Genomic DNA, 56,648 nt, shown 5'->3' on the forward strand with positions numbered 1-56,648 from the left:
GGCCGGGCCGACCAACCCGACCGGCTCGGTCGGCCCGGCCGGCCCGGTCACCCCGCCGCCCCCGCCGCCGTGTCCGCCAGCTCGGCGCGCACGCGCCGCGCCGCCGCCACCATGTTGCGCAGGCTCGGCTCGACCTCGGCGTAGGAGCGGGTCTTCAGCCCGCAGTCGGGGTTGACCCACAGCCGCTCGGGCGCAACCGCCCGCAGCGCGGTCCGCAGGGCCGCCTCGATCTCCTCCACCGAGGGCACGCGCGGGGAGTGGATGTCGTAGACCCCCGGGCCGATGCCGCGCCGGTAGCCGGCCGACGCGAGGTCGCCCACCAGCTCCATGTGCGAGCGCGCCGCCTCGACGCTGGTGACGTCGGCGTCCAGCGCCTCGATCGCCCCGACGATGCGGCCGAACTCCGAGTAGCACATGTGGGTGTGGATGCGGGTGCCCGCCGCCACGCCCGAGGTGGCCAGCCGGAACGCGCCCACCGCCCACGCGAGGTAGTCGGCGCGGCGCTCCTCGCGCAGCGGCAGCAGTTCGCGCAGCGCCGCCTCGTCCACCTGGATGTGGCGGATGCCGGCGCGCTCCAGGTCGGCGATCTCGTCGCGCAGCGCCAGCGCCACCTGGCGGGCGGTGTCGCCCAGCGGCTGGTCGTCGCGCACGAAGGACCACGCCAGCATGGTCACCGGGCCGGTCAGCATGCCCTTGACCGGCTTGGCGGTGCGCGACTGGGCGTAGGTGGTCCACTCCACCGTCATCGGCGCGGGCCGGGCGACGTCGCCGTGCAGGATGGGCGGGCGCACGCAGCGCGACCCGTAGGACTGCACCCACCCGTTGGCGGTGGTGGCGAACCCGTCGAGCCGTTCGGCGAAGTACTGCACCATGTCGTTGCGCTCGGGTTCACCGTGCACCAGCACGTCCAGGCCGATGTCCTCCTGGAGCGCGATCACCCGGTCGATCTCGGCGCGCATCAGCCGGGTGTACTCGGCGTCGCCGATGCGCCCGGCCCGGTGGTCGGCGCGCGCCCGCCGCACCTCGGGGGTCTGCGGGAAGGACCCGATGGTGGTGGTGGGCAGCAGCGGTTCGCGGCCGGCCGCCGCGCCGCGCCGGTCCTCGCCGGCGCGCTCGGCGGGCTCCCCCAGCGCGTCCAGGCGGGCGCGCACCCGCGCGTCGACGGCGGGCGCGGGCCGGGGCGCGCGGGCGGCGGCCATGGCGGCGGCCTCGGCGCCGCCCCCCGACAGCGCGGTGCCCAGCAGCACGACCTCGTCCACCTTCTGCCGGGCGAACGCCAGGCGTTCGCGCAGCGCGGGGTCCAGGTCGGGCTCGGCGGCCAGGTCGATGGGCACGTGCAGCAGCGAGCAGGAGGTGCTCACCTCGACCTCGCGGGCCAGCCCGAGCAGGGAGCCGAGCACGGCCAGGGCACGGGGGACGTCGCAGCGCCACACGTTGCGCCCGTCGACCACGCCGGCGACCAGTGTCTTGTCGCCCAGGCCGGAGACCCGGGCCAGGTCCTCGACCGACTCCGGACCGCTGACGAGGTCCAGCCCGACGGCCTCCACGGGGGTGCGCTTGAGCGCCTCCAGGACGCCCGGTCCGACCGCGCCGAAGTAGGTGGACACCACCAGGCCGGGGCGCTCGGCCAGGCCGCCCAGGCGCGTGTAGGCGCGCTCCAGGGCGGTGGTCTCGGCGCGGCCCTCGTCGGTGGCCAGGACCGGCTCGTCCAACTGCACCGACTCGGCGCCGGCGGCGCGCAACTGGCCCAGCAGGTGCGCGTAGCACTCCAGGAGGTCGTCCAGCAGCTCCAGGGGCCGCCAGCCCTCAGGCGCGTCGGCGGCGGGCTTGGCCAGCAGCAGCAGGGTGAGCGGGCCGACGAGCACCGGGCGGGTGGGGATGCCCAGGCCGCGCGCCTGGGTGTACTCGGCCAGCGGCTTGCGGCCGGCCAGGCGCGGGCGGGTGGCGGGCGACAGCTCGGGCACCAGGTAGTGGTAGTTGGTGTCGAACCACTTGGTCATCTCCATGGGCGCGAGGTGGTCGGTGCCCCGGGCCATGGCGAAGTAGGCGCGCAGTTGCCCGTCGCGGTCCTCGGCGGCGTCCACCAGCGGGCGGAACCGCTCGGGGACCAGGTCGAACAGCACGGCGTGGTCGAGCACGTGGTCGTAGTAGGAGAAGGTGTTGGAGCAGACGGCGGTGACGCCGGCGCCGCGCAGCGTCTCCCAGACGCCGCGGCGCAGCCGGGCGGCCGCGGCGTCGAGGTCGGCGGCGCCGGTGCGCCCGGCCCAGTAGGACTCGCAGGCCCGCTTCAGCTCCCGGTCGGGTCCGATGCGGGGGTAGCCGTGGACGGCGGTGGTGGTCATGGTCGGCGTGTTCTCTCCCTCGTCGATCAGCCTGCGGGCCGGACGCCGTCGAGGGCGGGAGGAGAGGGGCGCGCGGGCACGCCGGCGCACCGCCCTGGCCCTCCCTCGGGGCGCACGGACCCAGCCGTGGGCGCGGGGCGCGGCCACGGGCGGTGGCAGGTCTTCGGACTCGCGGGCGCGGAGGCGGCCTCGTGGCCGCGTCCTCCTACCGGCCGTCGCTTCCCAGGCGCGCGGCGCCCAGTGCCGATGACGGCTTTCGTTCCCGCTTACCGCTGCGGGGCAGTCCCGGATTCGCACCGGGTTCCCTCTTGCGACACGCGCGCCGGGGCGCGCGTGTACCGACCGCGGCGCCAGTATAGGCGCGGCCCTCCCGGCGGCCGGGGAGCGGGCGGTGCCGGACGCGCGGCCGGCGCGGGTCCGGCGGCGGCGATCGGTGGGCCGGGGGCGTGCGACACGCACGTCCCGGCGTGCGATCGGTCCGTGCGGCTGGCAGGATGGGCGCTGCTGTCATGACGCCCGCGGGCGCCCGGCGGGGCGCCGGTCGACGGCGCGCCGGGTGCCCAGCCGCTCCCCCGGTCCGCGGCCGCGCCGCGTGGGATGACCAAACCTTGCCGTTGTTGCCCGCATCATGACGCTCTCTGTTGCCTGTCCTGGCTTTTCGCCTTTTACGCTCAACCGATGGACCGTGTCCGAATTGATATATCAATCGCGGAACTCGCCCGGTTGCCACGGGCGACAGAGTCACCGGCACCCAAACCCAGGACCGCGAAGGACGCTCACCCATTGAGGAACCAGCCCGTGCGCCCGCAACCGTTGACCTCCGCCCGGCGCCGGCGCGCCGCCCGACCCGGACCGGCCCTGCGCGCGGCCGCGGGCGCCGCCGTGCTGTCGCTGCTCGCGCTGACCGCCTGCTCGGGCGATGAGGCGCGGCCGACCTCGGGCGACGGCGCTCCCGAGCCCACACCGGCCACGGGCGAGCCCGACGAGCTGACGGTGGTCGACACCGAGCACGTGCCGGGGCTGACCGAGGAGCGCACGGCGAGCAAGGACGGCGGGGTGGACGTCGAACTGGCCTACCCCAAGGTCCGCAACGCCGGCCCGTTCGCCGAGCGGCTGGGCGAGATCACCGAGCAGGACGCCGCCGACTTCGCCGGCGCGGCCGACGACCCCAAGTCCTACACGGTCGACTGGGAGTTGAGCGTGGCCGGGCAGGGCGTCATGGCGGTGCGGCTGACCCAGCGGGAGAAGGACGGCGAGGGCAAGCGGACCGGCTACTCCACCTACTGGTACGACGCGGAGTCGGGCCGCACCGCCTACTCCACGGAGCTGCTGGGCGGCCAGCGCCAGCTCGACCGGCTCCACGAGCGGGTCAGCGAGCTGCTGAAGAAGGAGGACGGGGTCGACGTCTCGACGCTGCACCCCATCGCCCGGATGTACGACTCCATCGGGTTCAACCCCGACGGCGACCTGGTGGTGGAGTTCGACGAGGGCCAGATCGCGCCCGCCAAGTCGGGGCGGGTGCACGCGGTGGTCCCCCGGGAGGACGCCGCGCCGCTGCTGTCGGAGTTCGGTGAGCGCGCGCAGTCGGCCGCCGTGGTGGTCACCCCGGAGTTCCGGATCCGCCGCGCCGCCAACGCGCCCAAGGACGGCCCGCCCGAGGGCGGGGTGCCGGGCATGATGGCCACCGCCGACCCCGACGTCGACTGCGCCGACCCCGAGTCCAAGTGCATCGCGCTGACCTTCGACGACGGTCCGGGCGCGCGCACGCCCGAGCTGCTCGACGCGCTGGCCGAGCACGACGCGCGGGCGACGTTCTTCGTGACCGGCGGGCCGGTGCGCGAGCACCCCGACGTGGTGCGGCGCGAGTACGCCGAGGGCCACGAGGTCGCCAACCACACGGTCCACCACCCCGACCTCACCTCGGTGGGCGAGGAGGAGATCGACGAGGAGCTGACCACGGTCAACGAGCTGGTGCGGCGCGAGACCGGCTACACCATGGACCTGATGCGCCCGCCCTACGGCGCCACCGACAACAAGGTGGAGGAGGTCACCGAGCGGCTGGACCAGGCGCAGATTTTGTGGAGCATCGACACCAACGACTGGCGCGACCACAACCCGGGACTGGTGGCCGACCGGGCGGTGCAGGACGCGCGGCCGGGGTCCATCGTGCTGATGCACGACATCCACGACACCACCATCGACGCGGTGCCCGACATCCTGGAGCGGTTGGACGAGAAGGGTTACACCATGGTCACGGTGTCGCAACTGCTCGGGGAGACCGAACCGGGCCGCTCCTACATCGACGGCCACCCCGAACCGGAGGAGTCGCCCTCGGCCGAGGACTGACCAGGCGCTGACCAGGGCGTTCACCGCCCGGAGGGCGCCGGGCGGATGTGGTGCGTACGACACGCGGCGGGGTGTCCCCAGTGCGGGGGCACCCCGCCGGCGCGCGTAGGCTGGTTCGCCGTGGTGGGAGCGTCCCACCGGGTACCCGCCGGGCGACTTCCCAACCGCCCGGGCGTGTCCTGAACCGGACCGCTTGGCGGCGGCGTCAGCGGGAACCCGATGATAGAGGCGGTCGTTCCCGACGATGAGAGCAGCCACCACAGCGTGACCCCGTGGATGTGTGAAGGGAAGTCCGATGGCCGTTGCGTGCGCGCGCGACTATGCCTGGTTGCGGGAGACCCAACCGGACCTCGCCGAAGCGTACTGCCTCTCCTATGTGCGGGGGCTGAGCAAGGCCGCCGCGCTGGGGAGGCTGGGGGTCGCCGAGCGCGACCTCCGCTCCCTGCCCATCGCCGAGGCCGTCGAGGCGGCGCTGTGCGCTGAGGGGCGTCCGCCGATGACCGTGCACGCGCTGTCGGTCAACGGCTGGACGGTGATCGTGGAGCCCACCGGCTGCCGCGTGACCCGCCCCGAGTGCTACCGCGCCCTGTCGGCCGAGACCGAACTGGTGTCGGTGCGGGTGCTGATGGGCCACCGCTACGAGTTCCGCTGGGTGATCGACGGCGTGCTCCAGACCTTCTTCGACGCCCGCGCGCCGCGCGTCCGCCGGGGCACCCGCCCCGACGCCCTGGCGGCGCAGATGGGCGCCGTGGGCCTGGACGGCCAGACCCCCGCCACCGACCCCGGCGCCGCCGTGCTGGCCCTGGCCGACCGGGTCACCGGCGTGCGCATCCGCTCCTCCCACCTGGCCGGCCCCCTGCTGGGCGCCGAACTCGACGCCGCCCTGCCGATCGCCCAGCGCTAGCCCGCCCCGGCCCGGCTTCCGGCCGCGCGGCGGCCTGCTGCCGCCGCGCCCCGGCCCGGCACCGCCGCCGGGCCGCGTTGCGGACACCCGCGCCCCGATACGGTCCCGCCCGCCCCCAGCCGGTCGGCCGACCGGAACCCGCCCAGCCGCCGGAACCTCCGGGGGTCCCGCCCGATGCGCGCGGGGATCCCGAGCGTCGGCCGTCCCGGCACCACCCGCTCAGCCTCCTGCGCCGTCCCGCCCCGCGCCCGGCCGCCGGGAGGTTCCGGCGGCTCCGCCCGGTGCGTAGGGCCCTCCGCGAGCGGCGGTCGGCGCCACCCCATCGGCACGTCCGCGCCGGTCCCCCGGCGCGCCCGGCCGCCCGCGCGGGCGCGTGACCTGATGTGGCCACTTCGCGGCTGCGCGGTGCCGCCGCGGCGCCGGGCGATCTACGTTCGTCTTCTACGCCCTTCGCCCGTTCGCCGACCGTTTCCTCCGGCCGCCGGCACGCGGCCGCCCACCGCCGCACGACCGCCCCCCGCGCAGCGGTCGCGGGCCGCCACACGAAGGAGCCCCCGGCGCATGCCCAGCCTCCCCCACGGCTCCCCCGCCCCGGTGCCGCGACCGGGCCGGCCGCGCCGCACCGCCCGGACCGTCCGTGCCTCCCGCACCGCCGCCGTGCTGGCCGCCGGGGCGCTCCTGGCCGCCGCCTCGGGCTGCGGCAGCCTGAAGCCGCCCGACCCCGCCCCCACCGCCGCCACCCGGGTCGCCCAGGAGAACGTGCCCGGCATCGGCGCCCGCCCGGCCGGCGCCGACGCCGCCGGCCGCGGGTTCACCGTGCGCGCCTCGGTCCCCGACATCCCCAACGCCGCTCCCCTGGCCGACCACCTCGCCGGGGTGGTGGCCCAGGAGGCCGCCGACTTCCGCGCCGCCGTGGACTCCGCCACGCGCCTGGAGGTCGACTGGGAGCTGACCGCCGCCGGCCGGGGCCTGGTGGGCGTGCGGCTGGTGCGCACCGAGCACGACCACCGGGGCGTCCACGACTCCTACGCCACCTACTGGTACGACACCGCCACCGGCGCCACGGCCTACTCCACCGAACTGCTGGCCGGCGACGCCGAGCTGCGCCGGCTGGACCGCCTGGTGGCCGCCGCGCTGGAGAAGGGCGGCGGCGACCCCGCCGCCCTGCACCCGGGGTTCCGGCTGTACGACTCCCTGGCCTTCAACCACGACGGCGACCTGGTGGTGGAGTTCGACGCCGGGCGCGTGGCGCCGCTGGAGCGCGGCCGGGTGGCGGCGGTGGTCGCCGCCGAGGACGCCCGCCCGCTGCTGTCGGACCTGGGCCGCCGCGCCCGCGCCGCCTCGGCGCTGACGCCGCACGCCTTCTCCATCGCCGAGCCCCCGGCCGGGGACCCGCGGGAGCGGCGCGAGCGGCCCGTGCCCGGCTCCCGGCCGCCGGCCGAGGACCACGACTGCGGCGGCGCCGTCACCTGCGTGGCGCTGACGTTCGACGACGGCCCCGACAAGCGCACCCCCGAGGTGCTGGACCTGCTCGCCGCCTACGACGCCAAGGCCACGTTCTTCGTGCCGGGCCACTCGGTCCGCAACGAGCCGGCGCTGGTGGGCCGCGCCTTCGCCGAGGGCCACCAGTTGGGCAACCACGGCGACACCCACGAGACGTTCGCCGGCGGCGGCCGCGACCGGATCGACGCCGAACTGTCCGCGGTGGACGCGCTGATCCGCCGCGAGACCGGCACCACCGTGGACATCATGCGCCCGCCGTTCGGGCGCACCGACCCCGCCGTGGCCGAGGTCGCCCGCGAGCACGGCCAGGCGCAGGTCATCTGGGACACCGACACCGAGGACTGGACCGGGCTGAGCGCCGAGGAGGTGCTGGCCAACACCGTCGCCCGCACCCCGCCCAACGGGGTGGTGCTGCTGCACGACACCGAGGACGCCACGGTGGACGCGCTGCCGCGGATCCTGGAGCACTTCACCGCCCAGGGCTATGCCCTGGTCACCATCGCCGACCTGCTGGAGGAGACCGAGCCGGGCGCGGTGTACTACAGCGCCGACCCGGCCCTCAACGCGGTCTGTATCCGGCTGGCGGGCTGCCCGTGACCGCTCCCGGCCGCCCCGGCGCGGGGCATGGGAACGGCCGCGGCCCCGGGCGCGGCCGGGGGCGCGGGGCTCAGGAGCGCTCGGCGGCGGGGCTGGGGGCGTCGGCCCCCACCGCCTCGCCCACGGAGCGGTAACCGGCCTGGCGCACCAGCCGGGCCAGGCCCCGGTGCAGGCGCAGCGGCCACAGCGGGCCGCCGTAGATGAGGCCGGTGTAGCCCTGCACCAGGGAGGCGCCGGCGCGGATGCGCTCCCAGGCGTCCTCGGGCGTGGCCACGCCGCCCACCGCGATGAGAGTGAGCCGGTCGCCGGCGCGGGCGCGCAGCCGGCGCAGCACCTCAAGGGAGCGGCGGCGCAGCGGCTCGCCCGACAGCCCGCCGGCCCCGGCGGCGGCGACCTCCTCGGCGGGGGTGCGCAGCCCCTCGCGGCTGATGGTGGTGTTGGTCGCGATGATCCCGTCCAGGCCCAGCTCCACGGCGAGGTCGGCCACGGCGTCCACGTCGTCGTCGGCGAGGTCGGGGGCGATCTTCACCAGCAGCGGCAGGGAGCCGCGGCCGTCCTCGTCCAGGGCGGCGCGCACCGCCGTCAGCAGCGGGCGCAGCCGCTCCACGGCCTGGAGGTCGCGCAGGCCCGGGGTGTTGGGCGAGCTGACGTTGACGACCAGGTAGTCGGCGAAGGGCGCCAGCCGGCGGGCGCCGGCGACGTAGTCGGCGACCGCCTCGGACTCCGGCACGGTCTTGGTCTTGCCGATGTTGACCCCCACGATCGCGCGCCGCCCGGCGGGGCGGGCGCGCAGCGCGGCCAGGTTGTCGGCGGCCACCACCGAGCCGTGGTTGTTGAACCCCATGCGGTTGACGATCGCGCGGTCGGCGGTCAGCCGGAACAGGCGCGGCTTGGGGTTGCCCGGCTGCGGGTGGGCGGTGACGGTGCCGACCTCGACGTGGCCGAACCCCAGCGCGGTGAGCCCGATGACCCCTTCGGCGTTCTTGTCGAACCCGGCGGCCAGTCCGAGCGGGCCGGGGAACTCCCGGCCCAGCGCGGTGACGGCGAGTTCGGGCCGGCGCGGCCCCAGGACGCGGCGCATGGCCTCCGGGGCGCCGGGCACCGCCGCCAGCCCGCGCAGGGCGGTGAAGGCCAGCCGGTGGATGGACTCGGCGTCGGTGCGGCGCAGCACCGCGGAGAAGAGCAACTGGTAGAGCACGGGGTTCCTGAGGTCGGTGGGTGGGGTGGGACGCGCGGTGCGGCGGAGTGCCGCGCGGTGCGGCGGGGGGGGCCGGGGGGGGGCCCCCCCCCCGCCCCCCCCGGGCCCCCCCCCCCCCCCCCCGGGGGGGCCGGGGGGGGCGTGGGGGGGCACGCGCGGTGCGGCGGAGCGCCGCGCGGTGCGGCGGGCGGCGCCGGGCGGCGGCCCGCCCGGCGCCGCGCCGGTCTCAGCCCTCGCCGCCGCGTTCGCGCTCGGCGAGGAAGCGCTCCAGCTCCTCGCCCAGTTCGTCGGCGGTGGGCAGGTCGGACAGCTCACCGCCGAACAGGGTGTCGCCGGTGCCGTCCTCGCGCGCGGACATGAACTCGTCGTACTGCCGCTCCAGGTTGGCCACCACCCGCTGGACCTCCTCGGAGGCCGACACCTGCTGGTCGATCTCGGTGTCGGTCTGGCGGGCGGAGTCCTCCAGGCGGTCGCCGGGCAGCGCCAGGCCGGTGGCGCCCGAGACGTAGTCCAGGGCGGCGATGGCGGCGCGCGGGTACTCCGACTGCGCGAGGTAGCTGGGCACGTGGACGGCGTAGCCCACCACGTCGTGGCCGGCCTCGCCCAGCCGGTACTCCAGCAGCGCGGCGGCGCTGGCGGGCACGGTGACGCGGCTGACCCAGGGGGTGTGGTCGGCGACGAGGTCGGGGCGGGTGGCGTGGGCCGTGACGGTCGCCGGGCGGGTGTGGGGCACCGCCATGGGGATGCCGTGCACGCCCACCGTCAGGGTGATCTCGAAGCGCTCGATCAGCAGGCGGACGGCCTGGGCGAACGCCTCCCACTCGCGGTCGGGCTCCAGCCCGTAGAGCAGCAGGAAGGGGGTGCCCTCGGTGTCGCGCATCTCATAGAGCGCGAGCTGGGGCGGGGTGTAGGCGGTGTAGGCGTTCTCGACGAAGGTCATCACCGGCCGCCGGTCGCGGTAGTCGAGCAGGCGGTCGATGTCGAAGGCGGCGAGTTCGCGCGCCTCATAGGCGTCGAAGAGGGCCTCGGCCGCCTGGCGGCCGACCGTGCCGGCGTCCACGAACCCGTCGAGAACGACCAGCATGACCGTTGCGTCGGTTTCGGCGTCCGGGGTCACCCGGAAGAGATCGGCTGCGTGGTCACGCACCTGGCATGCTCCATTCGCACACGGACGGCTGTACGCGCGGTGGGCGCACGGCACGCGGGGTTCGCGTTCCAGAATAGACGACCGGGACCGGCATACCCCCCGATCCCGGACGTCGCCGACCTCACGTGGAGCGCACGACCCGCAGGCTGCGCAGCCGGTTGAGCGCGCCGGCCACCTCGTGGCGGCGCGGCAGCGCGTAGTCGCCGGCGTAGCCCCGGCCCAGCGCGGTCACTCCGTCGGCGGCCAGCCGCTCCTCCAGGGCGTCCAGCGCCTGGGCGAGGGTGCGCTCGCCGTCGAGCAGGCCGTCCTCGGCGAGCAGCCGCAGCGCCAGGCCCACGCCGATGACCTGGCCGGGATCCACGAGCTGGGTCAGCCCGCGCACGTCGATGTCGTCCTCGCCGAAGGTCAGCACGTCCATGTCGCGGCGCTTGACGCGGGCGCGCCCGCGCGCGGTGGCGTCGACCGAGCGGGGGTCCACCACGCGGGCGGCGGGCGAGGTGAACGCGGCGTCGGCGCGTTCGGCGGCCAGCTCCTTGGCGCGTTCGGTGACGTCGTAGGGGCGGTAGCCGTCGAGCATGACCACGTGGTCGGCCACGTCGAAGTAGTCGCCGCTGCCGCCCATGACCAGCACGGTGGAGACGCCGTGCTCGCGGTGCAGGGGGCGGACGAGGTCCACGAAGGGGGTGAGGGGCTCGCGGTCGCCGTGCACGAGCCGCTGCATGCGGGCGTCGCGGATCATCAGGTTGGTGGCGGTGGTGTCCTCGTCCACCAGCAGGGTGCGGGCGCCGGCCTCCAGGGCCTCGGCGATGTTGGCGGCCTGGGAGGTGGAGCCCGAGGCGTTGTCGGTGGAGAAGTCGGCGGTGTCGGCGCCGGTGGGCAGGTTGCGCACGAACGCGCTGACGTCGGTGCGCTCGACCCGGCGGCCCTCCTCGGCGCGGATCTTCACGGCGTCGGCGCGGGTGGCGACCAGTTCCCGGCCGTCGCCGGGGACGTGGTCGTAGACGCCGCGCTCCAGGGCGTGCAGCAGGGTGGACTTGCCGTGGAACCCGCCGCCGACGATGAGCGTGATGCCCTCGGGGATGCCCAGCCCGCTGACGCGGCCGGCGTGGGGCAGGTCCACGGTGACCCGCATGCTCTCGGGCGCGGTGAAGGGGACGGCCGCGCCCTCCATCGGCAGGTCGCTGACGCCGCTGCGGCGGGGCAGGACCGCGCCGTCGGCGACGAACGCCACCAGGCCCAGGCCGGGCAGCAGGTCGCGCAGCGCGGCGGTGTCCTCCACGGAGTCGGCGAAGGCGGTGGCGGCGGCGGTGTCCAGGTGCGGCCAGCGCAGGGCGTCGACCAGGGCGGGCAGCCGATCGCACAGTTCCCGCTCGGCGGTGCGGGCGTCGATGCGGCGGCCGTGGCCGGGCAGCTCGATGCCCAGGCGCAGCTCGACGGCGCCGTCGCGGATCTGCCCGGAGGCGCGGGCGATCACCTCCTGGCCGCCGGCGTCGATGCGCAGCCGGGCGCCCTTCAGCTCGCGGTGGGCGCGGCGCACCAGGTGGTCGGCGGTGGCGCGGCGGCGCACCGGGTGGTGCCAGGCGTGGTCGGGCAGCCCGGCCACCTCGGCGGGGATGCGCACGGCCACGCGGGAGGGCGGCGCGAAGGGGTCGGACTGCACGCGCTCGACGGTGAGGGTGAAGTCGGGGAAGGCCCAGTCGCCGGTGAGCGACTTGTAGCGGCCGTAGGAGGCGCCGTCCATGCGGCGCAGCTCCTCGGCCAGGCGGTCGCCGTCGCGGCGGCCGCGGATCTCGGGTTCGGGGCGCCGCGCGCCCGAGGGCGGGCCGCCGTGGCCGCCGCGCCGTTCGGGACGTCCCCCGCCGTGGCGGCGCTCCTGGCCGCCGTACCGTCCTGGCATCGCCGGTGGTACCTCTCTTCCTTCTCTTCCTGTCTCTGCCGTCTTTCCGGTCCGCCGCGCGCGGCGGGCGCCGCTCGCGCGTCCCTCCGACCCGGCCCTACCCGCCCGGCCCGCGTGCAGGCTCGCGTTAAGACGGCGCGAAGGAAACGGCGCCACGCCGGGCGCGCCCGGGAACTTCGGTCACACTGTCCCGGGCATGGTTAGTTTGTCCTGGAGCATCCGGTTTGAACCTGGAGCACCGGCCGGCACGCGGCGCCGCCGCACCCGCTGAGCTGGGCGGGCGTCCGCGCGCCCGGCCGCGCACATGACGTGGCGGACCGGTGACACAGGGACACGGGGCGCCGCGTCGGCGGCCACGCGATTCAAGGGGACACGGGAAGACAGTGATCGGACGCGGTTCTGCGAGCGACGCCTCACGCCGGTCGCGCCTGCTGCGCGGGTTCGACCTGGAGTCGGCCCTGCACCGGCTGCCGGGCTGGGGCCGGCCGCCGCAGTTGACGGCGGCGGCGTTCGCCGGGGTGGTGGCCATCGGCACCGCGCTGCTGGCGCTGCCGGCGGCCACCGAGAGCGGCGAGTCCGCAGGATGGCTGAACGCGCTGTTCACCGCCACCTCCGCCGCGTGCGTCACCGGGCTGATCATCGTGGACACCCCCGCCTACTGGTCCACCTTCGGCGAGATCGTCATCCTGGTGCTGATCCAGGTCGGCGGCCTGGGGATCATGTCGCTGGCCACGATGCTGAGCCTGCTGGTGACCCGCCGGGTGCGGCTGCGCCAGCAGGTGCGCACCGAGGCCGAGACCAAGAGCCTGACCCTGGGCGACGTCCGGCAGGTGGTCGCCGGGATCGTGGTCGTCACGGCGGTGGTGGAGGGGGCGGTGGCCGTCCTCCTCTCGGCGCGCTTCCTGCTGGGCTACGGCGAGCCGCTGGGCCGGGCGCTGTACCTGGGGGTGTTCCACGCGGTCTCGGCGTTCAACAACGCCGGGTTCGCCCTCTACACCTACAACCTGGAGGACTTCGCCGGCGACCCCTGGATCCTGCTGCCGCTGGCGTTCGCGGTGGTCTTCGGCGGACTGGGGTTCCCGGTCTGGGTGGAGCTGTGGCGGCACGCGCGGCGCCGGCGCGAGCGCCACCACTGGACGGTGCACGCCAAACTCACCCTGGTCACCACCGCCGTGCTGCTGGTGGTGGGGTTCGTCGCGTTCACGGCGCTGGAGTGGCACAACCCGCGCACCATGGGGCCGCTGAGCGTGGCCGGCAAGCTGCTCAACGGGTTCTTCCAGGCGGTGGTGCCGCGCACCGCCGGGTTCAACTCGCTGCCGTTCGGCGAGATGACCACCCAGACGCTGTTCGTCACCGACGCGCTGATGTTCGTGGGCGGCGGCAGCGCGGGCACCGCCGGCGGCATCAAGGTCACCACGTTCGCGCTGCTGGCATTCGTCATCTACACCAACGTCCGCGGCGAGACCACGGTACACGTGGCCAACCGCAAGGTGGCGCGCAGCGCCATCGAGCAGGCCATCACCGTGGTGACCATGGCGCTGGGCCTGGTGATCGTCTCGACGTTCTGCCTGCTGACCATGACCACCTTCACCCTGGACCAGATCCTGTTCGAGGTGGTCTCGGCGTTCGCCACGGTGGGGCTGTCCACCGGCATCACCGCCGACATCCCGCTGGCCGGCCAGCTCATCCTGGTGTTCCTGATGTTCGCGGGCCGCATCGGGCCGATCACCCTGGCCTCGGCCCTGGCGCTGCGCCGCCACCCGCGCCGGTTCGAGTACCCCGAGGAGCGGCCGATCGTCGGCTGAGCGCCCGGCCGGCCCACCGGCCCCGGCTCACCGGCCCGGTTCGCCCAGCGCGGGCTCGTCCAGGATGAACATGGTCTGGGTGCTGCGGACCTCGGGGATGCGCTGCAACCGCTCCAGCACGAAGGTGCGCAGCGCGGCGGGGTCGGCCACCCGGACCAGCAGCAGCAGGTCGACGTCGCCCGAGACCAGGGCGGCGTGGTCGACCTCGGGGATGTCGCGCAGGTAGGCGCGGAACCGCTCCCAGGAGTGCTGCTGGATGCGCACCGACACATAGGCCGACAGCCCCTTGCCGTACTTCTCGTGGTCCACGACGGCGGTGAAGCCGCGGATCACGCCGTCGGCGCGCAGCCGGTCCAGGCGGGCGTAGGCGTTGGCGCGCGAGATGTGCGCCCGCTCGGCGACGGCCCGGATGGACATGCGGCCGTCGGCGCGCAGCAGGTCGATGATCCGGCGGTCGACGTCGTCCAGGGGCACGGCCATGTGTCTCACCTCACACCGTCCACATGCTGGACGCCGGGGACGAATGCGCCGCGGCGACCGCTCCGCGCGGCCACCTGTCCACGGTCCGCGCCGCATTATGGACAGTATGCGGCGGCCGACCGCATATTCAAGGCATGACGACCAGCGACGCACCCCGCGGCCCGGCGGCCGACCCCGCCGCCCTGCTGCCCTCGCTGGAGCCGGTCCGGCTCGTGGAGCCCGACGGCACCCGCGCCGCCCCCGCCTCCGGCGCGGGCTTCGCCCTGCCCGAACCCGACGTCCTGCTGGCGCTGCTGCGCGCCATGGTGATCGGCCGCCGGTTCGACCGCCAGGCCGACTCCCTGGCGCGCCAGGGCCGCCTGGCCGTCTACCCCTCCTCCCACGGCCAGGAGGCGTGCCAGGTCGGCGGCGTCCTCGCGCTGGCCGACGACGACTGGCTGTTCCCCACCTACCGCGACTGCGTCTCGCTGGTCACCCGCGGGGTGGACCCGGTCGAGGTGCTGACCCTGCTGCGCGGCGACTGGCACAGCGGCTACGACCCCGCCCGCCACCGCTGCGCGCCCCAGTGCACCCCGCTGGCCACCAACGCCTCCCACGCGGTGGGCCTGACCTATGCCGCCCGCCGCAAGGGCGAGGACGTCGCGGCGCTGGTCCTCATGGGCGACGGCGCCACCAGCGAGGGCGACGCGCACGAGGCCTACAACTTCGCGGCGGTGTGGAACACCCCGGTGGTGTTCCTGGTGCAGAACAACCAGTGGGCCATCAGCGTCCCGCTGCGCCGGCAGAGCGCCGCGCCCACGCTCGCGCACAAGGCGGTGGGCTACGGCATGCGCGGCTACCACGTCGACGGCAACGACGCCGCCGCCGTGCACGCGGTGGTCGCGCGCGCCCTGGCCGAGGCGCGGGCGGGCGCCGGCCCCGCGCTGGTCGAGGCGCGCACCTACCGGATCGACCCGCACACCAACTCCGACGACCCGCGCCGCTACCGCGACGACGCCGAGGTCGCCCACTGGCGGCGCCGCGACCCGGTGGCGCGGCTGGAGGCGCTGCTGCGCCGCGAGGGCGGCCTGGACGACGCCGCCCACCAGGAGATGGTCGACGCGGCCGACCGGCTGGCGATCTCGGTGCGCGAGCGGATCGCCCGGCTGGGCGCCCCCGCGCCCGAGGAGCTGTTCGACCACGTCTACGCCGCGCCCACCGCGCCGCTGCGCGGCCAGCGCGAGGAGGTGCGCGCCTGGGTCCGGGCGCGCCGCGCCGCCCCCACCGGTGAGGAGGTCTGACATGGCCGAGGTCAGCCTGGGCCGGGCGCTCAACCGCGCGCTGCGCGACGCGCTGGCCACCGACCCCGACGTCGTGGTCTACGGCGAGGACGTCGGCCCGCTGGGCGGGGTGTTCCGCGTCACCGACGGCCTCACGGCGGAGTTCGGCGAGGACCGCTGCTTCGACTCCCCCCTCGCCGAGTCCGGGATCGTGGGCACGGCGGTGGGCATGGCCATGTACGGGCACCGGCCCGTGGTCGAGATGCAGTTCGACGCCTTCGCCTACCCCGCCTTCCAGCAGGTCGTCTCGCACGTGGCCAAGATGCGCAACCGCACCCGGGGGCGGCTGGCCCTGCCCATCGTCATCCGGGTGCCCTACGGCGGCGGGATCGGCGCCGTGGAGCACCACGGCGACTCCTCCGAGACCTACTACGCCCACACCCCCGGCCTGCGCGTGGTCACCCCCGCCACGCCCGCCGACGGCTACTCCATGCTGCGCGAGGCCGTCGCCTGCCCCGACCCGGTGGTGTTCCTGGAGCCCAAGCGGCGCTACTGGGCCACCGAGGAGGTCGAACTCCCGGTGCGCACCGCGCCCATGGACCAGGCGGTGGTGCGCCGCGCGGGCGCCGACGTCACCCTGATCGCCTACGGGCCGACCGTGGACACCGCGCTGCTGGCCGCCGAGGCGGCGGCCGAGGAGGGCCGCGAGGTGGAGGTGGTGGACCTGCGCAGCCTGGCGCCGTTCGACGACGCCACGGTGACCGCGTCGGTGCGCCGCACCGGGCGCGCGGTGGTGGTGCACGAGGCGTCGGCGTTCGCCGGGTACGGCGCCGAGGTCGCCGCGCGCGTCACCGAGCGGTGCTTCCACTACCTGGAGGCGCCGGTGCTGCGGGTGGCCGGGCTGGACATCCCCTATCCCCCGCCCCACCTGGAGGAGTACCACCTGCCCAGCGTCGACCGGATCCTCGCCGCCCTCGACCGGCTCCAGTGGGAGGCGGCGTGGGTACCGCCTCCGGCGCAGGCGCCGACCTCGGCGGGTGCGGACGCGGCGGCGCGCGCCGGGCGGGCGCACCGGCTGGAGGTGGGGGCGTGAGCGCCGCGGAGCCCGGCGGCGTGCGCGCCTTCCTGCTGCCCGACCTGGGCGAGGGGCTGGCCGACGCCGAGATCCTGGCCTGGCTGGTCGAGGTCGGCGACGAGGTGGCGGTGGACCAGCCGGTGGCCGAGGTCGAGACCGCCAAGACGACCGTCGAGGTGCCCTGTCCCTACGCCGGCCGGGTCACCGCCCTGCACGGCGCTCCCGGCGAGGCGGTCCCGGTGGGCGCGCCCCTGATCAGCGTGGACACCGGTCGGACGGAGGCCGGTGGCGGACCGGCCGCCGGCCCCGCGCCGGCGGCCCGCGCCGCCGAGGGCGGCACGGACGGCGACGGCACGGACGCGGGCGGTGCCCCGGTCCCGGCCGCCGGGGCGGCGGGCGCCCCCTCCCCCGCCGCCCCCTCCCCCGAGCGGCCGACCGCCGCCGAACGCGTCCTCGCCAGCCTGCGCGCACTCCCCGCCGACCGCGGCGCCGCCGATACACCCGGCGGCCCCGCGCCCGCACCGGAGTCCGCGCCCCCCGGCGCCGACGGCTCCGCCCCGCTGTCGGGTGCCGTGCTCGTGGGCTACGGCACCCGCGCCGAGCAGCGGCCCAGCCCGTCTCGCCGCCGCCCCCAGCGGCGAGACCCGGCGGAGGGCGGCCCGCGGCCAACGGCGTCCGCGGCGCCGCCCCCGCCCCCCGCCGCCGGCGCGGCCGGCGGCGCGCCACACCCCGTGCCGGTGGTGTCGCCGCTGGTCCGGCGCATCGCCCGCGAGCACGGGATCGACGTCGCCGCGCTGGTCGGCAGCGGCGAGGGCGGCCTGGTGCTGCGGCGCGACGTCGAGGCGGCGGTCGCCGCGCGGCGCGCGGGCACCGCACCGGCAGCTCCGGCGCCGCCCCCGGCCGCCGCGGCGGCCGTGCCCGCCGCCCGGCCCGAGGCCGACCCCGTGTCCCCGCCGGCCCAGCCGGCTCCGGCGGCCGCGCCCGCCGGGGCGCGGCGGGTCCCGCTGAGCGGTCCGCACCGGGAGATGGCGCGGCGCATGGCCCGCTCGCGCCGGGAGATCCCCGAGGCCACGGTGTGGGTGGACGTGGACGCCACCGGCCTGCTGGACCTGCGCGCGGCGCTGACCGCGGCCGACCCCGACCGCCCGGTGGGCCTGCTCGCCCTCCTCGCCCGGTTCTGCGTGCTGGGGCTGCGCCGCTTCCCGGCGCTGAACTCCCGGTTCGACGCCGAGCGCGGCGAACTGGTCGAGCCGCCGGGCGTGCACCTGGGGTTCGCGGCGCAGACGCCGCGCGGGCTGGTGGTCCCGGTGGTGCGCGACGCCCACGCCCTGACCACGCGGGAGCTGGCCGGCGAACTCACCGCGCTGACCGAGCGGGCGCGCGGCGGGAGCCTGCCGCCGGACCGGCTCACCGGCGGCACGTTCACGGTGAACAACTACGGGGTGTTCGGGGTGGACGGCGCCGCCGCCGTCATCAACCACCCCGAGTCGGCCATCGTCGGTGTGGGGCGGATCGTCAAGCGGCCCTGGGTGGTGGGCGACGACCTCGCCGTGCGGCCGGTGACCGAGCTGACCCTGGCGTTCGACCACCGGGTGTGCGACGGCGCGGTGGCGGCGGGGTTCCTGCGGTTCGTCGCCGACTGCGTGGAGCGCCCGGAGCTGCTCATCGGCGACATGTGAGGGTGTCGCCGCGCCCGAGAACCCCGCGCGCGTTCCTCCCCGCGCGCTTCCCCCATAAGAAGAAGGTGTGGTGGCGCCCGCGGCGGGGCGCCCCCCCCCCCTCCCCGGCATCGGTCGGCGACCCTGGAGACGCGAACGGCGCCCCCGCCCGTTGCCGGGCGGGGGCGCCGTCGTGCGTGGCGGGTGCCGGGGGCCGGTGGTGACCGGTCCGCCGGTTCACACCCGCGATGCGGCGGTGGTTACTCGCCGCCCTGCGAGCCGGTCCGGCGGTCGCGGATACGGTCCGCGACGCGGGTCCAGTACGCGTTGGCGCTGGACGTGGCCTCGCTCCAGGAGCTGGGGAGCCGGTCGCGGACGCTCTGCACCGTCTCGCGCAGGCCCTCGGCGGTGAGGAGGGAGTCCGCGCGGTGGCGGCCGCCCTCGGTGGCGTAGTCGGTGGCCGCGCGGCGGCGGCCGAAGAGGAACGCCACCAGCAGGGCCGGGACGATCGCCAGGGTGAGCAGCCCGGCGGCCATCGGCAGGTCGTCGCCCGCCAGCGCGATACCGGAGGTGTCGTTGGCCGCGGTCTCGGCCGTCAGGCCCTGGCCGGAACCGTCGCCGCCGTCGTCCTTGCCGGACGGCGCGGCCTGCTGCTGCTCGGAGTCCTCGCCCTTGCCGGTGCCGGAGCCCTCGTCGGCGGACTGCTCCGCGGACTCGTCCTTGGCGTCGTCCTTGGGCTGCTGCTTCTGGCCCTGGTCGCCCTCGGACTTCTTCTTGTCCTCGCCGCCGTCCTTCTTGGCGGAGGCGGGGACCGGCGAGACGGCGTCGTCGCAGACCTCGGAGCCGCTCATGGGCTGGGGAGCGCCCGGGGTACCGGCGCCGTCACCCCACTCGGTGATGTAGTACTCGACGTCGATGTGGCCCTGGCCGCCCGTGACGGTGTAGGAGTCGTCGTTCCAGGACTCGCCGGTGAGCTTGGCGAACGTCTTGCCGTCGAGGTCGAGGAGGACGTTGCAGCCTTCGGCGGGGTCGCCCGGACCGCGGTCGCCGATGAAGAACTCTGCCTTCTTGCCGTTGTACTCGACGTAGCCCTCGGTGCCGAGCGGCCAGCTCGGGCTGGCCGCCAGGCCCTCCTGCATGGGCTCGCCCGAAGCGGGCGCACCGGTGTCGCCGTTGATGCCGGAGCCGTCGTCCCAGAAGTAGGAAGCCTTGACGTTGCCGTACTGGACAGGATTCTCAGAACTCATCAAATGAACCAAAGTTTGGGTGCAGGGCCGAGCGAGACCGGGTACAGGCGTGGATCCCGTGCTCGGGGCATGCCGGATGGGCAGCCCGAATCCGGGCGGTTACCTGGTGGGGGCGCCCGCGTGGATCGCGGGGCGCTGCGGGGAGTCGGTCGCCGTTGGGAACGGAGTACCGGGCCGGCGTTGAGACCGCGCGGCCACCCGCTGGAGGTTGGGGGCCTCGTTCCCCGGTGCCGTGGAGCACCTGGGGCTCGGCATCGGTGTGGACCCGCAAGGTAATCCGCAGGTCACGAACCGATCACGAAGGACTCTAGCCCACGAAAAAGTCAAATGCCACGACTCAAAACGTAAAACCGCAGATCAGGACCCTTGGGGCAGCATGGACACGCACCGAAACCCCCCGCACACACGGGTTTTCCGGGCTTTAAACATGCGAAATCGTGACTCGTGCCACAGTGCTGAACAACGGGTCATCCGAGGGGGTGGGCGGCGCGTCGGCGGCCGACGCGCCGTGGCTCAGGTCACCTGGTGGCGGCGGGCAAAGGCCGGGTCACGCCACTCCCCGGTGCGCACCACCTCCGCTAGCGCGGCGGCTGCGTCGAAGACGTCGACATAGCGCAGGTAAAGCGGGGCGAAGCCGAACCGCATGATGTCGGGCGCGCGGAAATCGCCGACCACACCGCGCTTGATGAGCGCCTGGACGATCGCGTAGCCGTCGGGGTGGCGCAGCGACACCTGGCTGCCGCGCCGCGCGGCCTGGCGCGGGGTCACCGCGGCGAACCCGGCCCGCTCCGTCATGTCCAGGAAAAGCTCGGTCAGCGCCAGGCTCTTGGCGCGCAGCCGGCCCAGGTCCACCCGCGCCCACAGGTCCAGGGAGGACTCCAGGGCGGCGGCGGCGACCAGCGACTGCGATCCGCTGAGGAAGCGGCTCGCGCCCTCGGCGGGGACGTACTCGGCGGCGAAGTCGAACGGGCGGGCGTGGCCGTGCCAGCCGGTGAGGGGCTGGCGGGCGGCGGCCTGGTGGCGGTGGGCGACGTAGGTGAACGCGGGGCCGCCCGGGCCGCCGTTGAGGTACTTGTAGGTGCAGCCCACGGCGAAGTCCGCGCCGGTGGCCGCAAGTTCCACCGGCACCGCGCCCACGCTGTGGCACAGGTCCCAGACCGTCAGCACGCCGTTGGCCCGGGCCAGGCGGTTGATCTGGGCCATGTCGCGCAGCACGCCGGTGCGGTAGTCGACGTGGCTGAGCACCACGGCCGCCACGTCGCCGGCCGCCAGCGCGGCGGCGAGCGCGGCCCGGTTGTCGGGGTCGACCCGGCGCTCCACCACGCCCATGAGTTCGGTCACGCCCTGGGTGACGTAGAGGTCGGTGGAGAAGTTGGCGGTCTCCCCCACCACCGCGCGGCGGCCGGGGTTCAGCCGCAGGGCCGCCACCAGCGTCTTGAACAGGTTGGCCGAGGTGCCGTCGCCGACCACCACCTCGTCGGGAGCCGCCCCCACCAGCGGGGCGAGCTTGGCGCCCAGCGTGCGGGGCTTGTCCCACCAGCCCGCCTCGTTCCAGCTCGCGATGAGCCCCTGGCCCCACTCGCGCTCCACCACCTCGGCGACGCGGCCGGGCGTGGCGGCGGGCAGCGCGCCCAGCGAGTTGCCGTCGAGGTAGATCACGTTGTCGGGCAGCGTGAACTCCGCGCGGAAGGCGGCCAGCGGGTCGGCGGCGTCGCGGCGGAGGCAGTCCTCGCGGGTGATGGGCGTCATGTCGACAGGGCCTTCCTAGCCTCGGGCGGGCGCTCGGCGCGGTCGGTCGGGCGCACCGCCGCCCGCGCCCGGGGCGGGCGGGTGCGAGGCGCGCACAGGGTGCGGCCGGTGGCCAGTATCCCCGCGCGGCGGCGGTTCAGACCCGCCGACCCCCCGCCGGACGCGGCCGGGTCCGGCCGCCCGCCGCCGCAGACGGCGGGGCAGGCGGCGGGGTGGGCGGCGGGGCGGGCGCGCGGGCCGGGCGCGGCGGGCGGTCTCACAGCGCGGTCCGCAGCGACCACAGCTCGGGGAACACGTCCTGAGCGGCGTTGCGCGCCAGCCAGTCCAGGCCGCTGGACCCGCCGGTGCCGGGCTTGGCCCCCATGGCGCGCTTGACCGCCATCAGGTGGCGGTGCCGCCAGCGGGTTACCCGCTCGGCGGTGTCCACCAGCGCCTCGGCCAGGCGCAGCAGCTCGTTGCCGGGGCGCTCGTCGGCGTAGACCCGCGCCCACGCCTTCTCCACGTCGGGGTGGGGCCGGTAGGGGCGGCGCCAGTCGCGCTCGGCGGACGCGGCGGGCACGCCCAGGCCGCGCCGGTGCAGCAGCCGCAGCGCGGCGTCGTAGAGGCCGGGCTCGGCGAGGGCGCGCTCCAGGTCGCGGTGCACCTCGGGCTGGGCGCGGAAGGGGCGGATCATGCCCGGCGACTTGTTGCCCAGCAGGAACTCCAGGTGCCGGTAGCTGGGCGACTGCACGCCCGAGGCCACGCCCAGGGAGTCGCGGAACCGGTCGAACTCGGCGGGGGTGAGGGTGCCCAGCAGCGCCCACGACTCCACCAGGACGTCCTGGGCGCCGGCTCCCCGGCGCAGGGCGGCGATCGCCGCCTCGGCGTCGTCGGCCTCCAGCGCGTCGCGCGCGGCGGTCCAGTGTTGGCGGACCAGGGTGAACAGCAGCTCCATCACCTGGGTGGCGATGATGAACGACAGCTCGGCGGGCTCGCCGGTGCGGGGCCGCTGGAGGTCGAGCAGGGTCTGGGTGCGCACGTAGTCGGCGTAGGCCGCGGCCTGGTCGGCGGCCTCCAGGGGGCACCCGCCGGCCGCCCCCGTCCCGCCGGCGCCGCCGCCGGCCGCGTCCTGGTCATGGGCTGCCGCCACCGCCATGATCCGATCCCCCTCGTGCCGTCGCCACCGGTCCGCAGTCGACCTCGCCGCGCGCCGCGCGTGGTGCCGGTGCGGCGGGAGTCCCCCAAGGATGCTCCCGCCGGTGCCCCGCGCTGAAGCGCGAACGCGAGCGCCTGACCGGGACGGACTTAGCATTCGTAAGTGATTTGGGACCATTCCCTACCGAACGGGAGACCATGCTCGACAACGTGGACCGCCGCATCCTCGCCGAACTCCAGGGCGATGCCCGGCTGTCCTACAACGAGCTGTCGCGGCGGGTGAACCTGTCCCCTCCGGCGGTGGCCGACCGGGTCCGCCGCCTCCAGGACCGGGGCGTGATCACCGGCTACCACGCCCACGTGGACCCGGCCGCGGCCGGCCTCCCGGTAACGGCGCTGGTCCGCATGGAGTGCTTCGGCCCCCTGTGCCTCCTGCGCGACGAGGCCGCCATGTCCCGCCCGGAGATCCTGCAACTCCACCGGGTCACGGGCGACGCCTGCTGCGTCCTCCTCATCGCGGTGGCCTCCATGGCCCACTTCGAGCAGATCATCGACCAGTTGGCCGAACACGGCCGCCCGTCCAGCACCATGGTGCTGTCCAGCCCCTACCCCTGGCGCCCCGTCCGCCCCTGAGCTTGCGGCGGCGAACCGGGGACCGGGGCGGTCGGAGACCGCCCCGGCCGTGGCCGGCGGACCGGGTGGTGGGACCGGAAACCGTTCCGGGCGGGTCAGACGGCCAGGCGGCGCATCATGCGGGTGCCCGCCGCCAGGGCGACGGCGGCGATCGCCACCGCCACGCCTGTTCCCGCCAGGACCGAGACGTCGGCGAAGTCGCCCGCGAACAGGGCGCGCTCGGCGTCGACCACGTGGCTGACCGGGTTGGCGCGAGAGAGCGCGTAGAGCCAGGCCGGGGCCAGGTCCATCGGCAGCATCACGCCCGACAGCAGGATGAGGGGCATGATCATCGTCTGGAGGGCGGCGGCGAACATGCTCTCCTCCCGCAGGGTCATCGCCAGCAGGTAGGACAGCGTGCCCAGGCCCGTGCCCAGGACCATCAGCAGGACCAGCCCGGCCGCCGCGCCCGGCAGCGACACCTCCAGGCCGAAGGGCAGCACCGCCAGCAGGATGACCACCGACTGGACGAGCAGCACGGACACGTCGCGCAGGACGCGCCCCAGCAGCAGCGCCACCCGGCTGGCGGGGGTGGCCAGCATCCGCTCGTGGGCGCCGCTGCGGATCTCGGGCAGCAGGCCGAACCCGGCGAACGCCGTGCCGAACAGGCCGAGCATGGCGAGCACGCCCGGCACGAACCACTGGAGGGAGTTGTCGCCCATGGCGCCGGGCATCCCCGACAGCAGCGGGGCGAACAGCACCAGGTAGAGCACCGGCTGGAGCATGCTGAACCCCAGGCCGAAGACGGGCGCGTGGAGGGTGGGCCGGAGCTGGCGCAGGTAGACGATCCAGGTGTCGCGGAGGAAGGACATGGGGGTCGGCGTGCCTTTCGGGGTGTGCGGACTGAGGGCGGCGGCGGCGCTCACGCGGCGCTCTCGCGCAGGCTGCGCCCGGTGAGGGTGAGGAAGACGTCGTCCAGCGAGGGCCGCTGCACCTGGACCGTGCGGAGTTCGAGCCCGCGCGCGTCGGCCGCGCGCAAAATCTGCGGCAGGGCGCTCTCGCCCCGGTCCACGCGCAGCCGGACCGTGGTGCCGGTGGTGTCGAGGGAGTCGGCGGCGGCGAACGCGGCGACGGCCGCGGCCGCCTGGCGGGCGTCCTCCTCGCTGGCGGCCTCCAGGGTCACCAGGTCGCCGGCCACCTTGCCCTTGAGGTCGTCGGGGGTGCCGTCGGCGATCACCGCGCCGTGGTCGATGACCACCACCCGCTCGGCCATGGTGTCGGCCTCGTCCAGGTAGTGCGTGGTCAGGAAGATCGTGGTGCCGTAGTCCTCGCGCAGCCGGGCGATGTGGGTCCACAGGTTGGCGCGGCTGTGCGGGTCGAGCCCGGTGGAGGGCTCGTCCAAAAACAGCAGGTCGGGCCGGTGGATGAGCCCCATGGCGATGTCGAGGCGGCGCCGCTGCCCGCCGGAGAGCTGGGGGGTGTGGCGCTTCTCCAGCCCCTCCAGGTCCAGGTCGGCCATCAGCCGCGCGGCGCGGGTGCGCGCCTCGGCGCGGGTCAGCCCGTAGAGCCGCCCCTGGGTGACCAGTTCCTCGCCGAGGCGCTGGCCGTAGCCGGCGCCGTGGCCCTGGCCGACGTAGCCGATGCGGCGCCGCACGCCGTGGGGGTCGGCGACCACGTCGTGCCCGGCCACGGTGGCGGTGCCCGAGGTGGGCGCGAGCAGGGTGGTGAGCATGCGCAGGCTGGTGGACTTGCCGGCGCCGTTGGGGCCGAGGAAGGCGACGATCTCGCCGGCCTCGACGTCGAGGGTCAGGCCGCGCACCGCCTCGACGGTGCCGGATTTCGTGGTGAAGCTGCGGGTGAGGTCGCGGGTGTGGATCACAGTGCCCCCATGCGGCGGCCGCCGGGCGGCCCGGCGCCGCGCGTCCGGTAGTCAAATTTGATTACTCGGCTGGAATCATCCCGCCCGAGATCCGGGTAGTCAAATTTGATTACCCGGTCTCGCGACGCTCCCCGGGCACCCCGCCCGGCCCGCGCGGCGCGGCGGCCGGCTCGCCGAACGCCCGGCCGCCCTCGCCCGCCATGCTGTAGGCGCCGCCCTCCAGCCGCTCGATCAGCTCCCGGGTGAAGGCCTCGTTCGCCTCGGCCGCCACCACCCAGGACCGGAACAGCTCGTAGACGTGCGCCGGCTTGTATCCCATGACCTCGGTGCCCAGCAGGGACTCCGCCGTGCGCCGGGCCTTCTCCAGCCCCTCCAGGCGGAACCGCAGGAGCCCCAGCGCGCGGGAGCGCGGCAGCGCGGTCATGAACGTGATGGCCGCGCCGAAGTACTCCGGCTTGGCCTCGGCGTCGGACAGGGCCTCCTGGAGCAGCCGGAAGAACTCCTCCTCGCCGGCGGCGGTCACCTCGAACAGGGCGCGCTCGGGCCCCTCGCCGCTCTCCTCCACCCCCGCACTGCGCAGCATGCCGCCCTTGAGCAGTTGGCGCAGCGCGTGGTAGATCGAGCCGGGTTTGACGTTGGCCCAGGTGTCGGCGCCCCAGGACAGCAGCTCGCGCCGTACCTGGTAGCCGTGGGCGGGTCCGAACGACCGCACCATGCCCAGCACCAGCAGCCTCGTCGCCGACATCTCGCGCTCCCGCTCTCCTCGGACTCCCCCACCCGAGCCTAGGTCGGCGGGCGGCCCGGCAGCGCCGGGGGGAGGCCGCTTCGACCGGCCGCGCCGCCCGCGCACACCGTCACTTCACCCGTCTTGCCGGTTAAAAGATGCCTTACGCGCACGAACAGTGCGTGACGTCTTCTCACTCAGTGTGACATGGTTCGGCTAAGGCGACGCTTGGCAGTGGGGAGACGACATGAAGGTCTGGGTGCTGGCCGGAATCACCGCGGGCGCGCTCGTGCCGGGCACCGCGCCCGCCTGGGCCGAGGCCCAGCAGATCGAGGTCTCCCCCGAGGCGGTGGCCCCAGGCCAGTCGATCACCCTGACCTCCGCCTGCGAGGGCGACGCCCGGCAACTGGAGTTCACCTCCGACGTGTTCCCCGGTACCGCCTCGGCCGAACTGGAGAACACCTTCGGCACCGTGCCCGTGGTGGTGGCTCCGGGCACCCCGCCGGGCGTCTACGCCGTGCACGCCGAGTGCGTGGGCGGTACCTCCACCGAGACCGCCCTGGGCAAGGTCACCGTCATCCGCGGCGCGCTCACGCCCACGCCCTCGGGCGCCCCCCAGACCGGCGGGGGCGGCGTCCCGGAGTCGGCGGGGCCGGCCCGCGCCATGGCCGCCGGGCTGCTGGCGGGCCTGGCGGGCGCCGCCCTGGCCCTGGGCCGGCGCGCCGCACGCCGTGGCCGGTGAGGCGGCGGCCCACGCGCTGGCGGCCGTCTGCGCCGCCGGCGCGCTGCTGACCGCCTCGCTCGGCCCCGTGGCCGCCCCCGAGTCCGCCGCGCGCGCCCCCGAGCGCCCGGCCCACGACGCGGGCGGCGCCCCGCCCGCACCCGCCGGCGCAGCGCACGCGGCCGGCGCCCCCGTCCACCTGGAGATCGGCGCCATCGGGCTGCGCGCGCGCCTGCTGCCCCTGGGGCTGGACCCCGAGGGCGCCCTGGCCCAGCCCCCGCTGGAGCGCACCGGCGTGGCCGGCTGGTACGCGCTGGGGCCGGCACCGGGCGACCCTGGGGCCGCCGTCATCACCGGGCACCGCGACACCCGCACCGGGCCGTCGGTCTTCTGGCGCCTGGGCGACCTGCGGCCCGGCGACGAGATCCGGGTGCGCCGGGCCGACGGCCGCGACGCCGTGTTCGCGGTGCGGCGCAGCGAGCGCGTGGACAAGGGCGCGTTCCCCGCCGAGGCGGTCTACGGCCCGGTGGAGCGGCCCGAGATCCGGCTGGTCACCTGCGCGGGCGCCTTCGACCACGCCACCGGCCACTACGAGCGCAACCTGATCGTCTACGGCGCCCTGGCGCGGGGCTGAGCGGACCGGCGGCCGCCGCCGCGACCCTGCCGCCGACCGGGTGTCCCGGTGACCTGGTGGCCCGGTCGCCGGGTGGCCCGGTGGCCCGGTGGCGGGCGAGCGGGTCCGGGCGGCCGGGTGCCCCCGCCGCCCCACCTCCCCGGCGGTCCCGGACTCGACCTCGGCCTCGGCACCCGCGACCCGGCCGCGCCGCGCTAGGGCAGCCGGTAGCCCCGGGTGTCGACCAGGGCGCACCGGCCGCCGATCTCGACCGTGCCGTCCGGGCCGGGGCGGGCGTCGATCCGCGAGCCCACCCCCTGGCGGATCACCAGCGGGCGGCGCAGCAGCCCGCACAGCCGCAGCGCGGCCGCGCCCGTGGCCTCGTCCTCGCCGATGCCCATCTCGGCGGGGAACACCCGCACCCGCACCCGCCCGGCCGTCTCGTCCTCCCACGCCCACACGTGCAGGTTGACGCCGGGCTCGCCACCGACCAGGGCGTCGACCTCGGCCGGGGAGGGCAGTTGGCGGGTGTCGAACTCCGGCGCCAGCGCCGGGTCGGCGCGGATCCAGGTGTGGTCGCCGTCCTCCCAGGTGGGCACCACGCCGGCCGGCGGGTACAGGGAGTCCCGGCCCATCCCCTGGTGGCGCAGCAGCCATGAGGTGCCCACGAGCGGGTGGCCGGCCAGCGGCAGCTCGATGGCCGGGGTGTGGATGTGCATCCGGCCGGTGGCGGTGTCCTCCACGAACACGGTCTCGGAGAACCCGAGGTCGGCGGCGACCGCCTGCCGGGCGGCGTCGGACATGCCGGCGGCGTCCAGGAAGACGCCGAGTTCGTTGCCGCCCGTGCCGTGCTCGCCGAGGAAGACGGTCACGACGTGAAGTGTGGTGGTTGTGCTCATACCCGCCACTCTGCCAGCAGGCGGCGCGCAGCTCCACTTATCGTTCCTTGGGTCACGGTGAAGCACTCCTTCACAGTCGCGCTGAACACGCCAGACGCCGCGCGGCCGTGACACCGGGTGTGAACAGCCTCACGCCGGGCCATGGACCGAGGCCGCGCGGCGCGGGAACGCCCTGCCCGCAGGGGGTGTGCGCCCCCACCCGCACCGCCCGCGACCTGCGCCGCATTCGCCCCGTTAAGCCTGTATTAAGGCCGGGTTGAGCGTGGCGGTCCCCCACGTATTCTCGGGAACCGTGCTAACGCTGTTCCCACCCCGCAGACGGACACCGGACCGTCGAAAAGAGGTCTCCGTGCCCCGAGTGACCGGTCTGGCGCACATCACGCTGTCCGTGCGCGACCGCGACGCCAGCATCGACTTCTACCGCACCGTGCTCGGGTTCAAGGAGTTCAAGACCCGGGACGGCAAGCAGTGGCTGCTCACCGAGTGCCGCCACCCCAGCGGTGTCGTGCTCGGGTTCATCCAGCACAAGGACCAGTTCAAGGCGACCTTCGACCACCGCCACACCGGCATGGACCACCTGGCGTTCCAGGTGGGCAGCCTGGGCGAGCTGGACTACTGGGAGGACCGCCTCACCGACCTCGACATCGACCACTCGCCGATCGTGCACGCCGACCACGGGTCGATGATCTCCTTCTCCGACCCCGACGGCATCCAACTGGAGCTGTACTGCCCGGCGGAGCTGGTCAGCGAGGACTGACCGGGCGCGTCTGAGAGCCGGTGGCAGCGCCGCCGCCGGGCTCCGCGCCCCCCTTTTCCCGGCGACCTCCCCGGCCGCGCCGAGGCCGCCCGCACCGCCTACCCGGCCCCCTGCGGCCGTCCGCCGCCTCCACCCGTGAAGACCCCACCGCGTGTCCGTGCCGCGCGCCCGCGTCCCGGCGGCGCCGCCCCGCGCCCGGTCCTAATCCGGGGAGACCAGTTCCAGCCGCACGTCCTGGGCGCGGATCTCGTCCACCGCCGACTGCGGCAGCCGGTCGTCGGTGATGATCAGGTCGAACTCCTCCAGGCGCGCCACCCGGAACGTCCCGAACTTGCCGTACTTGGTGCTGTCGACGGTGAGCACGCTCTTGGAGGCGATCCGCAGCAACTGCTGCTTGGCCACCACCTTGGCCTCCGAGGGCGTGGTGGAGCCGCGGTCGACGTCCCAGGAGCTGCTGGCGATGAACGCGATGTCGACGTTGACCTGGCGCAGGAAGTCGGCGGTGAACTGGCCCACCGAGGAGTGGTCGGCGTGGGAGACCACGCCGCCGGTGTGGATCAGCTCGATGTTGGGGTACTCCATGAGGTGCCCCACGACATTGAAGTCGTTGGTGACCACGGTGAGCCCGACCTTGTCGGTGAGCATGGGCACCATCTGGAGCGAGGTCGTGCCGGCGTCGAGGAAGATCGTGAAGTTCTCGCGCACCAACTGCGCCGCCGCCCGGGTGATCGCCCGCTTGGCCGGGACCTCCAGTTGGGCCTTGGCAAGGTAGGAGGGTTCGCTCTTGAGCCGCGCCGCCAGCCGCACCCCGCCGGTGACCGAGAGCACCTTGCCGTCGTTCTCCAGCGCCTGGATGTCGCGCCGCACCGTCATGTGCGACACCGACAGCATCGAGGTCAGCTCGTTGATGCTGAGCACGTGCCGCTCCTGGAGCAGCTTGAGGATGTGCTCGCGGCGCTGGTCGGGGATCATTCTTCGCCTTCGGAGTCGATGCGGGGGCGTGTTCACCAGTGTGAAGACGCGCGGGACACACCACAAGTCTCCCAGCCGGCCGCCGTGGGGCGCGGCCAGCCCCGAGTGAGGACGGTCGCACCGCAGCCGGGGCGGCGACGGATTTGCGGGTCCCGCCCCCGTGCGCGCGCGGACTTTGGCACTCTAGTCTCCAGCACCCGGCGGCATCCCTCGCCGGTTCCTCGGGGCAACGAAAGACTGGGCACATGACGCTGGCGATCGCCCTCCGCGGTGACACCACCCGGTTCCGCGAGAACACGCTGCCTGCAATCCGCTCGGCGTTCGCCGAAGGCGCCGACGTCGTGGCCGTCGACCTGCGCACCACCGCCGACGGCCACGTCGTCGTCGTGCGCGACCACGCCCTGGAGTACACCTGGCGCCTGGCGCGCCCGGTGGCGCAGGCGACCCTGGCCGACCTCGCCGTGCTGGGCCACGACGTCCAGCAGCGCATCCCCACCCTGATGGAGGTGCTGGCCGAGGCCGCCGGCCCGCCGGTGCGGGCGCTGCTGCTCGACGTCGACCGGCTGGAGACCGCCCTGGCGGCCGAGGCCGTGGTGGGCGAGCACGGCATGGGCGAGCACATCATCTACACCGGCCCGCTGGAGGTGCTGCGGGCGCTGCGCGCGCACCGCCCGCAGGTGGGCCTCCTGCTGTCGTGGGAGCTGCCCACGCTGCCGCCGCCCGACGTGTGGCAGTCGGTGCGGCCGCGCTACTACAGCACCGAGCACCGGATGCTGACGCGGGAGCTGGTGGCGGAGATCCAGCGGCACGGGTACCGGATCGCCACCTGGACGGTGGACGATTTTCCGGAAATGGTGCGGCTGGCCGGAATGGGCGTGGACGCGATCATCACCAACAACATCGCCGAACTCGCCAACCTCAGCGGGCGCCAGAGTGCGCCGGGTGCGGGGGGGCCGCCCCGCGGCGCGCACGGTGTTTCCGGTCCCCACGGTGTTTCCGGAGTGCACGGTGTTTCGGGTCCGCACGGTTTCTCCGGCGCGCCCGCTGTTCCCGCTCCGCCCTATGACCTGCGGCCCGGTGACCACCGGCGCTGAGACCGGCGGCGGTCCACTCGCTCGGATGCATTCAAACTGAATTCAGTTTATTGCGGTCGCACGTATGCAAAACACGGTGCGAGATTTCCTCGGGCAAGCTGCCCGCTTTTCCCTGAAAGCGACCCCGGGCACCGCTATGCTGGAAACGGCCGGTGTTTCCCGCACCGGCGTCGCGGTGCGCCGAGCCGTTCCCGATTCGCGGCCCGCCTCCCCCATCGCGCGGCGGCGCTCGCCCGCACGCGCGGCCGCACCCGGCAACGCCACCGCACCCGCTCCCACCCCTCGTCTACGCCCGCGACCTCCGGGGCATTGCAGAGATGATCATGACAGCGGACCTGTCCCACATCGACGCGCGCGCCTTCGACCGCGTGCTCCACACCGCGGCGGGGCTGTTCGCCCGCCACGGCCTCAACGGCATCGGCATGGCCGCTCTCGCCCACGAGGTCACCGCCGCCACCGGTGTCGACCCCGTCGCCTTCCGCAGAGCCTTCCCCACCCGCCTCGACCTCGCCTACGCCGTGGCCCTGCACTCCACCCGCGACCTCGTGCAAAGCCAACTCGACTCCCCCGCCGTCGGCCTGTCCCCCACCGAGCGCGTGGACCGCCTGGTGCGGCGGCACATCCGGCACTGCTGGCGGTACCGCACCGCCGAGCACCTGCGGCGCACCCTGCTGCCCACGCTGCGGACCGTCCACCCCGAGCGCCACCGGGAGCTGACCGACCTCCTCCAGGGCTACCGCGCGCACATCCGCCAGCTCATCGCCGAGGGTGTGGCCGCCGGCGAGTTCCGCGTGCCCGCCGGAGCCGACACCGCCGGCGTGGTGGTCGACACCCTCGACTCCGTGCTCGACTGGTACGACCCCGAGGGCGGCCTGACCCTGGCCGAACTCGGCGACGTCAACGCCGACCTGGTCATCCACCACCACCTCGGCCGCCCGCGCGAGTAGCGGGGCGGCCGCGCGCGGCGGCCGGCGCCCCCGGTCAGCCGGCCAGGCGGTAGCCCATGCCCCGCACGGTCTCGATCCGCCCGGAGCCGATCTTCTTGCGCAGCGCGCGCACGTAGACGTCCACCACGTTGGACCCGGGGTCGTGGTCGTAGCCCCAGACGTGGGAGAGGATCTGCTGGCGCGAGAGCACGTGGTCGCGGTGCCGCAGCAGCAGCTCCAGCAGGGCGAACTCCCGTGCGGTGAGGTCGACCGTGCCGGTGGCGGTGGCCGCCCGGCGGGTGCGCAGGTCCAGGGTGAGCCCGGCGGCGCTGAGCGTCGTGTGCTCGGCGGTCCGGTCGGTGCGCAGCCGCAGCCGCACCCGCGCCAGCAGCTCCTCGAACCGGAACGGCTTGGTCATGTAGTCGTCGGCGCCGTTCTCCAGGCCGGTGACGGTGTCGGCGATCCCGTCCCGCGCGGTGAGGAAGATCACCGGCAGGGTGGACCCCCCGGCGCGCACCCGCCGCAGCACGGCGAACCCGTCGAGGTCGGGCAGGCCGATGTCCAGCACCAGCAGGTCGAACTCGCCCGAGAGCGCGTAGTCCACCGCCTCGGCGCCGGTGGCCACCACGGCGGCCGCGAACCCGTTGGCCACCAGTCCCTTGCGGACGAACGCGGAGATGCGCTCCTCGTCCTCGGCGATCAGGATTCGACTCACATCCGCTCCTTGGCTCTGTCGGTGTGGGTGGGGGGCAGGATGAGGGAGAACTCCGCGCCCCGGCCGGGCACCGAGCGCAGTTCCACCCGGCCGTGGTGGGCCTCCACGATCGCGCGCACGATCGCCAGCCCCAGGCCGGCGCCGGTGCGGTTGCGGGCGCCCGAGCCGCGCGCGAACCGCTCGAAGATGCGGGCGCGGTCGGCCTCGGGGATCCCCGGGCCGGTGTCGCCGACCCACAGCACGGCCCCGCCGCCCTCGACCATGGCCGACCCGATGCTGATGGTGTCGCCGGGCCCGGTGTGCTGTGCGGCGTTGGACGCCAGTTGCACCATGGCCTGGGTGATCCGCTGGGGGTCGACGTGGACCGCGCCCTCGCCGACGTGCGCGAGCCGCCAGTTGCGGTCGGCCAGCGCCCGGACCTTGGCGTCGATGTCGCCGGTCAGCTCGGCCAGCCACACGGTGCGCGGCTGGACGAAGTCGGGCCGCTCGGCCTTGGCCAGCAGCAGCAGGTCGTCCACGATGCGGGCCATGCGGTCCAGTTCGTCGGTGACCAGCCGCACGACCTCGCGCCGCTCCTCGGGGTCGTCGCCCATCAGCTCCAGGTGGCCCCGGACGATGGTGATGGGCGTGCGCAGTTCGTGGCCCGCGTCGTCCACGAACCGCCGCTGCGCCGAGAACGACTCCTCCAGCCGGTCGAGCATGGCGTTGAACTGCTCGGCCAGCGCGGCGACGTCGTCGTTGCCGGGGACGTCGATGCGCCGGGTGAGGTCCTCCTCGCTGATCTGGGCGGCGGTCTGGCGCACCAGCCGGATGGGCGCCAGGATGCGGCCCGAGACCCACCAGGCGGCGGCGCCGGCGATGAGCAGGCCGACCGCGCTGACCAGGGACAGCGTGCCGATGGTGCGGTTGACGTCGGCCAGTTCGGGCTCCACGAAGTAGCCGATGACGAACCAGCCGCCGGGGTTGCCCGAGGACGCGGGCTGCACGTCGAGCCGGGCCTTCTGCCAGCGCAGGGCGCCGGCGGGGGTGTCGACCACGCCGCGCCCGGCCGAGGACTCCAAAATCTGCGCGCGCAGGTCCTCGTCGGCTGAGACGTCGTAGAGCGGTTCGGGGAACTGGCGGACGCGGCCGGTGGGCACCTGGGCGCCCGGCTCCTCGTCCACGTGGCCGAAGATGATCTCGTTGTCGTCGGGGTACTGGCCGACCACGTAGGTCCGCAGCGCCGCGTCGACCGTGGTGAAGCCCTGCGGTGCCTGGGGATTGTTGCCCTCGAAGAACTGCGCGAACTCGTCGTGCTCCTGGGTCAGCGCGCTGTCGATCCGGTCGTCCACCCCGGTGCGCAGCGCCTGCCAGGTGATGACGTTGACCAGGGTGAGCACGCCGACCATCAGCAGCACCACCCAGACCATGATCCGCACCCGGGCGGGGATGCGCCGCCAGAGCGCGGGCCTGCCCGGCTCCGGCGCGGGTGCGGGTGCGCGGTCCTCAGTCGTCGCCGTCGTCGTCGCCGTCATCGTCCCCTTCCTCGTCGTCATCGTCCGCGTCGTCGTCGCCGGTGACAGGGGGCGGCGGCGAGACGATGTCGTCCTCGGAGGGGTGCGGGGACGGGCTGTCCGACGGCGCCGCCGACGGGCTGGCCGACGCCTCTCGGCCGGGCCCCTGCCCGGCGGGGTTGGACGCGGGCGACTCTCCCACTATGACCTGCTCGGGAGGGGGCTCGGGAGCGGTGTCGCGGCTCATGGCCCAGGCCAGGGCCGCGATGAGCAGGGCGGCGATGGCGACGCCGCCGATCAGCGTGACGCGGTACAGCGGTTTCATGACTGTGATCATGGCCCGCGACCGTGGAGGAGCCATGAAACCGAGATGAGAAAACCCTCATCCAAGGAGGGCGGCGACGGCCCAGGTCACAGCGCCGGAGCGGTCCGGCGCGGGGGCGCGCGTGAAAAACGGGCGCCGCCGCCGAGACCGGCGGCGGCGCCCTCTCCGGAAGGGCAGAGGTACCCGGTGGTGCCCCTCTAGGGCGCGTCGGGAATGGAGAACGCGGCCCAGACCACCTTTCCCTGCCCGTCGAGGATGTTCCAGCCCCACTTGGAGCTGTAGGTGTCGATGAGGCGGAGCCCGCGGCCGCCCTCTTCGCAGTCGTCGGGGTCGGCCATGGCCGGGGCGACGAGGCTGGGGTCGAAGACCATGCAGGTCAGCTCGTGGTCGTCGCGGACCAGGCCGAACTGGATGGACCACTCCGAGATCAGTCCGGCGTCCACGGGGGCGGCGTGCCGGCAGGCGTTGGTGACGAGTTCGGAGACCACCAGGCGCACGTCCCCGGACAGCCCGGCGTAGCCCCACTCGGCGAGCACGGAGTGGGCGAAGTCGCGCGCGGCTTTCACCGAGGCCGGGTGGAAGCCCAGGCCGCGCACCGCGGTGACCGGCCGGATGAAGTGCTCTCCCACGGGCAGCGGGGCCGGTGACAGCCCCTGCCAGCCTCCCGGCACGTCAAGACGGACGGGCGGCAGCCGGCCGCTGCTGGACTCCAGGTACAGGTCGCCGGCTCTGAAGTGGGCAGAGTGCGCAGTCATCGCGCTCCTTGCGCTGTGGGGCTCGCAGCGTACGGGTTCACGTGCACCCTTTTCTCTCGTCACTTACAGACGTAAGCACGAATGCATGTGCAAAACCGAGTCTAGTGAGAAGTGCGGCGCGTGTCCCCCCCGGAGCGGTTCGTTATGAAAACTTAAGCGAACCCCGGGAACACTCGAGCGTCTCGCGCGGGCGCGCGTTCCGCTTTATCGCAGGTCAACAAAGGGCGACACGAAGCGTCACGGGAACCAGCGGCACCAGGTGGCCGTGACCTGGCGCGACGTGAGTCCGCAGCAAGTCCCATTACTCCCCAATCGTCACAAAGCGCCCGACTTGCGAACCACGGCGGCAGATGGCCAGGTATGGCCGTACTTGGCGTGGTTTACTGACGCAAGCACCCCTGCAAACACATATGCACGTGCATCCGGTAGTCTGCGCGAGTCGCGGATGATCTTGTGTCGCGGCAGATAGGAGAGACCACAGATGCAGCAGACCTACAACGGCATCCCCGCCAGCCGGCTGCGGGGGGTCGTGTGGCGCAAGTCGGAGTTGAGCAACCCCAGCGGCAACTGCGTCGAGGTGGCCCAACTCCCCGACGGCGCCATCGCCGTGCGCAACTCCCGCCACCCCAACGGGCCGGCGCTGATCTACACCCCCGCCGAGATGAAGGCGTTCCTCAGCGGCGCCAAGCAGGGCGAGTTCGACCACCTGATCGACTGACCCCGGGCGCACGCCGCGCGCGACGCCCGCCAGGGCCGGCGACCGCGGCACCGCCCGCGCGAGCCGGGTCCGAAGCAGGGACGGCACGCGCCGGCAGGCACCCCGACCGGCGACCGCCTCCGCGGCCCGCCCACCTCGCCCATCCTGTCCGCCGCCCGCCGCGCGCGGGACCGTCCCGGCGGGCACCCGCCCAACCGCGAGGGCACCGGGTGGCCAGGTGAGCGGCCGGTCGACCGCCCGGGGGAAATACCGCCGAGCGCACCGAGGCCTTCGTCGTGAACACCGGATTCCCACCGGATTACCTGCACTTTCGCGGTAGGCCGCAATTAGCCGCCAATTCCCATCGGGGGCGCTCCGCCCGAACGCGCCCGCGCACCGGCGGACCCCGGCTACCCTCGGAACCGGGGATAGGGCACCATTCGCATTCGACCGGCCACGGCAGGGCGCCGCAACCCCGCCGCCTCGGACGATTCCGAGCGGCGCGGCGATTTCGCGCCCGGCGTCACAGCGCGTCGTCGTGACTGCTAGGAGAGTAACGCGCAGTTCGACGGCGATTGCCGTAATGGTCGTTATTCTGATTCACTGGCGTCGACCAGCGCTCTTGGGAGGGCAAATGGAGGTAGTGCGGACGGAGGACGAGTCTCCTCCGGCGAACGTACTCGCCCAGTCACGCGGCGGGCCGACCGTGCTGCGCATCCTGCTCGGCACGCAGTTACGGCGGCTGCGCACCGCGAAGGGCATCAGCCGCGAGGCCGCCGGGTATGAGATCCGCGCCTCGCACGCGAAGATCAGCCGCCTGGAGCTGGGGCAGGTCAGCTTCAAGGAGCGCGACGTCGCCGACCTGCTCACCCTCTACGGTGTGACCGAGCCCGAGGAGCGCGACACCCTGCTCTCCCTGGCGCGGCAGGCCAACACCCCCGGGTGGTGGCACAAGTTCAGCGACGTCCTGCCGAACTGGTTCGAGGTCTACGTCGGGCTCGAGGAAGCCGCCTCGATCATCCGCACCTATGAACTCCAGTTCGTGCCCGGCCTGCTCCAGGCCGAGGAGTACGCCCGCGCCGTCATCATGCTCGCCCACGGCAACGCGCCCGTCGAGGAGATCGACCGCCGCGTGCACCTGCGCATGACCCGCCAGCAGCGGCTCACCGGCCCCGACGCGCCCCGCCTGTGGGCCGTGGTCGACGAAGCCGCGCTGCGCCGCCCGCTGGGCGGCGCCCACGCCATGCGCGCCCAACTCGAGCACCTCATCGAGATGGCCACCCTGCCCAACGTCACGCTCCAGATCGTGCCGTTCAACCGGGGCGGCCACGCCGCCGCGGGCGGGCCGTTCAGCATCCTGCGCTTCACCGGCGCCGACCTGCCCGACGTCGTCTACCTGGAGCAGCTCACCAGCTCCGTCTACTTCGACAAGCCCGAGGAGACCGACCACTACATGGCGGTCATGGACCAGCTCTGCCTTGAGGCGGCGCCGGCCTCGGAGACCCCGCGCTTCCTGCGCCGCATCCTCGACGACATGGGCTAGCACTCCCCCCGGCCGGCCCGCCCGGGCCGGACCGGCACCGCCGCCGCGGGCGCTCAGGCGCCCGCGGTGGCTCTGTACTGCCCGCAGCCCTGGCGCACCGACCTCCGCGCCCGCCCCCGCGAGCCCCCGACCGCCCCGTTCCACCCGGCCGGCGGGATTGACTTTTGATTAGTCCGGAAACCAAACTAATCCCCGCGAGCATGTCGTGGATCACGTTCGGCACACCCCCACAGCGCTTGGAGGCCGAGGATGCTGGTCGCCGGAGTGGACTCCTCCACCCAGGGCACCAAGATCGTGGTGCGCCGCGCCGACACCGGCGAACCCGTGCGCGCCGCGCAGGCGCCCCACCCCGACGGCACCGAGATCGACCCCCGCCACTGGTGGGAGGCGCTGCTGGGCGCCTGCGGCGACGGCATGCTGGAGGGCGTGGCCGCCATCGGGGTGGCCGCCCAGCAGCACGGCATGGTCGCCCTCGACGCCGACGGCGCGGTGGTGCGGCCCGCGCTGCTGTGGAACGACACCCGCTCGGCCGGCGCCGCCCGCGACCTCGTCGCCGAACTTGGCGGCCCCCAGGCGTGGGCGCGGGCCGTGGGCAGCGTGCCGGTGGCCAGCCTCACCGTCACCAAGCTGCGCTGGCTGGCCGAGCACGAGCCCGCCAACGCCGCGCGGGTGGAGCGCGTGCTGCTGCCCCACGACTGGCTCACCTGGCGGCTGACCGGCGGCGGGGGCGCCGAGGCGCTGACCGACCGGGGCGACGCCTCGGGCACCGGCTACTACTCCCCCGCCGACGGCGCCTACCGCCCCGACCTGCTGCGCGCGGCCTTCGGCCGCGACCTGGCCGTGCCGCGCGTGGCCGCACCGAGCGAGAGCGCCGGTCCGGTCCGCGCCGCAGGGCTGCCCGCCATCGGCACGGTGTCGGTGGGCACCGGCGACAACATGGCCGCCGCGCTGGGCCTGGGCGCCGGCCCCGGCGACGTGGTGGTGTCGCTGGGGACCTCGGGCACCGCCTTCGCGGTGGCCGAGGAGCCCACCTTCGACGCCTCCGGCCTGGTCACCGGGTTCGCCGACGCCACCGGCCGGTTCCTGCCGCTGGTGTGCACGCTCAACGCCGCCCGGGTCATCGACGCGGGCGCCCGCATGCTCGGCGTGGACCTGGCGGAGTTCGGGCGGCTCGCGCTGGAGGCGCCGCCCGGCGCCGGCGGCCTCACCCTGCTGCCCTACCTCGACGGCGAGCGGACCCCCAACCTGCCTGATGCGGCCGGCCGCCTCGACGGCCTGACCCGGGCCAACCTCACCCCGCCCGCGATCGCCCGCGCGTTCGTGGAGGGCATGCTGTGCGGCCTGGCCGACGCGGTGGACGCGCTGACCGCCCAAGGGGTGCCGGTGCGGCGGGTGCTGCTCATCGGCGGCGCCGCGCGCTCGGCGGCGGTGCGCGCCGTCGCCCCGCAGGTCCTGGGCCGCCCCGTGGTGGTGCCCGAGCCCGGAGAGTACGTGGCCGACGGCGCCGCGCGCCAGGCCGCGTGGGCGCTGGCGGGCACCCCCGAGCCGCCGGAGTGGGGCGGCACGGCCGCGGCCGAGGTGTACGAGGCCGACCCGGTGCCCGGCGTGCGCGAGCGCTACGCCGAGGTGCGCGCCGGGCTGACCGGCGCCGCATGAGCCCGCTCCGCCCCTCTCCGCCCGTCCGACCCCTCTCTTCCCCCGACCTGCCCCGGCGTCACCCGGCGCCGCCCCGCCCCAACACCGACACGAGCGAGGACATCTGATGAGCGACTACCAGCCGGTGCCGGAGGACAAGTTCAGCTTCGGCCTGTGGACCGTGGGCTGGCGCGGTGTCAACACCTTCGGCGAGGCGGTCCGGCCGCCGCTGGACGGTGCCGACGCGGTCCGCCGGCTCGCCGACCTGGGCGCCTACGGGATCACCTTCCACGACGACGACCTGTTCCCGCCGGGCTCCGGCGCCGCCGAGCGCGAGGCGATCCTCACCCGGTTCCGCGCGGCCCTGGCCGAGACCGGGCTCACCGTGCCGATGATGACCACCAACCTGTTCAGCCACCCGGTGTTCCGTGACGGCGGGTTCACCTCCAACAGCCGCGACGTGCGCCGCTACGCCATCCGCAAGGTGGTCCGCAACATCGACCTGGCCGCCGAACTGGGCGCGCGCACCTACGTGTGCTGGGGCGGCATGGACGGCGCGGAGTCCGAAGCGGGCAAGGACGACCGCGCGGCGCTGGACCGGCTGCGCGAGGCGTTCGACATCCTGTGCGGCTACGTGCGGGAGAAGGGCTATGACCTGCGGTTCGCGCTGGAGCCCAAGCCCAACGAGCCGCGCGGCGACGTGCTGCTGCCCACGGTGGGCCACGCGCTGGCGTTCATCAACGAACTGGAGCACCCCGAGATGGTGGGCCTCAACCCCGAGGTCGGCCACGAGCAGATGGCGGGGTTGAACTTCGTGCACGGGGTGGCCCAGGCGCTGTGGCACGGCAAGCTGTTCCACATCGACCTCAACGGCCAGCGCGGCGTGAAGTACGACCAGGACCTGCGCTTTGGCGCCGGCGACGTCAAGGAGGCGTTCTTCCTGGTCGACCTGCTGGAGACGGCCGGCTACGACGGCCCGCGCCACTTCGACTTCAAGCCGCCCCGGACCGAGGACGCCTCGGGCGTGTGGGAGTCGGCGGCGGCGTGCATGCGCAACTACCTGATCCTGCGCGAGAAGGCGGCGGCGTTCCGCGCCGACCCCGAGGTCGCCAAGGCGCTGGAGGCGGCGCGGGTCGCCGAGCTGGCCCAGCCGACCCTGGGGCCGGGCGAGTCGCTGGGCGACCTGCTGGCCGAGGACCTCGACCTGGCGGCGGCGGGCGAGCGCGGCTACCACTTCGAGCGGCTGGACCAGTTGGCGATGGACCACCTGTTCGGCGTGCGCTGAGCGCGGCGCGCCCCCGCCGGCGGCGGGGGCGCGCGCACGGGGGCGGTGCGGCGGGGTCCTCGCGGGGCCGCCGCACCGCCCCCTTTCCCGTTCCCGTTGCCCCGGGCTCTCCGGGGAGCGGCCGGGGGGCCGCGCCCCTCAGGCGGCGAGGCCCTTGCGCAGCCGGGTGAAGGCGCGCGGGCGGTCCAGGGCGACGGCCGCCACCGCCCGCCCGTCGCGCTCGTAGACGGCGGCGAAGGCGCGGTCGGCCAGGGCGCCCTCGACCACCCGCAGGGTGTCGCCGGGCCGGGTGTGGCCGGCGAACTGGAGGCGCACCCCGTACTGGTCGGACCAGAAGTAGGGCACCCGCGCGTAGGCGGCCACGGTCCGGCCGGCGAGCAGGTTGCGCACGGCCACCGGCGGCTGGTCGTTGGCGGCGCTCCAGTGCTCGGCGCGCGCGGTGGTGCCGTCGGCGCGGCGCACCCGCGCGGCGTCGCCCACCGCCACCACCCCGGGCAGGGCGGTGCGCAGCCCGGGGTCGCACACCACGCCCCGGTCGAGTTCCAGGCCCGACCCGGCGAGCCAGTCGACGGCCGGGCGGGCGCCGATCCCCACCACGACCACGTCGGCGGCCACGGCGCGGCCGTCGGCCAGGACCAGCCCGGTGACCCGGTCGGTGCCGGTGAGCGCGGCCACCGGCGTGCCGCACAGCAGCCGCACGCCGTTGGCGGCGTGCAGCCCGGCGACGGCGGCGGCGACCTCGGGCCCCAGCACGGCCGCGAGCGGGGCCGGCGCCGCCTCGACCACGGTGGTCTCCAGCCCCAGCGCGGCGCAGGCCGAGGCGATCTCGGCGCCGATGAAGGAGCCGCCGACCACGGCCACGCGCGGCGACCCGGCCGCCAGGTCGGCGCGCAGCGCCTCGGCGTCGTCCAGGGTGCGCAGGGTGTGCACCCCGGCCAGGCGGGGCGCGCCGGGCAGCGGGAGCGCGGCGGCGCCGGTGGCCACCACCACGGCGTCGGAGGCGATCTCGGTGCCGTCGGCCAGCACCACGGCGCGCCGCCCCGGTGCCAGCGCCGCCGCCGGCGTCCCCAGCCGCCAGTCCACCTCCAGGGCGGCGTCGTCCTCGGCGGCCAGGGCGAGGTCGGCGGCCTCGGCCTTGCCCAGCAGGAAGTCCTTGGACAGCGGCGGGCGGTCGTAGGGTGCGTGGCGCTCGGCGCCCACGACGGTCAGCGCGCCCGTGTACCCCTGCTCGCGCAGGGCGCGGGCGGCCCCCAGGCCCGCCAGGGACGCGCCGACCACGGTGACGGCCTTCACGCGGCGCCTTCGGCGACGGGCTGGGCCACGGCGGCGTGGACGTAGACGGCGCCGTCCTCGGCGACGGTGACGGCGTGGGTGCGCACCGCGCGCTTGGCCGGCAGGCAGGTGGGCGCGCCCGTGCGCAGGTCGAAGGCGGCCTCGTGCAGCGGGCACTCGATGAAGCAGCCCTCCAGCCAGCCGTCGGAGAGCGAGGCGTTCTGGTGGGTGCAGGTGTCGTCGACCGCGTAGAGGCGCCCGTCGACGTTGAACACGGCGATCGGCACGTCGGCCATCACCCGGATGGACTCGCCCTTGGGCAGGTCGTCGAGGTGGCAGGCGTAGATCATGGCATCTCCCATCTGGCGGCGGAGCAGTGTGGTGCGCCGAAGGTTCCGGTCCGTCCTCGGACGGTGCTGAGGTGGGCGGGAGCCGGGCGCCCGGGGCCGGGCGCGGTGGGACCAGGGATGTCAGGGAGGCGGGGCCTCGGGCGGAACACGCCACAGAGCGCACGGCGGAGCGGCCAGGAGCACTCCGGCCACGGGACCGGAGTCGCCTGATGCGCAACAACGCGCCGAACACGCAACAGTGTCGGCTCGGCCCGCTGCCCGCGTCAAGACCCGGGAAACGCCTACCAATCAGCAACTTCCGCGAAATATTCGTTAACGGTCCAGGGGTTGACGGCGGGCCGGGCGGGACTTCAGCCTGTTGATAATCGTGCAGAGCGGTGCATGATACGCAACTTAAGTTCGGTCGCCCATGCGCGAAAGGGACGCCGCCGATGAGTACCGCCTCCGACCTGCCGCACCCCGCCCGCCCCACCTCCCGCCCCCGCGTCGTGATCATCGGCGCCGGGATCGTCGGCTGCGCGCTGGCCGACGAGCTGACCGCCCGGGGGTGGACCGACGTCACCGTGCTCGACCAGGGCCCCCTCTTCGCCACGGGCGGCTCCAGCTCCCACGCCCCCGGTCTGGTGTTCCAGACCAACGCCTCCAAGACCATGACCGAGTTCGCCGCCTACACCGTGCGCAAGTACTCCGGCCTGAGCCTGGACGGGCGGTGGTGCTTCCGCGCGGTGGGCGGCTTGGAGGTCGCCACCACGCCCGAGCGCCTGGCCGACCTGCGGCGCAAGCTCGGCTGGGCGCGGGCCTGGGGCGTGCGCGCGGAGCTGCTGGACCCGGGCGCGTGCGCTCGGCTGTGGCCCGGCCTGGACACCGGCGTGGTGCTGGGCGGCCTGCACACCCCCGACGACGGCCTGGCCAAGGCGGTGCGCGCCGGCGAGGCCCAGGCCCGCGCCGCCACGGCGCGCGGCGCCCGGTTCCTGGGCCACCACACGGTGGTGGGGATCGAGCGCGCCGGGGGCCGCGTCAGCGCCGTGGTCACCGACCGGCAGACCTTCCCCGCCGACATCGCGGTCTCGGCCGCCGGGTTCTGGGGACCGGCGATCGGCCGCATGGCGGGGGTGGCGGTGCCGCTGCTGCCGCTGGCCCACCAGTACGCCTACACCGCCCCGCTGCCCGGCGTGGACAACCCGCCCGACCTGGAGGCCGCGCTGCCGCTGCTGCGCCACCAGGACCGCGACCTCTACTTCCGCGAGCACGGCGACCGCATCGGGATCGGCTCCTACGCCCACCGGCCGCTGCCGGTGGACCTGGCGGCGGTGGCCGCGCCGGGGCGGGCACCGCAGATGCCCTCGATGCTGCCCTTCACCGGCGAGGACTTCGAGCCGAGCTGGCGCGACGCCTGCGAGCTGCTGCCCGCCCTGGCCGACTCCAAGGTGGACGAGGGCTTCAACGGGGTGTTCTCCTTCACGCCCGACGGCATGCCGCTGCTGGGCGAGGCCCGCGAGCTGCCCGGGTTCTGGCTGGCCGAGGCGGTGTGGGTGACCCACTCGGCGGGGGTGGCCAAGGCCGTGGCCGAGTGGATGGTGGAGGGCCGCCCCCAGGTCGACGTGCACGAGTGCGACGTCCACCGGTTCGAGGAGGCGCAGCTCTCCCCCGCCTACATCGCCGAGCGCGGTGAGCAGAGCTTCGTGGAGGTCTACGACGTCGTCCACCCGCTCCAGCCGATCGGGCGGCCCCGGCCGCTGCGCACCAGCCCCTTCCACCACCGCCAGCGGGAGCTGGGCGCGGTGTTCGGCGAGGCCGCCGGCTGGGAGCGGCCGCTGTGGTTCGCGGCCAACGCCGCGCTGGCCGACCCCCGCACACCCGAGCGCGACCCCTGGTCGGCCCGGTACTGGTCGCCCGTCGTGGACGCCGAGGCCCGCGCCACCCGCGAGCGCGTCGCGCTCTACGACATGACCCCGCTGACCCGCCTGGAGGTCAGCGGCCCCGGCGCGCTGGCGTTCCTCCAGCGCATGTGCACCAACCAGCTCGACCGCGCCCCCGGCACGGTCACCTACACGCTGCTGCTCGACCACGCCGGCGGGGTGCGCTCCGACATCACCGTCACCCGGCTGGCCGAGGACGCCTTCCAGGTCGGGGTGAGCGGCCGGCTCGACACCGACTGGCTCACCCGCCACCTGCCCGCCGACGGCTCGGTGGTGCTGCGCGACATCACCGGCGGCACCGCCTGCGTGGGCGTGTGGGGGCCGCTGGCCCGCGACCTGGTGCAGCCGCTCACCGACGACGACTTCTCCCACGCCGGGTTCGGCTACTTCAAGGCCCGCCGCGCCCACATCGGGCACGTGCCGGTGCTGGCGCTGCGGGTGTCCTACGTCGGCGAGCTGGGCTGGGAGATCTACACCGGCGCCGACACCGCGCCGCTGCTGTGGGACACCCTGTGGGCGGCCGGCCGCCCCCTCGGCGCGGTCGCCGCCGGGCGCGGCGCCTTCTCCAGCCTGCGGCTGGAGAAGGGCTACCGGCTGGCCGGCACCGACATGACCACCGAGCACGACCCCTACGAGGCCGGGCTGGGGTTCGCCGTGCGCCTGGGCAAGGGTGACTTCGTCGGCCGCGACGCGGCGGCGGCCGCCGCCGAGCGCCCGCCGCGCCGGCGCCTGGCCTGCCTGACCCTGGACGACCCGCACCGGGTGGTCCTGGGCCGCGAGCCCGTGCTGGTCGCCGGCGCCCCCGCCGGATACGTCACCAGCGCCGCCCGCAGCACCACGCTGGGCCGCACGATCGCCTACGCCTGGCTGCCGGCCGAGGCCGCCGAACCCGGCACCGGGGTGCACGTGGAGTACTTCGGCGAGGCGCTGGCCGCCACCGTGGCGGCCGAGCCGCTGGTCGACCCCGAGATGGCCCGCATCCGCCGCTGAGCGCCGACCCGACCACCGCACGCAGGACACGGAGGACTTCGCCATGGCCACCACAGCGAGCAACGGCAGTACCGGCGCGCCGGCCGCGCGCGCCGGGCGCTCCTACGACGTCGCCGTCCTGGGCCTGGGCGCGATGGGCGGCGCCGCCGCCCGCCACCTGGCCGCGCGGGGGCTGCGCGTGCTGGGTCTGGAGCGCTTCGGCCCCGCCCACGACCGGGGCTCCAGCCACGGGGGCTCCCGCATCATCCGCCAGTCCTACTTCGAGCACCCCGACTACGTCCCGCTGCTGCTGCGCTCCTATGAGCTGTGGGAGGCGCTGGAGCGCGACTCCGGCGCCGACCTGATGACGCTGACCGGCGCGCTGATGCTGGGCCGCCCCGACAGCCGCACGGTCGCCGGCAGCCGGGAGTCGGCGCGCCGCTGGGGGCTGCCCCACGAGATCCTGGAGCCCGCCGACATCCGCCGCCGCTTCCCCACCTTCGCGCCGCGCGCCGACGAGGTCGCGCTGTATGAGGAGCGCGGCGGGTTCGTGCGGCCCGAGGCGGCCGTGGCCGCCCACCTGGACCTCGCCCGGCGCGACGGCGCCGACCTGCGCTTCGGCGAACCCGCCCTGGACTGGGCGGTGCTGCCCGGCGGCGACGGCGTGCGCGTCACCACCGCCGCCGGCCGCTACACCGCCGAGCGGCTGGTGGTCTGCCCCGGCGCGTGGGCGCCCGAGGTGCTGGCCGGCCTGGGCGTGCCCCTCACCGTGGAGCGCCAGGTGCAGTACTGGTTCCACCCGCGCACCGGCACCGCGCCCTTCGCCGCCGAGCGCCACCCCGTCTACGTGTGGGAGGACGCCGCCGGCGTGCAGATCTACGGGTTCCCCGCCTACGAGGGGCCCGAGGACGGGGTCAAGGCGGCGTTCTTCCGCAAGGGCGTGGCCTGCACACCCGACACTCTGGAGCGGCGCGTGGCGCCCGAGGAGGTCGAGGCGATGGCCGCGCACCTGCGCGACCGGCTGCCCGACCTGCCGGGCCGCTTCCTGCGCGCCGCCACCTGCATGTACACCACCACGCCCGACGAGCACTTCGTCATCGCCGTCCACCCCGAGCACCCGCAGGTCACGGTGGCCTGCGGGTTCTCCGGGCACGGGTTCAAGTTCACGCCGGTGGTCGGGGAGATCCTGGCCGACCTCGCCACCGCCGGCGCCACCGCCCACCCCATCGGCCTGTTCGACCCCCGGCCGCGCCGCGTCCGGCCGACCCAGCACGAGGTGACCACGTGACAGCGACGGACCTGCCCGCCACCCCGAGCCTGATCCCGACCCCGCCCGGCCGCGACTACACCGACCCCGGCGTCTTCGCCCGCGAGCAGCGGCTGATCTTCGAGCGCACCTGGTTCTGCGCGGTGCGCTGCGCCGACCTCGCCGCTCCCGGCGACTTCCGCACGGTGCAGGTGGGCCGGGAGAGCGTGCTGCTCACCCGCACCCGCGCCGGCGAGGTCCGCGCGTTCCTCAACGTGTGCCGCCACCGGGGGGCGCGGCTGTGCACCGAGGAGGCCGGCAGCGTCAAGCGGTCGCTGCGCTGCCCCTACCACGCCTGGACCTACGACCTGGACGGCCGGCTGGTGGCCGCGCCCAACCTCGCCGACATGGCCGACGTGCGCCGGGAGGACCGCGGCCTGATCACCGTGCACGTGCGCGAGTGGCTGGGCTACGCCTGGGTGTGCCTGGCCGATGAGCCGCCCTCCTTCGCCGACACCGTGCAGGCGGCCGTGACCGAGCGGCTGGGCGATGCCGCCGCCGTGGACCGCTACGGGGTGGAGCGCCTGGCGCTGGGCCGGCGCATCACCTACGACGTGGCGGCCAACTGGAAGCTGATCGTCGAGAACTTCATGGAGTGCTACCACTGCGGCACCATCCACCCCGAACTGACCGAGGTGCTGCCGGAGTTCGCCGAGGGCTACGCCGCCCAGTACTACGTGGGCCACGGCGCGGAGTTCGGCGCCGGAGTCGACGGGTTCACCGTCGACGGCGGCGCCGGGTTCGGCCGCCTGGAGGGCGTGGGCACCGACCAGGACCGCCGCTACTACGCCGTCACCGTGCCGCCGCAGGTGTTCGTCAACCTGGTGCCCGACCACGTGATCGTGCACCGCATGTTCCCGCTGGCGCCCGACCGCACCCGGGTGGAGTGCGACTGGCTCTACAGTCCCGCCGTGGTGGAGTCCGGCGCCGACCTGTCGCGCTCGGTGGAGCTGTTCGACCGGGTCAACCGGCAGGACTTCGACGCCTGCGAGCGCTGCCAGCCGGCCATGGACTCCCGGGCCTACCGCGACGGCGGGGTGCTGGTGCCCGTGGAGCACCACATCGGCGCCTTCCACGCCTGGGTGGCGCGGCTGCTGGCCGAACCCGAGACCGAGACCGGCCCCGGACCGGGCGCCGGCGCCCCCGGCGGCCGGTAGCGGCCACGCCCGCGGCGGCGGGGGCGCACCGGCCCGGGCACCCGGGCCGGCCTGCGCCGACCCCGCCGCCGCCGGGCACCGCGCCACGCGCGGATACCCGCCGTCCACCTGGGCGCCACCTGACCGCCCCGCACCGGCCGCCTGCCGGGCGGACAATCCCCTCGGACAACGCGTGGAGCGCCGCCGCCGGGATCCGGCGCGGGTGAGGGGAGACCGGTGAGACGCATCGGTGCGCTGGTGGTATCGGCTCTCCTGGTGGCGGGGGTGGCGGTGGCCGCCGCGTGGAACCTGTGGGGCCCCTCGACCACGGTGGTCACCGGCGTGATCGGCTCGGAGAAGGCCACCTTCTTCGCCGACCCCGAGGTGGTCGAGCGGCTGGCCGAACTCGGCTACGAGGCCGACATCCGCACCGGCGGCTCCCGCGAGATCGCCACCACCGACCTGGACGGCGTGGACTTCGCCTTCCCCAGCAGCGACCCCTCCGCCGAGGTGCTGCGCCGCAACAACGCGGTGGACCGGGTGTACCGGCCGTTCTACTCCCCCATGGTGGTGCTGAGCTACCGGCCCGTGGCGCAGGCGCTGGAGGGCGCCGGGGTGGCCGAGCGGGCGCAGGACGGCACCTGGGACCTCGACATGGCCGCCTACCTCGACCTCACCGAGGAGCGCACCCGCTGGCGCGACCTGCCCGGCGCCGCACTGGAGGGGGCCGGGCGCGGCGAGGTGCTGATCCGCACCACCGACCCGCGCACCTCCAACTCCGCGGCGATGTACCTGGTGGTGGTCTCCTACCTGCTCAACGGCGAGGAGGTCGTCACCGACGCCGCCGCCGAGCCCGACCTGGTCGAGGAGGCCGCCCGCCTGTTCCTCGCCCAGGGCAGCCCGCCCGCCAGCTCCCAGCAGCCCTTCGACCAGTTCGTGGCGCTGGGCGCCGGGCACACGCCGCTGCTGTGGGCCTACGAGCAGCAGTACATCACCGCGCGCACCGGCCCCGGCGGGCTGCCCGAGGACGTGGTGCTGCTCTACCCCGGCCCCACCACCGTGGCCACCCACACCATGCTCCCGCTGTCCGAGGACGGCGACGAGTTCGGCCGGCTGCTGACCGAGGACCCCGAACTCCAGCGCCTGGCCGCCGAGCACGGGTTCCGCACCACCGAGGCCGGGCGGTTCGCCGACCTGGTCCGCGAGCGGGAGCTTCCGGTGCGCGACCAGGTCGCCGACGTCGTGCCCGCCCCCACCTACGAGGTGGTCGAGGACCTGATCGGCCGCATCGAGGAGCGCTACACCGCCGACGGGATGCCCGCGCCCGCCGAGGACGACGGCGCGCCCGGCGGCACCGCGGCAGTGACGACACCGGTACCGGAGGAAGTGGTGCGCACGTGAGCGCCGACACCCCGCTCTCACCCCCCGAGGACGACCTCGTCCTCACCCCGCCCGAGCCCGTGCGGCCGGTGCGCCCCGAGCGCGCCCGCGACCTCGTGCCGATCGAGGAGGCCAAGCGCGCCGAGCTGCACCGCCGCGCCGACAGCTACGCCGCCGAGCTGGCGGGCCTGGACCCCCGCTCCCCCGAGTTCCTGGCCCGCGTCGGCGACATCGCCGCCCTGGGCGAGGGCGAGATGCGGGCCTCGGCGGAGTCCACCAACCGGCTGCTGCGGCGCTCGGTGTCGGGCATGAGCGGCGCCAAGGGCGAGGGCGCCGACGCCCAGCGGCGGGTCGGCGAGGGGCTGCTGGAGCTGCGCCGCACGGTCGAGGACCTCGACCCCAAGGACGCCGGCCGCCTCACCGGGCGCCGCCTGCTGGGCTTCCTGCCGTTCGGCAACGCGGCGCGCGACCTGGTCCACCGCTACCAGGCGGCCGACACCAGCCTCAACCGCATCGTGGCGAGCCTGCGCTCGGGCCAGGACGAGCTGCGCCGCGACAACGCCGCGCTGCACAACGAGCGGGCCCGGCTGTGGGAGACCATGGGCCGCCTCCAGGAGTACGCGGTGCTGGCCGAGGCGCTGGACGCCGCCGTGCAGCGCCGCGTGGACGCCGCCGACCCCGACACCGCCGCCCGGCTGCGCGCCGACGTGCTGTTCCCCGTCCGCCAGCGCCACCAGGACCTGCTCACCCAGCTCGCCGTGTGCGTGCAGGGCTACCTGGCGCTGGACACCCTGCGGCGCGGCAACGAGGAGCTGATCAAGGGCGTGGACCGCGCCGCCACCACCACGGTCTCGGCGCTGCGGGTGGCGGTCACCGTGGCCCAGGCGCTGGCCAACCAGAAGCGGGTGGTGGAGCAGGTCGACGCGCTGCGCGGCACCACCGAGGACATCATCGCGGCCAACGCCGAGATGCTGGCCACCCAGAGCGAGGACGTCCAGCGCATCGCCGCCGACCCGGCGGTGGGCGTGGAGACGCTGCGCGAGGCGTTCCGCCGGATCTACGCCACCATCGACAAGATCGACCACTTCAAGGAGCAGGCGGTGGAGAACATGGCCGCCACGACCGAGGCCCTGCGCGGCGAACTGGAGGCCGCGGGCACCTACCTGGAGCGCTCGCGCCGCCCCGGCGAGTCGGACCGATGAGGGCGGCGCGGGCGTGGGCGGCGGCCCTCGCCGCCGCGGCGCTGGCCCTGGCCGGCTGCACCCCCGGCGCGGAGGGGCCGGGGACCGGCCCGGGCGCGGCCGGTGAGCTGCGGATCCTGGCCGGCAGCGAGATCCGCGACCTGGAGCCGGTCCTGGAGCGCGCCGCCGAGGAGATCGGCGTCACCGTGCACCTGGACTACACCGGCACGCTGGAGGGCGTGGAGGAGGTCGTCTCCGGGCGCACCGAGGACCGCTACGACGCGGTGTGGTTCTCCTCCAACCGCTACCTCAACCTCCAGTCGGGCGGCGCCGAGGCGATCGCCGAGGAGACCCCGGTGATGGCCTCGCCGGTGGTGCTGGGGGTCACCGAGTCGGCGGCGGCCGACCTGGGGTGGGCCGGGGGCGCCGAGGTCACCTGGGGCGACATCGCCGAGGCCGCGTCATCGGGCGACCTGCGCTTCGGCATGACCAACCCGGCCGCCTCCAACTCCGGGTTCAGCGCGCTGGTGGGCGTGGCCTCGGCGCTGGCCGACACCGGCTCGGCACTGCGCCAGGAGGACGTGGACGCCGTGGCGCCGCGGCTGCGCGCGTTCTTCTCCGGCCAGGAGCTGACCGCCGGGTCCTCGGGCTGGCTGGCCGACGCCTACATCCGCCGCGCGTCGGCGCAGGGCGCCGGCGCCCCGGTGGACGGCCTCATCAACTACGAGTCGGTGCTGCTGTCGCTGAACGAGTCCGGCGACCTGCCCGAGCCGCTGACGCTCGTGCACCCCGCCGACGGCGCGGTCACCGCCGACTACCCGCTGTCGCTGCTGGCCAGCGCCGACGAGCGGGTGGCCGAGGGCTACGACCGGCTGGTGGAGTACCTGATGTCCGCCGAGGTGCAGCGGGAGATCACCGACACCACCCACCGCCGGCCGCTGTCGGCGGAGGTCAGCGCCGAGGTGGAGTTCCCCCAGGTGGCCGAGCTGCCGTTCCCCGCCCAGGAGGAGGTCGCCACCGGGCTGATCCGCAGCTACTTCGACGAGCTGCGTCGGCCCGCCCGCACCGTCTACGTGCTGGACCTGTCGGGGTCGATGGCCGGGGACCGCCTCGCCGACATGCGCACCGCCATGGGCACCCTCACCGGCGGCGACACCAGCTCGGTCAGCGGCCGGTTCCAGCGCTTCTACGGCCGCGAGCGGGTGACGCTGCTGCCCTTCGACGGCCGGGTGCGGCCCGCCGAGACCTTCGAGGTGCCCGAGGAGGACCCCGGCCCGGTGCTGGACGACATTCAGGCCAGCGTGGAGTCGATGGAGGCGGTCGGCGACACCGCCGCCTACTCCGCGCTGTACGAGGCGTTCGAGCGGCTGCGCGGCGAGGACGACGTGGCCGACCGGTTCACCTCGGTGGTGCTGATGACCGACGGCGAGGTCAACGCCGGGCTCACCCTGGAGGAGTTCCGCCACGAGCACGCGGGCCTGCCGGCCGAGCTGCGGGAGGTGCCGGTGTTCCCCGTCGTCTTCGGGGAGTCCGACGCCGCCGAGCTGGAGGAGCTGGCGGAGCTGACCGGCGGGCGCGCGTTCGACGCCCGCCGGGACTCCCTCGACCAGGCGTTCCGGGAGATCCGTGGCTACCAGTGAGCGCCGGGGCGCGCTCGGCGCCGCGGTGGACTACCTGGGCTCCACCCGCAACCTGTGGGGCGCGGTCGGCGGGCTGGCCGGCCTGGCGCTGGCGTTCACCGGGCTTGTGGGCGCGTTCTGGCCGCTGGCGGTGGCCGCGCTCTACACCGCCGGCGCGCTGGCGGCGCCCCCGGCCCGGGTGCACCTGGTCGCGGAGTCCACGCGCGCCGAGCTGCGGCGCACCCTGGACGCGCTGGACCGGCTGGCCGGGCGGGTGCGCGAGCGGCGGTCCCGGCTGCCCGACGGGGTGCCCGAGCGGTTCGCGCGCATGGAGGACAAGCTGCGCGACCTGCTGGGCCGGGAGGAGCTGGTGGCCGCCGACCCCGAGGCCGGCTACGAACTGGAGCGGATCGTGCGGCGCGACCTGCCCGAGGCGCTGGAGACCTACCTCAACCTGCCGTGGTGGTACGACGCCTCGCGGCGGGCCGGGGGCGGCACGAGCGCGGCGGCGCACCTGCGCGAGCAGGTGGAGCTGCTGGAGCGCGACGTGGACCGCACGGCCGAGCGGATGCTGGAGGCCCACGCCCGCCGGCAGGACGACCACACCACCTACCTGCGGGAGCGCGGTCGCGCCGGCGGCGCGGCGGACCCGGGCAACCCCCTTGGCGGCCCTGCCGCGGAGGACGGGGAGCCGGACTGAGCCGGGGCGGGTCCGGGTGGGCCGCTGAGTCGGGCCGGGCCGGGCCGAGTGAGAGCGGGCAGGAGCGGGTCGGACCGAGCCGGCCGCCGGTCGCCGGCGGCCGGGCACGCTGAAGGCCGCGGCGCCCGCACGGTGCGGTGCGGGCGCCGCGGCGCGGCGGGATCAGCCCGTGTAGTTGGGCTGCTCCTCCTGCGGGGCGCCGGGGGCCGCCTCGGGCACCTCGCCCCACTCGAACTCCTCCGAGGGCTCGGCCACCGGCGGATCGGCCGGAGTCGGCTCGACCACCGGCGGGTCAGCAGGAGTCGGCTCGACCACCGGCGGATCGGCCGGCTCCTCGCCCGGCGGCCGGGTCGGGTCGGCCCCCTCGCCCGGCGGGACGGGGGCCGCCGACGGCGGGGTGCCCGGCCGGGGGTCATCGGTTCGGGGGGGCTCCACGTCGGCGAGGGCGGAGCCGCCGCCGAAGAGCGCCGCCGCGGCGACGAACCCGGCGACCAGGGACATCTTGAGTCGCATTGACATGCCTTTCGTCTGAGGGGGTGGACGGTGCGGCGCGGACGGGCTGTGCGCGCCGCACCGGGGACCGGCGCCGCGCACCGCAGGGCACTCGCGGCGGGGGCCGGGGCTGTGGGGGTCAGGCGGTCATTCGGTGACCTCGACCGGGGTGCCCAGCGGGAGGTTCTCGGCCATCCAGGTGATGTCGTCGTTGGCCACGCGGACGCAGCCGTGGCTGACCTCGCCGCCCAGCTTCGACTCGTCGTCGGTGCCGTGCACCGCGAGCTGGCCGGGGCCGCCGGCGAACTCCTCCAGAGTGGGCGAGAACCCGCTCAGGCCGAAGGCGTAGGCGCCGTAGTCGCCGTCGGGCTCGGGCGGCCGGAGCAGCTCGGTGAAGTAGTAGCGGCCGGGCGGGGTGGGGGTGTCCTCGGTGCCGACCGCGATATCGCCGGAGCGGACCTCCTCGCCGCCGTCCAGCACGCGGAAGGCGAAGTCGCCGAGGTCGACGTGCAGGCTCAGGGTGGTGCTCGACAGCTCGACGTCGGAGGTGCGCACCCAGCCGGTGCTGCCGTTGGGGCGGACGGGCAGCAGCACCTCCAGCCAGTCGCCCCGCTCCTCCTCGACCAGGAAGGTGCGGTCGGCGCCGAAGTCGTTGGGGCTGGCCAGGGTCTCGGTGACGGCGCCGTCCGGCGCGTCGCGCACCTCGATCTCGGCGCCGGCGGCGGTGGCGATCAGCGCGGGCCGCCCGTCCTGCGCGGCGGGCGCGTCCTCCTCGGCGGCGGGCTCCGCGCCGCCCTCGTCGGAGGTGCCGCCCGAGGAGCAGCCGGCCAGGGCCAGCAGCAGGGCGGCCAGGGCGGGGGCGGCGGCGCCGCGCACGGCCGCGCCGGGGCGCCGCGTTCGGGGGTGAGGGTTCATGCTTCCATCCGGTCGGTGGTCCGCCGCCGGGGGCGGCGCCGCGGCGCCGCGTCCGCCGGGGCGGTGCGGGGTGGGACGGCAACGCACGCTGCCCACCGGATGTGTGAGCGTCGTGAGCGAAATGTGTGATTCCTGTGTGCCCGTGGCCGGGCGCCCCCCTGCGGGCCGCCCGGCGCGGCGGCGCGGCATACGATCACCCGACAGGAGACCGCGCGGAAGGGGGACCGGCGTCGTGTGCGCCCATGTGCTCATCGCCGAGGACGACGTGCAGCAGGCCGACCTGGTCCGGCGCTACCTGGAGCGCGAGGACCACACCACGGCCGTGGTCCACGACGGCCGCGCGGCCCTGGCCGAGTACCGCCAAGGCCGGCCCGACCTGGTCGTGCTCGACGTGATGCTGCCCGGCATGACCGGGCTGGAGGTGTGCCGGCGGCTGCGCGCGGAGTCCGACGTGGCCGTGCTCATGCTGACCGCGCGCTCCACCGAGGACGACCTGCTGGCCGGCCTGGACATCGGCGCCGACGACTACGTGACCAAGCCCTACAGCCCGCGCGAGCTGATGGCGCGCATCCGCACCCTGCTGCGGCGCGCGGCCGCCCCGAGCGGCGCCGAACGGCCGCTGCGCGCCGGCGCGGTGGTGGTCGATCCGGCCCGCCACACCGTGCACGTCGACGGCGCGCCGGTGGAGTGCACGCCGGCGGAGTTCCAGATGCTGGCGGCGCTGGCGGCCCGGCCCGAGCAGGTCTTCACCCGCTCTCAACTCCTGGAGCGCATCCACGGCATCGACCGGTTCTTCACCGAGCGCACGATCGACGTGCACGTGAAGAACCTGCGCAAGAAGCTGGAGCCCGACCCGCGGGCGCCCCGGCGGCTGGTCACCGTCTACGGGGTCGGCTACAAGCTGAGAGGCGGCGATGGGCCGGCGGCGTGAGGGCGCGCGGCGCCGCGGGGCGGCGCGGCGCGGCTCACGGGTGCGGGGCGCGCTGCGGCACAGCCTGCTGGGCCGCCTGCTGACCACCTCGGTGGTGGTGGCGGTGTGCTCCATCACCGCAACGGCGTGGCTGGCGGTGCAGGGCACCTCCGAGTCGATCAGCGTGCAGCAGGGCCAGACGCTCACCGCCGACACCCGCATCCACGATGAACTGATCGCCTATGCCGCCACCCACCCGGAGTGGCGCGGGGTGGACGCCGTGCTGGCGGGGCTGGCCGAGGACACCGGGCGGCGGATCGCGCTGACCACGGAGAACCGGCGGCTGATCGCGGACTCCGCCGCCGGGGGCACCCCGCTGCCCACCCGCACGGCCTCGGTCGTGGACCCGCTGGCGGTGGACCTCACCCTCGCCGCCGAGGACGCCGACCGCATCGACCCGCGCGCGGTCGGCCCGTTCGCGCTGCCGCGCGGCGAGCGGGAGCGGCTGGCGCACACCGCCGAGTCCGGGGCCGAGTGCCTGCGCACCCGGTTCGGCACGGCCGCCGAGGCCGGGACGGCGCCCTCGGGGCGGCCGGTCGTCACCCTGTCCGAAGGGCCGGTGACCGAGCCGGAGTGGGTCGCCTGCGAACTGGACGGCCTGGAGGAGCCCACCGACACCGAGCGCGGGGCGCTGGCCGACCTGAACCGGCTCATCGAGGCGTGCGCCGCGCCGCACGGACTGGAGGTGCGCGCGCGGATGGACTCCGCCACCGGCGTGCCCACCGCCGCCGTGGAGCCGACCCCGCCGCCGGAGGTCGGCGCGGACGGCGACGGCGGGGGCGAGGGCGACGGCGGAGGCGGGGACGGCGGGGGCGAGGGCGACGCCGAGGGCGGGGGCTCCGCCACCGCCGACGAGGCGCGGCCGCCCGAGGCCGAGGCCCCGGCCGGCGGCACCCCCTCCGACCCGCCCGTCGCACCCTCCTCCGGCCCCGAGGCCGTCGAGGAGTATCCCTGGCCGGGCGCGGACGCCCCGGGTGCATCGGTGGAGGAGCCCGCGACCCAGCCGGAGCCTCCGGCGGCCGTCGTGGAGACGCCGGCCGCGGAGCCGGTGCCCGAGCCCGTGCCGGGGGCGCCGGTCGACCCCGAGGCGGCGCCCCACGACGCGGCGGCGCAGTTGGACCCGCGCGCGGCCGACTGCCTGGACTCCGCGCGGCGCCGCCAGCTCGACCCCTACACCGCGCCGGCGGCGCTGCTGTTCATCGGCGACCCCGAGCCGCAGGCCGTGGGCGGGCTGGAGCTGTCGCGCGAGGGGCTGCTGCGGGTGTCGGGGGTGGTGCTGCTGGTGCTGCTGCTGACGGTGGGGGTCAGCGCGGGGGCGGCCGCGCGGCTGGTGCGCCCGGTGCGCGACCTGACGGAGGCGGTGCGGCGCATGCGCGCCGGCGAGGGTTCGCCTCGGGTGCCGGTGCGCGACTCCGGCGAGATCGGGCGGCTGGCCGAGGCGTTCAACGAGATGTCGGCGCACCTGGAGCGGCTGGAGGGCCAGCGCCGCGCCATGGTCAGCGACGTCTCCCACGAACTGCGCACACCGCTGGCCAACCTGCGCGGCTGGCTGGAGGCGGCCCAGGACGGGGTGGCCGAGCTGGAGCCGGCGCGCACGGCGCTGCTGGTGGAGCAGACGATGCTGCTCCAGCGCATCATCGACGACTTGCAGGACCTGGCGCTGGCGGAGGCGGGCAAGCTGACGCTGGTGCCCGAGCCGCTGGACGCCCGGGACCTGGTGGAGCAGGCGGTGGACGGCCACCGCATGGCCGCCGCGTCGGCGCGGGTGGAGCTGGTCGCCCGGACCGCCGACGAGGAGGTCCCGGTGGCGGCCGACCGGGTGCGCATGCTCCAGGTGCTGGGCAACCTGCTGGGCAACGCGGTGCGGCACACCCCCGCCGGGGGGCGCGTGACGGTGCGGGCGCACGCCGAGGACGGTGCGGCGGTCATCGAGGTCGCCGACACCGGCGACGGGATCAGCCCGGCGCACCTGCCCAACGTCTTCGACCGGTTCTGGCGCGCCGACAAGTCCCGCAGCCGCCAGACGGGCGGCAGCGGGCTGGGCCTGGCCATCGTCCGCAACCTGGTGGAACTCCACGGGGGGACGGTGACGGCCGCCAGCACCCCGGGCGAGGGCGCGGTGTTCACCCTGCGCCTGCCCCGGCCGGAGCCGGAGCCGCCCGCCGCGACGGACTGAGGCCGGCCGTACGGGATCGGCGGGCCGGATGGGCGCCGGACCGGTGGCCGGAGGGCCGGGGAGGACGAGGGGGGCCGGGAGGACGAGGAGGACTAGAAGAGTCGGGGAGGACGAGGAGGGCCAGGAGGGCGAGGATGGCCGGAGGGTCAGGGGACGGTCGTCCGGTATCAGCGGGCCGCGTGGCCGCTCTGGTAGGCGAGCCGGGTGTCAGCGGCGGCGGCCACCGGGGCGACCGCGTCGTCCAGCCGGAGGAACCACTCCCACGCCTGCCCTCCCG

48 protein-coding genes and 1 riboswitch (1 of these 49 running past the window's edge) are annotated in these 56,648 nt (G+C 75.2%); of the genes, 26 read left to right on the forward strand and 22 right to left on the reverse strand.

Going from position 1 to position 56,648, the window contains the following annotated elements; all coding sequences use genetic code 11:
- Positions 1–47 precede the first annotated feature (47 nt).
- Complete coding sequence (gene metE / locus LG943_RS18050) at positions 48–2,342, reverse strand: 5-methyltetrahydropteroyltriglutamate--homocysteine S-methyltransferase (RefSeq protein WP_270073480.1); 2,295 nt, start codon at positions 2,340–2,342, stop codon at positions 48–50.
- A 137-nt stretch (positions 2,343–2,479) separates the two neighbouring features.
- Positions 2,480–2,700, reverse strand: a riboswitch (cobalamin riboswitch).
- Positions 2,701–3,140: 440 nt separating this feature from the next.
- Here metE and LG943_RS18055 point away from each other — a divergent pair.
- The 3 genes from LG943_RS18055 (at position 3,141) to LG943_RS18065 (ending at position 7,692) form a co-directional block, all read left to right on the forward strand.
- Positions 3,141–4,688, forward strand: coding sequence for a polysaccharide deacetylase family protein (locus LG943_RS18055; protein ID WP_270073481.1), 1,548 nt, complete (start codon positions 3,141–3,143; stop codon positions 4,686–4,688).
- Between the two features lie 295 nt (positions 4,689–4,983).
- On the forward strand, positions 4,984–5,592 hold the full coding sequence (locus LG943_RS18060) for a DUF6461 domain-containing protein (protein ID WP_270073482.1): 609 nt from the start codon (positions 4,984–4,986) through the stop codon (positions 5,590–5,592).
- Positions 5,593–6,153: 561 nt separating this feature from the next.
- Positions 6,154–7,692, forward strand: a complete 1,539-nt coding sequence (locus tag LG943_RS18065; protein WP_270073483.1) for a polysaccharide deacetylase family protein — start codon at positions 6,154–6,156, stop codon at positions 7,690–7,692.
- 70 nt (positions 7,693–7,762) lie between these two features.
- On the opposite strand, the gene LG943_RS18070 is transcribed toward LG943_RS18065, so the two are convergent.
- The 3 genes from LG943_RS18070 to LG943_RS18080 all read right to left on the reverse strand — a co-directional run bounded on the left by LG943_RS18070 (position 7,763) and on the right by LG943_RS18080 (position 11,934).
- Positions 7,763–8,890, reverse strand: coding sequence for a quinone-dependent dihydroorotate dehydrogenase (locus tag LG943_RS18070; protein ID WP_270073484.1), 1,128 nt, complete (start codon positions 8,888–8,890; stop codon positions 7,763–7,765).
- Between the two features lie 226 nt (positions 8,891–9,116).
- Entirely contained in the window at positions 9,117–10,037 is a 921-nt protein-coding gene (locus tag LG943_RS18075; RefSeq protein ID WP_270073485.1) for a proteasome assembly chaperone family protein, read from the reverse strand.
- A gap of 121 nt (positions 10,038–10,158) precedes the next feature.
- Positions 10,159–11,934, reverse strand: coding sequence for an ABC-ATPase domain-containing protein (locus LG943_RS18080; RefSeq protein WP_270073486.1), 1,776 nt, complete (start codon positions 11,932–11,934; stop codon positions 10,159–10,161).
- A gap of 458 nt (positions 11,935–12,392) precedes the next feature.
- Here LG943_RS18080 and LG943_RS18085 point away from each other — a divergent pair, with 458 nt between their 5' ends.
- Positions 12,393–13,739: a TrkH family potassium uptake protein gene (locus LG943_RS18085; protein WP_408648610.1), complete on the forward strand. Its 1,347-nt coding sequence runs from the start codon at positions 12,393–12,395 to the stop codon at positions 13,737–13,739.
- Positions 13,740–13,766: 27 nt separating this feature from the next.
- On the opposite strand, the gene LG943_RS18090 is transcribed toward LG943_RS18085, so the two are convergent.
- Positions 13,767–14,219, reverse strand: a complete 453-nt coding sequence (locus tag LG943_RS18090) for an Lrp/AsnC family transcriptional regulator (protein WP_270073487.1) — start codon at positions 14,217–14,219, stop codon at positions 13,767–13,769.
- 134 nt (positions 14,220–14,353) lie between these two features.
- Here LG943_RS18090 and LG943_RS18095 point away from each other — a divergent pair, with 134 nt between their 5' ends.
- From LG943_RS18095 to LG943_RS18105, 3 genes are read left to right on the forward strand one after another with little or no spacing between them, the layout of a single operon-like run.
- Entirely contained in the window at positions 14,354–15,499 is a 1,146-nt protein-coding gene (locus tag LG943_RS18095; RefSeq protein ID WP_270073488.1) for a thiamine pyrophosphate-dependent enzyme, read from the forward strand.
- Between the two features lies 1 nt (position 15,500).
- Positions 15,501–16,571, forward strand: coding sequence for an alpha-ketoacid dehydrogenase subunit beta (locus LG943_RS18100; protein WP_270073489.1), 1,071 nt, complete (start codon positions 15,501–15,503; stop codon positions 16,569–16,571).
- Positions 16,568–18,232: a dihydrolipoamide acetyltransferase family protein gene (locus tag LG943_RS18105; RefSeq protein WP_270073490.1), complete on the forward strand. Its 1,665-nt coding sequence runs from the start codon at positions 16,568–16,570 to the stop codon at positions 18,230–18,232. The genes LG943_RS18100 and LG943_RS18105 overlap by 4 nt, the downstream gene beginning before the upstream one ends.
- A 239-nt stretch (positions 18,233–18,471) precedes the next feature.
- Here LG943_RS18105 and LG943_RS18110 read toward each other — a convergent pair whose 3' ends face one another.
- The 3 genes from LG943_RS18110 to LG943_RS18120 all read right to left on the reverse strand — a co-directional run bounded on the left by LG943_RS18110 (position 18,472) and on the right by LG943_RS18120 (position 22,342).
- Complete coding sequence (locus tag LG943_RS18110; protein WP_270073491.1) at positions 18,472–19,458, reverse strand: hypothetical protein; 987 nt, start codon at positions 19,456–19,458, stop codon at positions 18,472–18,474.
- Between the two features lie 513 nt (positions 19,459–19,971).
- Positions 19,972–21,207 carry a kynureninase gene (gene kynU, locus LG943_RS18115; RefSeq protein ID WP_270073492.1) on the reverse strand — a complete coding sequence of 412 codons (1,236 nt, stop codon included), beginning with the start codon at positions 21,205–21,207 and terminating at the stop codon, positions 19,972–19,974.
- Positions 21,208–21,463: 256 nt separating this feature from the next.
- Positions 21,464–22,342: a tryptophan 2,3-dioxygenase gene (locus LG943_RS18120; protein ID WP_270073493.1), complete on the reverse strand. Its 879-nt coding sequence runs from the start codon at positions 22,340–22,342 to the stop codon at positions 21,464–21,466.
- A gap of 197 nt (positions 22,343–22,539) precedes the next feature.
- On the opposite strand from LG943_RS18120, the gene LG943_RS18125 reads away from it, so the two are divergent.
- Positions 22,540–22,974, forward strand: a complete 435-nt coding sequence (locus LG943_RS18125; RefSeq protein WP_270073494.1) for an Lrp/AsnC family transcriptional regulator — start codon at positions 22,540–22,542, stop codon at positions 22,972–22,974.
- Positions 22,975–23,069: 95 nt separating this feature from the next.
- On the opposite strand, the gene LG943_RS18130 is transcribed toward LG943_RS18125, so the two are convergent.
- The 3 genes from LG943_RS18130 to LG943_RS18140 form a co-directional block, all read right to left on the reverse strand.
- Positions 23,070–23,825 carry an ABC transporter permease gene (locus tag LG943_RS18130; RefSeq protein ID WP_270073495.1) on the reverse strand — a complete coding sequence of 252 codons (756 nt, stop codon included), beginning with the start codon at positions 23,823–23,825 and terminating at the stop codon, positions 23,070–23,072.
- A 50-nt stretch (positions 23,826–23,875) separates the two neighbouring features.
- Positions 23,876–24,832, reverse strand: coding sequence for an ATP-binding cassette domain-containing protein (locus LG943_RS18135; protein ID WP_270073496.1), 957 nt, complete (start codon positions 24,830–24,832; stop codon positions 23,876–23,878).
- A 109-nt stretch (positions 24,833–24,941) separates the two neighbouring features.
- Positions 24,942–25,577 carry a PadR family transcriptional regulator gene (locus LG943_RS18140; protein ID WP_270073497.1) on the reverse strand — a complete coding sequence of 212 codons (636 nt, stop codon included), beginning with the start codon at positions 25,575–25,577 and terminating at the stop codon, positions 24,942–24,944.
- 226 nt (positions 25,578–25,803) lie between these two features.
- Between LG943_RS18140 and LG943_RS18145 the strand changes: the two genes are divergently transcribed.
- On the forward strand, positions 25,804–26,298 hold the full coding sequence (locus tag LG943_RS18145; protein WP_270073498.1) for a hypothetical protein: 495 nt from the start codon (positions 25,804–25,806) through the stop codon (positions 26,296–26,298).
- Positions 26,288–26,911 (forward strand): class F sortase, encoded by a 624-nt coding sequence (locus LG943_RS18150; RefSeq protein WP_270073499.1) that lies wholly within the window; start codon positions 26,288–26,290, stop codon positions 26,909–26,911. The genes LG943_RS18145 and LG943_RS18150 overlap by 11 nt, the downstream gene beginning before the upstream one ends.
- Before the next feature lie 194 nt (positions 26,912–27,105).
- On the opposite strand, the gene LG943_RS18155 is transcribed toward LG943_RS18150, so the two are convergent.
- Entirely contained in the window at positions 27,106–27,789 is a 684-nt protein-coding gene (locus tag LG943_RS18155) for a PhzF family phenazine biosynthesis protein (protein ID WP_270073500.1), read from the reverse strand.
- Between the two features lie 349 nt (positions 27,790–28,138).
- Here LG943_RS18155 and LG943_RS18160 point away from each other — a divergent pair, with 349 nt between their 5' ends.
- The gene (locus LG943_RS18160; protein ID WP_270073501.1) at positions 28,139–28,546 is read left to right on the forward strand and encodes a VOC family protein; all 408 of its coding nucleotides are present in this window, start codon (positions 28,139–28,141) and stop codon (positions 28,544–28,546) included.
- A 201-nt stretch (positions 28,547–28,747) separates the two neighbouring features.
- Here LG943_RS18160 and LG943_RS18165 read toward each other — a convergent pair whose 3' ends face one another.
- Complete coding sequence (locus LG943_RS18165) at positions 28,748–29,518, reverse strand: DeoR/GlpR family DNA-binding transcription regulator (protein WP_270073502.1); 771 nt, start codon at positions 29,516–29,518, stop codon at positions 28,748–28,750.
- 245 nt (positions 29,519–29,763) lie between these two features.
- Between LG943_RS18165 and LG943_RS18170 the strand changes: the two genes are divergently transcribed.
- Both LG943_RS18170 and LG943_RS18175 read left to right on the forward strand, forming a co-directional pair.
- The gene (locus LG943_RS18170) at positions 29,764–30,612 is read left to right on the forward strand and encodes a glycerophosphodiester phosphodiesterase family protein (RefSeq protein WP_270073503.1); all 849 of its coding nucleotides are present in this window, start codon (positions 29,764–29,766) and stop codon (positions 30,610–30,612) included.
- 323 nt (positions 30,613–30,935) lie between these two features.
- The gene (locus LG943_RS18175) at positions 30,936–31,559 is read left to right on the forward strand and encodes a TetR/AcrR family transcriptional regulator (protein WP_270073504.1); all 624 of its coding nucleotides are present in this window, start codon (positions 30,936–30,938) and stop codon (positions 31,557–31,559) included.
- A gap of 34 nt (positions 31,560–31,593) precedes the next feature.
- On the opposite strand, the gene LG943_RS18180 is transcribed toward LG943_RS18175, so the two are convergent.
- The 4 genes from LG943_RS18180 to LG943_RS18195 form a co-directional block, all read right to left on the reverse strand.
- Positions 31,594–32,253, reverse strand: coding sequence for a response regulator transcription factor (locus LG943_RS18180; protein ID WP_270073505.1), 660 nt, complete (start codon positions 32,251–32,253; stop codon positions 31,594–31,596).
- A complete protein-coding gene (locus LG943_RS18185) occupies positions 32,250–33,767 on the reverse strand; it encodes a sensor histidine kinase (RefSeq protein ID WP_270073506.1) in 1,518 nt (505 codons plus the stop codon). Before LG943_RS18185 ends, LG943_RS18180 begins: the two co-directional genes overlap by 4 nt.
- The gene (locus LG943_RS18190) at positions 33,739–34,071 is read right to left on the reverse strand and encodes a hypothetical protein (RefSeq protein WP_270073507.1); all 333 of its coding nucleotides are present in this window, start codon (positions 34,069–34,071) and stop codon (positions 33,739–33,741) included. Before LG943_RS18190 ends, LG943_RS18185 begins: the two co-directional genes overlap by 29 nt.
- A 197-nt stretch (positions 34,072–34,268) precedes the next feature.
- Entirely contained in the window at positions 34,269–34,826 is a 558-nt protein-coding gene (locus LG943_RS18195) for an ATP-binding protein (RefSeq protein ID WP_270073508.1), read from the reverse strand.
- Between the two features lie 481 nt (positions 34,827–35,307).
- On the opposite strand from LG943_RS18195, the gene LG943_RS18200 reads away from it, so the two are divergent.
- The 4 genes from LG943_RS18200 to xylA all read left to right on the forward strand — a co-directional run bounded on the left by LG943_RS18200 (position 35,308) and on the right by xylA (position 39,986).
- Positions 35,308–35,544, forward strand: a complete 237-nt coding sequence (locus LG943_RS18200; RefSeq protein ID WP_270073509.1) for a DUF397 domain-containing protein — start codon at positions 35,308–35,310, stop codon at positions 35,542–35,544.
- A gap of 613 nt (positions 35,545–36,157) precedes the next feature.
- Positions 36,158–37,066 (forward strand): helix-turn-helix domain-containing protein, encoded by a 909-nt coding sequence (locus tag LG943_RS18205; protein ID WP_270073510.1) that lies wholly within the window; start codon positions 36,158–36,160, stop codon positions 37,064–37,066.
- A gap of 249 nt (positions 37,067–37,315) precedes the next feature.
- Complete coding sequence (xylB, locus tag LG943_RS18210; RefSeq protein ID WP_270073511.1) at positions 37,316–38,722, forward strand: xylulokinase; 1,407 nt, start codon at positions 37,316–37,318, stop codon at positions 38,720–38,722.
- A gap of 106 nt (positions 38,723–38,828) precedes the next feature.
- Complete coding sequence (xylA, locus tag LG943_RS18215; RefSeq protein WP_270073512.1) at positions 38,829–39,986, forward strand: xylose isomerase; 1,158 nt, start codon at positions 38,829–38,831, stop codon at positions 39,984–39,986.
- A gap of 138 nt (positions 39,987–40,124) precedes the next feature.
- Here the strand turns inward: xylA and LG943_RS18220 are convergent, their stop codons facing one another.
- Positions 40,125–41,279, reverse strand: coding sequence for an NAD(P)/FAD-dependent oxidoreductase (locus tag LG943_RS18220; protein WP_270073513.1), 1,155 nt, complete (start codon positions 41,277–41,279; stop codon positions 40,125–40,127).
- On the reverse strand, positions 41,276–41,620 hold the full coding sequence (locus tag LG943_RS18225) for a bifunctional 3-phenylpropionate/cinnamic acid dioxygenase ferredoxin subunit (protein ID WP_333486392.1): 345 nt from the start codon (positions 41,618–41,620) through the stop codon (positions 41,276–41,278). The genes LG943_RS18220 and LG943_RS18225 overlap by 4 nt, the downstream gene beginning before the upstream one ends.
- A 419-nt stretch (positions 41,621–42,039) precedes the next feature.
- Here LG943_RS18225 and LG943_RS18230 point away from each other — a divergent pair, with 419 nt between their 5' ends.
- The 7 genes from LG943_RS18230 to LG943_RS18260 all read left to right on the forward strand — a co-directional run bounded on the left by LG943_RS18230 (position 42,040) and on the right by LG943_RS18260 (position 51,818).
- Positions 42,040–44,517, forward strand: coding sequence for a GcvT family protein (locus LG943_RS18230; protein ID WP_270073514.1), 2,478 nt, complete (start codon positions 42,040–42,042; stop codon positions 44,515–44,517).
- A gap of 43 nt (positions 44,518–44,560) precedes the next feature.
- Positions 44,561–45,784 (forward strand): N-methyl-L-tryptophan oxidase, encoded by a 1,224-nt coding sequence (gene solA, locus LG943_RS18235; RefSeq protein WP_270073515.1) that lies wholly within the window; start codon positions 44,561–44,563, stop codon positions 45,782–45,784.
- On the forward strand, positions 45,781–46,959 hold the full coding sequence (locus tag LG943_RS18240; RefSeq protein WP_270073516.1) for an aromatic ring-hydroxylating oxygenase subunit alpha: 1,179 nt from the start codon (positions 45,781–45,783) through the stop codon (positions 46,957–46,959). Before solA ends, LG943_RS18240 begins: the two co-directional genes overlap by 4 nt.
- A 216-nt stretch (positions 46,960–47,175) precedes the next feature.
- Entirely contained in the window at positions 47,176–48,339 is a 1,164-nt protein-coding gene (locus LG943_RS18245; RefSeq protein ID WP_270073517.1) for a hypothetical protein, read from the forward strand.
- Entirely contained in the window at positions 48,336–49,520 is a 1,185-nt protein-coding gene (locus LG943_RS18250; protein WP_270073518.1) for a toxic anion resistance protein, read from the forward strand. Before LG943_RS18245 ends, LG943_RS18250 begins: the two co-directional genes overlap by 4 nt.
- The gene (locus LG943_RS18255; protein WP_270073519.1) at positions 49,517–51,139 is read left to right on the forward strand and encodes a vWA domain-containing protein; all 1,623 of its coding nucleotides are present in this window, start codon (positions 49,517–49,519) and stop codon (positions 51,137–51,139) included. Before LG943_RS18250 ends, LG943_RS18255 begins: the two co-directional genes overlap by 4 nt.
- Complete coding sequence (locus tag LG943_RS18260) at positions 51,126–51,818, forward strand: hypothetical protein (protein ID WP_270073520.1); 693 nt, start codon at positions 51,126–51,128, stop codon at positions 51,816–51,818. Before LG943_RS18255 ends, LG943_RS18260 begins: the two co-directional genes overlap by 14 nt.
- Positions 51,819–51,980: 162 nt before the next feature.
- On the opposite strand, the gene LG943_RS18265 is transcribed toward LG943_RS18260, so the two are convergent.
- Entirely contained in the window at positions 51,981–52,331 is a 351-nt protein-coding gene (locus LG943_RS18265) for a hypothetical protein (RefSeq protein ID WP_270073521.1), read from the reverse strand.
- Between the two features lie 126 nt (positions 52,332–52,457).
- Positions 52,458–53,225: a L,D-transpeptidase gene (locus tag LG943_RS18270; protein WP_270073522.1), complete on the reverse strand. Its 768-nt coding sequence runs from the start codon at positions 53,223–53,225 to the stop codon at positions 52,458–52,460.
- A gap of 232 nt (positions 53,226–53,457) precedes the next feature.
- Between LG943_RS18270 and LG943_RS18275 the strand changes: the two genes are divergently transcribed.
- Complete coding sequence (locus LG943_RS18275) at positions 53,458–54,156, forward strand: response regulator transcription factor (RefSeq protein ID WP_270073523.1); 699 nt, start codon at positions 53,458–53,460, stop codon at positions 54,154–54,156.
- Positions 54,140–56,371: a sensor histidine kinase gene (locus LG943_RS18280; RefSeq protein WP_270073524.1), complete on the forward strand. Its 2,232-nt coding sequence runs from the start codon at positions 54,140–54,142 to the stop codon at positions 56,369–56,371. Before LG943_RS18275 ends, LG943_RS18280 begins: the two co-directional genes overlap by 17 nt.
- Before the next feature lie 167 nt (positions 56,372–56,538).
- Here LG943_RS18280 and LG943_RS18285 read toward each other — a convergent pair whose 3' ends face one another.
- Positions 56,539–56,648, reverse strand: partial view of an HD domain-containing protein gene (locus LG943_RS18285; protein WP_270073525.1) — the 3' portion only. Its footprint extends 502 nt past the window's final position; 110 of the gene's 612 nt are visible here — the last part of the coding sequence; its start codon lies off the right edge, out of view; the stop codon is at positions 56,539–56,541.

Origin of the sequence: Streptomonospora mangrovi, assembly GCF_027604915.1 — a bacterium.
In the GTDB taxonomy this organism is placed as follows: Bacteria; Actinomycetota; Actinomycetes; order Streptosporangiales; family Streptosporangiaceae; genus Streptomonospora; species Streptomonospora mangrovi.

Excerpts from the sequence above, each read along its gene's own strand:
- metE (WP_270073480.1), bottom strand. The coding sequence starts at position 2,342 with ATGACCACCACCGCCGTCCACGGCTACCCCCGCATCGGACCCGACCGG.
- LG943_RS18060 (WP_270073482.1), top strand. The coding sequence starts at position 4,984 with ATGGCCGTTGCGTGCGCGCGCGACTATGCCTGGTTGCGGGAGACCCAA.
- LG943_RS18065 (WP_270073483.1), top strand. The coding sequence starts at position 6,154 with ATGCCCAGCCTCCCCCACGGCTCCCCCGCCCCGGTGCCGCGACCGGGC.
- LG943_RS18080 (WP_270073486.1), bottom strand. The coding sequence starts at position 11,934 with ATGCCAGGACGGTACGGCGGCCAGGAGCGCCGCCACGGCGGGGGACGT.
- LG943_RS18090 (WP_270073487.1), bottom strand. The coding sequence starts at position 14,219 with ATGGCCGTGCCCCTGGACGACGTCGACCGCCGGATCATCGACCTGCTG.
- LG943_RS18095 (WP_270073488.1), top strand. The coding sequence starts at position 14,354 with ATGACGACCAGCGACGCACCCCGCGGCCCGGCGGCCGACCCCGCCGCC.
- LG943_RS18100 (WP_270073489.1), top strand. The coding sequence starts at position 15,501 with ATGGCCGAGGTCAGCCTGGGCCGGGCGCTCAACCGCGCGCTGCGCGAC.
- LG943_RS18110 (WP_270073491.1), bottom strand. The coding sequence starts at position 19,458 with ATGAGTTCTGAGAATCCTGTCCAGTACGGCAACGTCAAGGCTTCCTAC.
- kynU (WP_270073492.1), bottom strand. The coding sequence starts at position 21,207 with ATGACGCCCATCACCCGCGAGGACTGCCTCCGCCGCGACGCCGCCGAC.
- LG943_RS18120 (WP_270073493.1), bottom strand. The coding sequence starts at position 22,342 with ATGGCGGTGGCGGCAGCCCATGACCAGGACGCGGCCGGCGGCGGCGCC.
- LG943_RS18125 (WP_270073494.1), top strand. The coding sequence starts at position 22,540 with ATGCTCGACAACGTGGACCGCCGCATCCTCGCCGAACTCCAGGGCGAT.
- LG943_RS18130 (WP_270073495.1), bottom strand. The coding sequence starts at position 23,825 with ATGTCCTTCCTCCGCGACACCTGGATCGTCTACCTGCGCCAGCTCCGG.
- LG943_RS18140 (WP_270073497.1), bottom strand. The coding sequence starts at position 25,577 with ATGTCGGCGACGAGGCTGCTGGTGCTGGGCATGGTGCGGTCGTTCGGA.
- LG943_RS18145 (WP_270073498.1), top strand. The coding sequence starts at position 25,804 with ATGAAGGTCTGGGTGCTGGCCGGAATCACCGCGGGCGCGCTCGTGCCG.
- LG943_RS18155 (WP_270073500.1), bottom strand. The coding sequence starts at position 27,789 with ATGAGCACAACCACCACACTTCACGTCGTGACCGTCTTCCTCGGCGAG.
- LG943_RS18165 (WP_270073502.1), bottom strand. The coding sequence starts at position 29,518 with ATGATCCCCGACCAGCGCCGCGAGCACATCCTCAAGCTGCTCCAGGAG.
- LG943_RS18170 (WP_270073503.1), top strand. The coding sequence starts at position 29,764 with ATGACGCTGGCGATCGCCCTCCGCGGTGACACCACCCGGTTCCGCGAG.
- LG943_RS18175 (WP_270073504.1), top strand. The coding sequence starts at position 30,936 with ATGACAGCGGACCTGTCCCACATCGACGCGCGCGCCTTCGACCGCGTG.
- LG943_RS18185 (WP_270073506.1), bottom strand. The coding sequence starts at position 33,767 with ATGACGGCGACGACGACGGCGACGACTGAGGACCGCGCACCCGCACCC.
- LG943_RS18190 (WP_270073507.1), bottom strand. The coding sequence starts at position 34,071 with ATGAAACCGCTGTACCGCGTCACGCTGATCGGCGGCGTCGCCATCGCC.
- LG943_RS18195 (WP_270073508.1), bottom strand. The coding sequence starts at position 34,826 with ATGACTGCGCACTCTGCCCACTTCAGAGCCGGCGACCTGTACCTGGAG.
- LG943_RS18200 (WP_270073509.1), top strand. The coding sequence starts at position 35,308 with ATGCAGCAGACCTACAACGGCATCCCCGCCAGCCGGCTGCGGGGGGTC.
- LG943_RS18205 (WP_270073510.1), top strand. The coding sequence starts at position 36,158 with ATGGAGGTAGTGCGGACGGAGGACGAGTCTCCTCCGGCGAACGTACTC.
- xylB (WP_270073511.1), top strand. The coding sequence starts at position 37,316 with ATGCTGGTCGCCGGAGTGGACTCCTCCACCCAGGGCACCAAGATCGTG.
- xylA (WP_270073512.1), top strand. The coding sequence starts at position 38,829 with ATGAGCGACTACCAGCCGGTGCCGGAGGACAAGTTCAGCTTCGGCCTG.
- LG943_RS18225 (WP_333486392.1), bottom strand. The coding sequence starts at position 41,620 with ATGGGAGATGCCATGATCTACGCCTGCCACCTCGACGACCTGCCCAAG.
- LG943_RS18230 (WP_270073514.1), top strand. The coding sequence starts at position 42,040 with ATGAGTACCGCCTCCGACCTGCCGCACCCCGCCCGCCCCACCTCCCGC.
- solA (WP_270073515.1), top strand. The coding sequence starts at position 44,561 with ATGGCCACCACAGCGAGCAACGGCAGTACCGGCGCGCCGGCCGCGCGC.
- LG943_RS18255 (WP_270073519.1), top strand. The coding sequence starts at position 49,517 with ATGAGGGCGGCGCGGGCGTGGGCGGCGGCCCTCGCCGCCGCGGCGCTG.
- LG943_RS18265 (WP_270073521.1), bottom strand. The coding sequence starts at position 52,331 with ATGCGACTCAAGATGTCCCTGGTCGCCGGGTTCGTCGCCGCGGCGGCG.
- LG943_RS18270 (WP_270073522.1), bottom strand. The coding sequence starts at position 53,225 with ATGAACCCTCACCCCCGAACGCGGCGCCCCGGCGCGGCCGTGCGCGGC.
- LG943_RS18280 (WP_270073524.1), top strand. The coding sequence starts at position 54,140 with ATGGGCCGGCGGCGTGAGGGCGCGCGGCGCCGCGGGGCGGCGCGGCGC.